Origin of the sequence: Amycolatopsis australiensis (assembly GCF_900119165.1) — a bacterium.
Lineage (GTDB): Bacteria > Actinomycetota > Actinomycetes > Mycobacteriales > Pseudonocardiaceae > Amycolatopsis > Amycolatopsis australiensis.
Window position 1 is genome coordinate 3,200,194 of the sequence record NZ_FPJG01000006.1, and the last position, 57,671, is coordinate 3,257,864.

At 71.2% G+C, this 57,671-nt stretch carries 46 protein-coding genes and 3 rRNA genes (2 of these 49 only partly in view); 32 read left to right on the forward strand and 17 right to left on the reverse strand.

Going from position 1 to position 57,671, the window contains the following annotated elements; translation table 11 throughout:
• Together BT341_RS16730 and BT341_RS16735 are read right to left on the reverse strand one after the other, a co-directional pair.
• Nucleotides 1-367, reverse strand: the 5' end (the start) of a protein-coding gene (locus BT341_RS16730) for an SDR family oxidoreductase (protein ID WP_072477199.1). Its footprint begins 395 nt before the window's first position; 367 of the gene's 762 nt are visible here — the first part of the coding sequence; its start codon is at nt 365-367; the stop codon falls past the left edge of the window.
• Nucleotides 364-1,152 (reverse strand): alpha/beta fold hydrolase, encoded by a 789-nt coding sequence (locus BT341_RS16735; RefSeq protein ID WP_072477200.1) that lies wholly within the window; start codon nt 1,150-1,152, stop codon nt 364-366. Before BT341_RS16735 ends, BT341_RS16730 begins: the two co-directional genes overlap by 4 nt.
• A 450-nt stretch (nt 1,153-1,602) precedes the next feature.
• Between BT341_RS16735 and BT341_RS16740 the strand changes: the two genes are divergently transcribed.
• The 3 genes from BT341_RS16740 to rrf all read left to right on the forward strand — a co-directional run bounded on the left by BT341_RS16740 (nt 1,603) and on the right by rrf (nt 6,727).
• Nucleotides 1,603-3,121, forward strand: a 16S ribosomal RNA gene (locus BT341_RS16740).
• A gap of 304 nt (nt 3,122-3,425) precedes the next feature.
• Nucleotides 3,426-6,542: ribosomal RNA gene (locus BT341_RS16745) — 23S ribosomal RNA — on the forward strand.
• 68 nt (nt 6,543-6,610) lie between these two features.
• Nucleotides 6,611-6,727: ribosomal RNA gene (gene rrf / locus BT341_RS16750) — 5S ribosomal RNA — on the forward strand.
• Together the 16S, 23S and 5S rRNA genes form the textbook arrangement of a ribosomal RNA operon.
• Nucleotides 6,728-6,801: 74 nt before the next feature.
• Here the strand turns inward: rrf and cobF are convergent.
• Complete coding sequence (cobF, locus tag BT341_RS16755) at nt 6,802-7,566, reverse strand: precorrin-6A synthase (deacetylating) (protein ID WP_072477201.1); 765 nt, start codon at nt 7,564-7,566, stop codon at nt 6,802-6,804.
• 79 nt (nt 7,567-7,645) lie between these two features.
• Here cobF and BT341_RS16760 point away from each other — a divergent pair, with 79 nt between their 5' ends.
• The 3 genes from BT341_RS16760 to BT341_RS16770 all read left to right on the forward strand — a co-directional run bounded on the left by BT341_RS16760 (nt 7,646) and on the right by BT341_RS16770 (nt 10,270).
• Nucleotides 7,646-7,852: a heavy-metal-associated domain-containing protein gene (locus tag BT341_RS16760; protein WP_072477202.1), complete on the forward strand. Its 207-nt coding sequence runs from the start codon at nt 7,646-7,648 to the stop codon at nt 7,850-7,852.
• Nucleotides 7,849-9,918: a heavy metal translocating P-type ATPase gene (locus BT341_RS16765; RefSeq protein WP_143168572.1), complete on the forward strand. Its 2,070-nt coding sequence runs from the start codon at nt 7,849-7,851 to the stop codon at nt 9,916-9,918. The genes BT341_RS16760 and BT341_RS16765 overlap by 4 nt, the downstream gene beginning before the upstream one ends.
• Nucleotides 9,919-9,988: 70 nt before the next feature.
• On the forward strand, nt 9,989-10,270 hold the full coding sequence (locus tag BT341_RS16770; RefSeq protein WP_072477203.1) for a metal-sensitive transcriptional regulator: 282 nt from the start codon (nt 9,989-9,991) through the stop codon (nt 10,268-10,270).
• 73 nt (nt 10,271-10,343) lie between these two features.
• Here the strand turns inward: BT341_RS16770 and BT341_RS16775 are convergent, their stop codons facing one another.
• The 4 genes from BT341_RS16775 to BT341_RS16790 all read right to left on the reverse strand — a co-directional run bounded on the left by BT341_RS16775 (nt 10,344) and on the right by BT341_RS16790 (nt 14,566).
• A complete protein-coding gene (locus BT341_RS16775) occupies nt 10,344-11,036 on the reverse strand; it encodes a CPBP family intramembrane glutamic endopeptidase (protein WP_072477204.1) in 693 nt (230 codons plus the stop codon).
• A complete protein-coding gene (locus BT341_RS16780; RefSeq protein WP_072477205.1) occupies nt 11,033-12,304 on the reverse strand; it encodes an ABC transporter substrate-binding protein in 1,272 nt (423 codons plus the stop codon). Before BT341_RS16780 ends, BT341_RS16775 begins: the two co-directional genes overlap by 4 nt.
• 6 nt (nt 12,305-12,310) lie before the next feature.
• Nucleotides 12,311-13,726, reverse strand: a complete 1,416-nt coding sequence (locus BT341_RS16785) for a DivIVA domain-containing protein (protein ID WP_072477206.1) — start codon at nt 13,724-13,726, stop codon at nt 12,311-12,313.
• Nucleotides 13,727-13,846: 120 nt separating this feature from the next.
• Nucleotides 13,847-14,566 carry an MgtC/SapB family protein gene (locus BT341_RS16790; RefSeq protein ID WP_143168573.1) on the reverse strand — a complete coding sequence of 240 codons (720 nt, stop codon included), beginning with the start codon at nt 14,564-14,566 and terminating at the stop codon, nt 13,847-13,849.
• A 110-nt stretch (nt 14,567-14,676) separates the two neighbouring features.
• Here BT341_RS16790 and BT341_RS16795 point away from each other — a divergent pair, with 110 nt between their 5' ends.
• Nucleotides 14,677-15,345 (forward strand): maleylpyruvate isomerase family mycothiol-dependent enzyme, encoded by a 669-nt coding sequence (locus tag BT341_RS16795; RefSeq protein ID WP_072477207.1) that lies wholly within the window; start codon nt 14,677-14,679, stop codon nt 15,343-15,345.
• Between the two features lie 163 nt (nt 15,346-15,508).
• Here the strand turns inward: BT341_RS16795 and BT341_RS16800 are convergent, their stop codons facing one another.
• From BT341_RS16800 to BT341_RS16810, 3 genes are all read right to left on the reverse strand, one after another.
• Nucleotides 15,509-16,834, reverse strand: coding sequence for a copper resistance CopC/CopD family protein (locus BT341_RS16800; RefSeq protein WP_072477208.1), 1,326 nt, complete (start codon nt 16,832-16,834; stop codon nt 15,509-15,511).
• A complete protein-coding gene (locus BT341_RS16805) occupies nt 16,831-17,406 on the reverse strand; it encodes a hypothetical protein (protein WP_072477209.1) in 576 nt (191 codons plus the stop codon). The genes BT341_RS16800 and BT341_RS16805 overlap by 4 nt, the downstream gene beginning before the upstream one ends.
• A gap of 148 nt (nt 17,407-17,554) precedes the next feature.
• Nucleotides 17,555-18,247 (reverse strand): winged helix-turn-helix transcriptional regulator, encoded by a 693-nt coding sequence (locus BT341_RS16810; RefSeq protein WP_072477210.1) that lies wholly within the window; start codon nt 18,245-18,247, stop codon nt 17,555-17,557.
• Between the two features lie 298 nt (nt 18,248-18,545).
• Here BT341_RS16810 and BT341_RS16815 point away from each other — a divergent pair, with 298 nt between their 5' ends.
• The 3 genes from BT341_RS16815 to BT341_RS16825 all read left to right on the forward strand — a co-directional run bounded on the left by BT341_RS16815 (nt 18,546) and on the right by BT341_RS16825 (nt 23,616).
• Nucleotides 18,546-20,855, forward strand: coding sequence for a TOMM precursor leader peptide-binding protein (locus tag BT341_RS16815; RefSeq protein WP_084742879.1), 2,310 nt, complete (start codon nt 18,546-18,548; stop codon nt 20,853-20,855).
• Nucleotides 20,856-20,900: 45 nt separating this feature from the next.
• Complete coding sequence (locus tag BT341_RS16820) at nt 20,901-22,343, forward strand: SagB/ThcOx family dehydrogenase (protein WP_072477211.1); 1,443 nt, start codon at nt 20,901-20,903, stop codon at nt 22,341-22,343.
• Nucleotides 22,344-22,431: 88 nt separating this feature from the next.
• A complete protein-coding gene (locus tag BT341_RS16825) occupies nt 22,432-23,616 on the forward strand; it encodes a sensor histidine kinase (RefSeq protein WP_245804997.1) in 1,185 nt (394 codons plus the stop codon).
• 168 nt (nt 23,617-23,784) lie between these two features.
• On the opposite strand, the gene BT341_RS16830 is transcribed toward BT341_RS16825, so the two are convergent.
• Together BT341_RS16830 and BT341_RS16835 are read right to left on the reverse strand one after the other, a co-directional pair.
• Nucleotides 23,785-24,390, reverse strand: coding sequence for a response regulator transcription factor (locus tag BT341_RS16830; protein ID WP_072477213.1), 606 nt, complete (start codon nt 24,388-24,390; stop codon nt 23,785-23,787).
• Nucleotides 24,391-24,551: 161 nt separating this feature from the next.
• Complete coding sequence (locus BT341_RS16835) at nt 24,552-25,301, reverse strand: helix-turn-helix domain-containing protein (protein ID WP_072477214.1); 750 nt, start codon at nt 25,299-25,301, stop codon at nt 24,552-24,554.
• A gap of 456 nt (nt 25,302-25,757) precedes the next feature.
• Between BT341_RS16835 and BT341_RS16840 the strand changes: the two genes are divergently transcribed.
• Together BT341_RS16840 and BT341_RS16845 are read left to right on the forward strand one after the other, a co-directional pair.
• Nucleotides 25,758-25,943 (forward strand): hypothetical protein, encoded by a 186-nt coding sequence (locus tag BT341_RS16840; RefSeq protein ID WP_072477215.1) that lies wholly within the window; start codon nt 25,758-25,760, stop codon nt 25,941-25,943.
• A gap of 326 nt (nt 25,944-26,269) precedes the next feature.
• On the forward strand, nt 26,270-26,875 hold the full coding sequence (locus BT341_RS16845; protein ID WP_072477216.1) for a response regulator transcription factor: 606 nt from the start codon (nt 26,270-26,272) through the stop codon (nt 26,873-26,875).
• A 215-nt stretch (nt 26,876-27,090) separates the two neighbouring features.
• Here BT341_RS16845 and BT341_RS16850 read toward each other — a convergent pair whose 3' ends face one another.
• Nucleotides 27,091-29,433, reverse strand: coding sequence for a sensor histidine kinase (locus BT341_RS16850; protein ID WP_072477217.1), 2,343 nt, complete (start codon nt 29,431-29,433; stop codon nt 27,091-27,093).
• Between the two features lie 176 nt (nt 29,434-29,609).
• Nucleotides 29,610-30,119 (reverse strand): DUF899 family protein, encoded by a 510-nt coding sequence (locus tag BT341_RS16855; protein ID WP_072477218.1) that lies wholly within the window; start codon nt 30,117-30,119, stop codon nt 29,610-29,612.
• A 146-nt stretch (nt 30,120-30,265) separates the two neighbouring features.
• Here BT341_RS16855 and BT341_RS16860 point away from each other — a divergent pair, with 146 nt between their 5' ends.
• Nucleotides 30,266-30,886, forward strand: a complete 621-nt coding sequence (locus BT341_RS16860) for an L-threonylcarbamoyladenylate synthase (protein ID WP_072477219.1) — start codon at nt 30,266-30,268, stop codon at nt 30,884-30,886.
• A 6-nt stretch (nt 30,887-30,892) separates the two neighbouring features.
• On the opposite strand, the gene BT341_RS16865 is transcribed toward BT341_RS16860, so the two are convergent.
• Nucleotides 30,893-31,555 carry a maleylpyruvate isomerase family mycothiol-dependent enzyme gene (locus tag BT341_RS16865; RefSeq protein WP_072477220.1) on the reverse strand — a complete coding sequence of 221 codons (663 nt, stop codon included), beginning with the start codon at nt 31,553-31,555 and terminating at the stop codon, nt 30,893-30,895.
• 136 nt (nt 31,556-31,691) lie between these two features.
• On the opposite strand from BT341_RS16865, the gene BT341_RS16870 reads away from it, so the two are divergent.
• Nucleotides 31,692-32,075, forward strand: a complete 384-nt coding sequence (locus tag BT341_RS16870; protein WP_072477221.1) for a YciI family protein — start codon at nt 31,692-31,694, stop codon at nt 32,073-32,075.
• Between the two features lies 1 nt (nt 32,076).
• Complete coding sequence (locus BT341_RS16875) at nt 32,077-33,330, forward strand: RNA polymerase sigma factor (RefSeq protein ID WP_072477222.1); 1,254 nt, start codon at nt 32,077-32,079, stop codon at nt 33,328-33,330.
• Between the two features lie 334 nt (nt 33,331-33,664).
• Here BT341_RS16875 and BT341_RS16880 read toward each other — a convergent pair whose 3' ends face one another.
• Both BT341_RS16880 and BT341_RS16885 read right to left on the reverse strand, forming a co-directional pair.
• On the reverse strand, nt 33,665-34,363 hold the full coding sequence (locus BT341_RS16880; RefSeq protein WP_072477223.1) for a winged helix-turn-helix transcriptional regulator: 699 nt from the start codon (nt 34,361-34,363) through the stop codon (nt 33,665-33,667).
• A 62-nt stretch (nt 34,364-34,425) separates the two neighbouring features.
• The gene (locus tag BT341_RS16885; protein ID WP_072477224.1) at nt 34,426-35,232 is read right to left on the reverse strand and encodes an AfsR/SARP family transcriptional regulator; all 807 of its coding nucleotides are present in this window, start codon (nt 35,230-35,232) and stop codon (nt 34,426-34,428) included.
• A 486-nt stretch (nt 35,233-35,718) separates the two neighbouring features.
• Between BT341_RS16885 and BT341_RS16890 the strand changes: the two genes are divergently transcribed.
• The 17 genes from BT341_RS16890 to BT341_RS16970 all read left to right on the forward strand — a co-directional run.
• On the forward strand, nt 35,719-36,624 hold the full coding sequence (locus tag BT341_RS16890) for a helix-turn-helix transcriptional regulator (RefSeq protein ID WP_084742880.1): 906 nt from the start codon (nt 35,719-35,721) through the stop codon (nt 36,622-36,624).
• Between the two features lie 30 nt (nt 36,625-36,654).
• Nucleotides 36,655-37,650, forward strand: a complete 996-nt coding sequence (locus tag BT341_RS16895; RefSeq protein ID WP_072477226.1) for a DUF1702 family protein — start codon at nt 36,655-36,657, stop codon at nt 37,648-37,650.
• Between the two features lie 127 nt (nt 37,651-37,777).
• Complete coding sequence (locus BT341_RS16900) at nt 37,778-38,761, forward strand: DUF1702 family protein (RefSeq protein WP_072477227.1); 984 nt, start codon at nt 37,778-37,780, stop codon at nt 38,759-38,761.
• Entirely contained in the window at nt 38,758-40,731 is a 1,974-nt protein-coding gene (locus tag BT341_RS16905; RefSeq protein WP_072477228.1) for an FG-GAP repeat domain-containing protein, read from the forward strand. The genes BT341_RS16900 and BT341_RS16905 overlap by 4 nt, the downstream gene beginning before the upstream one ends.
• 5 nt (nt 40,732-40,736) lie before the next feature.
• Nucleotides 40,737-41,735, forward strand: coding sequence for an enediyne biosynthesis protein (locus BT341_RS16910; protein WP_072481993.1), 999 nt, complete (start codon nt 40,737-40,739; stop codon nt 41,733-41,735).
• Complete coding sequence (locus tag BT341_RS16915; protein ID WP_072477229.1) at nt 41,732-43,105, forward strand: cytochrome P450; 1,374 nt, start codon at nt 41,732-41,734, stop codon at nt 43,103-43,105. The genes BT341_RS16910 and BT341_RS16915 overlap by 4 nt, the downstream gene beginning before the upstream one ends.
• A gap of 25 nt (nt 43,106-43,130) precedes the next feature.
• Nucleotides 43,131-43,700, forward strand: a complete 570-nt coding sequence (locus tag BT341_RS16920; protein ID WP_084742881.1) for a DUF5987 family protein — start codon at nt 43,131-43,133, stop codon at nt 43,698-43,700.
• Nucleotides 43,697-45,349: a GMC family oxidoreductase gene (locus BT341_RS16925; RefSeq protein WP_072477230.1), complete on the forward strand. Its 1,653-nt coding sequence runs from the start codon at nt 43,697-43,699 to the stop codon at nt 45,347-45,349. Before BT341_RS16920 ends, BT341_RS16925 begins: the two co-directional genes overlap by 4 nt.
• A 71-nt stretch (nt 45,350-45,420) precedes the next feature.
• Complete coding sequence (locus BT341_RS16930; RefSeq protein ID WP_177328823.1) at nt 45,421-46,479, forward strand: carboxymuconolactone decarboxylase family protein; 1,059 nt, start codon at nt 45,421-45,423, stop codon at nt 46,477-46,479.
• Between the two features lie 186 nt (nt 46,480-46,665).
• Nucleotides 46,666-47,463, forward strand: coding sequence for a TIGR03084 family metal-binding protein (locus tag BT341_RS16935; RefSeq protein ID WP_072477231.1), 798 nt, complete (start codon nt 46,666-46,668; stop codon nt 47,461-47,463).
• Nucleotides 47,464-47,711: 248 nt separating this feature from the next.
• Nucleotides 47,712-53,540 (forward strand): type I polyketide synthase, encoded by a 5,829-nt coding sequence (locus BT341_RS16940; protein ID WP_072477232.1) that lies wholly within the window; start codon nt 47,712-47,714, stop codon nt 53,538-53,540.
• A 2-nt stretch (nt 53,541-53,542) separates the two neighbouring features.
• Nucleotides 53,543-53,995 (forward strand): acyl-CoA thioesterase, encoded by a 453-nt coding sequence (locus tag BT341_RS16945; protein ID WP_072477233.1) that lies wholly within the window; start codon nt 53,543-53,545, stop codon nt 53,993-53,995.
• Between the two features lie 2 nt (nt 53,996-53,997).
• Complete coding sequence (locus BT341_RS16950) at nt 53,998-54,561, forward strand: flavin reductase family protein (RefSeq protein WP_072477234.1); 564 nt, start codon at nt 53,998-54,000, stop codon at nt 54,559-54,561.
• An 11-nt stretch (nt 54,562-54,572) separates the two neighbouring features.
• Nucleotides 54,573-55,643, forward strand: a complete 1,071-nt coding sequence (locus BT341_RS16955) for an NAD-dependent epimerase/dehydratase family protein (protein ID WP_072477235.1) — start codon at nt 54,573-54,575, stop codon at nt 55,641-55,643.
• Nucleotides 55,640-55,825 (forward strand): DUF6222 family protein, encoded by a 186-nt coding sequence (locus BT341_RS16960; RefSeq protein ID WP_072477236.1) that lies wholly within the window; start codon nt 55,640-55,642, stop codon nt 55,823-55,825. The genes BT341_RS16955 and BT341_RS16960 overlap by 4 nt, the downstream gene beginning before the upstream one ends.
• Before the next feature lie 164 nt (nt 55,826-55,989).
• The gene (locus BT341_RS16965) at nt 55,990-57,531 is read left to right on the forward strand and encodes an acyl-CoA carboxylase subunit beta (RefSeq protein WP_425426478.1); all 1,542 of its coding nucleotides are present in this window, start codon (nt 55,990-55,992) and stop codon (nt 57,529-57,531) included.
• Between the two features lie 10 nt (nt 57,532-57,541).
• Nucleotides 57,542-57,671, forward strand: the 5' portion of a protein-coding gene (locus BT341_RS16970) for an acyl-CoA carboxylase subunit epsilon (RefSeq protein ID WP_072477238.1). It continues 65 nt past the right edge of the window; only the first 130 of its 195 coding nucleotides appear in the window; its start codon is at nt 57,542-57,544; its stop codon lies beyond the right edge, outside the window.

Below are 57,671 nucleotides of genomic sequence, written 5' to 3' on the forward strand. Positions count from 1 at the left end.
GCAGCAGCGCGCGCGTGACGTGCGCGAGGCCGCGGACGTTGGTCGCGATCATCTGGTCCCAGTCGCCGAGGTCGGCCTGGTGCGCGGGCTCGAGGCCCTTGGCCAGGCCGGCGTTGTTGACGAGGACGTCCACTGTCTTCCAGTCCTCGGGGAGGCCCGCGACGGTGCGCTTCACCGCGTCGGGGTCGCTGACGTCGAGCTTGACCGGGAGCACGGCGCCGCCCAGCTCGCCGGCCAGTTTCCCGAGCTTGTCCGCGCTGCGCGCGACGGCGATCACCCGCGCGCCCTCGGCGACGAACCGGCGCGCGATGGCGTCACCGAAGCCGGCGCTGGCGCCGGTCACGAACACGGTCTGCTGCTGGGTCATGGCGTGGCTCCGCTGCTGTTCAGGAAGGTGCTGAGTGCCTCGTCGAACTCCGTTTCGCGCTCCAGGTTAGGCAGGTGACCCGCGCCCTCGATCACCGCCAGGGTGGAACCCGGGATGAGCTCGTGGATCAGCCGCGCGTCGGCGACCGGGGTGAACTCGTCCTCACTGCCGACGACCACCAGCGTGGGGACGTCGATCTTCGCCAGCCCCGCGGTGTAGTCGGGACGCTCCGCGCGTCCCCGCAGTGCTGCTGCCGCTCCCTCTTTCGGGGCATCCCGCATCATGCGTCTCACGTGCGCCTCGACGTCCGGCCTGGTCCGGCGCGTCTCCGGCGAGATCATCTTGGGCAGCAGCTCCTCGGCGTACCGCGCCATGCCTTCGGTGGTGACGCGGTCGGCGGTGTCGAGGCGCGCCTGCCTGGCCGCCGGGGTGTCGAGGCCGGGGAAGGTGTCGGCCAGGAGCAGGGCTTCGGCCCGGCCGGGGTGGTCGGCGACCAGCTGCATGACGATCTGGCCGCCCATGGACAGGCCACCGAGCACGAAGCGGCCGAGGCGCAGCTCGTCGGCGAGGTCGACGAGGTCCTGCGCGAAGACGTCGAGGCCGGTCTTGACGTCGGTGGTGGGCGAAGCGCCGTAGCCGCGCAGGTCCGGGGTGATCACCCGGTAGCCCTGCCCGGCGAGCCGCTCGGCCTGGGGACGCCACATCGAACGGTCGAAGGGGTGGCCGTGGACGAGCAGGACCGGCCGCCCGTGCTGCGGGCCGCGGTCGTCGTGGGCGAGTGTCATGCCGCCGACGCTAGGCGGAGCTTTGCCGCGGAGCAATACGGTGCAATGTACTCGGAGCAATATTTTCACGGTGGCGCCGCGGGCCCGTTGGGGGCAGACTGGGCCGCGACGGGCTTCGTCACGGGGTCTGACCTGCGCTGATCTTGTTAACCGACCCCCCCGTTCGGGGCCGTTTTCCGGCGTGTAATCTTCTCTTCGTCGCCAGGGAGACCGGGCGGCCGCCGGGACACGAACCAAGCTCTCGCGGACAGCGATTGAGTGGGTGTCCCACCAAAAACTGCTAGGAATGACTCGCTTCGAGCGAGCCGCTTGGGTGCGGCGGACTCGGGGTGTGTTGCTTGAGAACTCAACAGTGTGCTAGTGAACTAAGCCAGTAGAGCTTATGTAGTGAAACTCCTCGTTGGGGTTTCCTTTGAGAGCAAGTATTTGCCTCGATTGAATTCGAAGACATTGTTGGAGAGTTTGATCCTGGCTCAGGACGAACGCTGGCGGCGTGCTTAACACATGCAAGTCGAACGCTGAAGCCACTTCGGTGGTGGATGAGTGGCGAACGGGTGAGTAACACGTGGGTAATCTGCCCTGCACTCTGGGATAAGCCTTGGAAACGGGGTCTAATACCGGATATGACTCTTGCGCGCATGCGTGGGGGTGGAAAGTTCTGGCGGTGCAGGATGAACCCGCGGCCTATCAGCTTGTTGGTGGGGTAGTGGCCTACCAAGGCGACGACGGGTAGCCGGCCTGAGAGGGTGACCGGCCACACTGGGACTGAGACACGGCCCAGACTCCTACGGGAGGCAGCAGTGGGGAATATTGCACAATGGGCGCAAGCCTGATGCAGCGACGCCGCGTGAGGGATGACGGCCTTCGGGTTGTAAACCTCTTTCGCCAGGGACGAAGCGCAAGTGACGGTACCTGGATAAGAAGCACCGGCTAACTACGTGCCAGCAGCCGCGGTAATACGTAGGGTGCGAGCGTTGTCCGGATTTATTGGGCGTAAAGAGCTCGTAGGCGGTTTGTCGCGTCGGCCGTGAAAACTCAACGCTTAACGTTGAGCTTGCGGTCGATACGGGCAGACTTGAGTTCGGTAGGGGAGACTGGAATTCCTGGTGTAGCGGTGAAATGCGCAGATATCAGGAGGAACACCGGTGGCGAAGGCGGGTCTCTGGGCCGATACTGACGCTGAGGAGCGAAAGCGTGGGGAGCGAACAGGATTAGATACCCTGGTAGTCCACGCTGTAAACGTTGGGCGCTAGGTGTGGGCGACATCCACGTTGTCCGTGCCGTAGCTAACGCATTAAGCGCCCCGCCTGGGGAGTACGGCCGCAAGGCTAAAACTCAAAGGAATTGACGGGGGCCCGCACAAGCGGCGGAGCATGTGGATTAATTCGATGCAACGCGAAGAACCTTACCTGGGCTTGACATGCGCCAGACATCCTCAGAGATGGGGCTTCCCTTGTGGTTGGTGTACAGGTGGTGCATGGCTGTCGTCAGCTCGTGTCGTGAGATGTTGGGTTAAGTCCCGCAACGAGCGCAACCCTTATCCTACGTTGCCAGCGCGTGATGGCGGGGACTCGTGGGAGACTGCCGGGGTCAACTCGGAGGAAGGTGGGGATGACGTCAAGTCATCATGCCCCTTATGTCCAGGGCTTCACACATGCTACAATGGCTGGTACAGAGGGCTGCGATACCGCGAGGTGGAGCGAATCCCTTAAAGCCGGTCTCAGTTCGGATCGCAGTCTGCAACTCGACTGCGTGAAGTCGGAGTCGCTAGTAATCGCAGATCAGCAACGCTGCGGTGAATACGTTCCCGGGCCTTGTACACACCGCCCGTCACGTCATGAAAGTCGGTAACACCCGAAGCCCATGGCCCAACCCGTAAGGGAGGGAGTGGTCGAAGGTGGGACTGGCGATTGGGACGAAGTCGTAACAAGGTAGCCGTACCGGAAGGTGCGGCTGGATCACCTCCTTTCTAAGGAGCACAACACATCTCAGCTCATAGAGTTGGGAGTGGCCAGGGTTTAACACCCGACTGTGGTGTTGCTTTGGTTGCTCAAGGAATTGTGGAACTACTGGTTATGGTCATGGCTGGTGGGCAATGCTCGCGGTAGTACTGATCTTCGGATCGTGGAACCTGTGGCCGGCGCCCGGAGCGGTGGTTGTTCATGAAGCACACTGTTGGGTCCTGAGGCAACACGCCGCAGGGCTATCGCCCTAGGGACGTTTGTTTCTGGTGTGGTGTTTGAGAACTGTAGAGTGGATGCGAGCATCTTTGTGGTCAAGTTGTTAAGGGCACATGGTGGATGTCTTGGCTTCAGGAGCCGATGAAGGACGTGGGAGGCTGCGATATGCCTCGGGGAGCTGTCAACCGAGCTGTGATCCGAGGATTTCCGAATGGGGAAACCCAGCACCAGTGATGTGGTGTTACCCGCACCTGAATATATAGGGTGTGTGGAGGGAACGCGGGGAAGTGAAACATCTCAGTACCCGTAGGAAGAGAAAACAACCGTGATTCCGTGAGTAGTGGCGAGCGAAAGCGGATGAGGCTAAACCGTTTGCATGTCAAGCTGTCAGGCGTTGTGCAGGCGGTGTTGTGGGACCCAGCGTCGAGGATCTGACAGTCCTCGGAATGATCACGTGTGTTAGTGGAACCGTTTGGGATGGCGGGCCGGAGTGGGTGAGAGCCCCGTACGCGAAAACGCATTGTTGGTTGTTTGTTTGGTGTTCCCGAGTAGCAGCGAGCTCGTGGAATTTGCTGTGAATCTGCCGGGACCACCCGGTAAGCCTAAATACTTCCTGAAGACCGATAGCGGACGAGTACCGTGAGGGAAAGATGAAAAGTACCCCGGGAGGGGAGTGAAAGAGTACCTGAAACCGTGTGCCTACAAGCCGTCAGAGCCTTTGGGTGATGGCGTGCCTTTTGAAGAATGAGCCTGCGAGTTAGTGCTGCGTGGCGAGGTTAACCCGTGTGGGGTAGCCGTAGCGAAAGCGAGTCTGAATAGGGCGTTTGAGTCGCGTGGTCTAGACCCGAAGCGGGGTGATCTACCCATGGCCAGGGTGAAGCGTCGGTAAGACGTCGTGGAGGCCCGAACCCACCAGGGTTGAAAACCTGGGGGATGAGCTGTGGGTAGGGGTGAAAGGCCAATCAAACTCCGTGATAGCTGGTTCTCCCCGAAATGCATTTAGGTGCAGCGTCACGTGTTTCTCTGCGGGGGTAGAGCTACTGGATGGTCTAGGGGCCTTACCGGGTTACCGAAATCAACCAAACTCCGAATACCGTAGTGTGAGAGCGTGGCAGTGAGACGGCGGGGGATAAGCTTCGTCGTCGAGAGGGAAACAGCCCAGAACACCAGCTAAGGCCCCTAAGTGTGTGCTCAGTGGGAAAGGATGTGGGATTGCCCAGACAACCAGGAGGTTGGCTTAGAAGCAGCCACCCTTGAAAGAGTGCGTAATAGCTCACTGGTCAAGTGGTCCTGCGCCGACAATGTAGCGGGGCTTAAGCACACCGCCGAAGCTGTGTCATTCGCACAATACATCGGCTCAGCTCCTTGAGGGTTGTGTCTAGTGGTGTGGATGGGTAGGGGAGCGTCCTGCATCCAGGGAAGCCGCCGCGGAAGCGAGTGGTGGAGGGTGTGGGAGTGAGAATGCAGGCATGAGTAGCGAATGCAGAGTGAGAAACTCTGCCGCCGGATGACCAAGGGTTCCTGGGCCAGGCTAATCCGCCCAGGGTAAGTCGGGACCTAAGGCGAGGCCGACAGGCGTAGTCGATGGACAACGGGTTGATATTCCCGTACCCGAGCATGTGCGCCCATGACGAGGCGTTTGATACTAACCACCCAAAGCCGGCGCGGAAGTCTTCGGATGGAAGTGTCGTGTGGAGCGTGGGACCTGATTTCGTAGTAGTCAAGCGATGGGGTGACGCAGGAAGGTAGCTCCGCCAGGCGATGGTTGTCCTGGTGTAAGCGTGTAGGCTGGAACATAGGTAAATCCGTGTTCCATGAGGCTGAGACGTGATGCGTAGCCGTTTGAGGCGAAGTAGAGTGATCCTATGCTGCCGAGAAAAGCCTCTAGTGAGTGCATGCACGGCCCGTACCCCAAACCAACACAGGTGGTCAGGTAGAGAATACCAAGGCGATCGGGTGAACTGTGGTTAAGGAACTCGGCAAAATGCCCCCGTAACTTCGGGAGAAGGGGGGCCAAACACCTTGAAGCCTTTTTCGGGCTAGGGGTGGGTGGCCGCAGAGACCAGCGGAAAGCGACTGTTTACTAAAAACACAGGTCCATGCGAAGTCGCAAGACGATGTATATGGACTGACGCCTGCCCGGTGCTGGAACGTTAAGAGGACCGGTTAACTCCTTCGGGGGTGAAGCTGAGAATTTAAGCGCCAGTAAACGGCGGTGGTAACTATAACCATCCTAAGGTAGCGAAATTCCTTGTCGGGTAAGTTCCGACCTGCACGAATGGCGTAACGACTTTCCGGCTGTCTCAACCACAGGCCCGGCGAAATTGCACTACGAGTAAAGATGCTCGTTACGCGCGGCAGGACGGAAAGACCCCGGGACCTTTACTATAGTTTGGTATTGGTTTTCGGTTCGGCTTGTGTAGGATAGGTGGGAGACTGTGAAGCTGCAACGCTAGTTGTGGTGGAGTCGTTGTTGAAATACCACTCTGGTCGAATTGGGAATCTGAACCTCGGGCCATGATCTGGTTCAGGGACAGTGCCTGATGGGTAGTTTAACTGGGGCGGTTGCCTCCTAAAGAGTAACGGAGGCGCCCAAAGGTTCCCTCAGCCTGGTTGGCAATCAGGTGTTGAGTGCAAGTGCACAAGGGAGCTTGACTGTGAGACAGACATGTCGAGCAGGGACGAAAGTCGGGACTAGTGATCCGGCACCTCCTGGTGGAAGGGGTGTCGCTCAACGGATAAAAGGTACCCCGGGGATAACAGGCTGATCTTGCCCAAGAGTCCATATCGACGGCATGGTTTGGCACCTCGATGTCGGCTCGTCGCATCCTGGGGCCGGAGTAGGTCCCAAGGGTTGGGCTGTTCGCCCATTAAAGCGGCACGCGAGCTGGGTTTAGAACGTCGTGAGACAGTTCGGTCCCTATCCGCCGCGCGCGTAGGATACTTGAGGAAGGCTGTCCCTAGTACGAGAGGACCGGGACGGACGAACCTCTGGTGTGCCAGTTGTTCCGCCAGGGGCATGGCTGGTTGGCCACGTTCGGAAGGGATAACCGCTGAAGGCATCTAAGCGGGAAGCCTGTTCCAAGATGAGGTATCCCACCCTTTGTGGGTTAAGGCCCCCAAGAGACCATTGGGTTGATAGGCCAGAGATGGAAGCACAGTAATGTGTTGTCGAGTTGACTGGTACTAATAGGCCGAGGACTTGCCTACGAAGATGTTACGCATCCACTCTACAGCTCTGAAACACCACACCGAGTGTGTGTGTTGTTTCGTAGTGTTTCGGTGGTTATAGCGTCAGGGAAACGCCCGGTCCCATTCCGAACCCGGAAGCTAAGCCTGACAGCGCCGATGGTACTGCAACCGAAGGGTTGTGGGAGAGTAGGACACCGCCGAACTTCATGTTGGGGAAGGCCCCGGTCGAGGACCAGAATTGGTTCTCCCGGGGCCTTCCTTCATATCCGCAAAACGGCTACTTCGCCGGCCGCCGCAGCAGGTACGTGTCCATGATCCAGCCGTGCCGCTCCCGCGCCGCCGCCCGCGTCTCCCGGATCCGGGCCGCGAGCGCCGAAGTCAGCGGCCCCGACAGCAGAATCTCGTCCGGCGTACCCACGTACGCCCCCCAATAGACGTGCAGGCCCTCGTCCACGTACCGGTCGAACGTCGTGTGCGCGTCCAGCAGGACGAACACGTCGTCAACCCCGTCCGGCCAGCCCTCCGCCAGCCGGCGGCCCGTCGTCAGCTGGACCGCGCGGCCGATCTGGTTCATCGTCGTCCGGTGCCGGGCCACCAGCGCCGAGATACTGCTGATCCCCGGCACCACTTCGTACTCGAACTCGACGTTCCCGCGCGCCAGCACCGCCTCGATCAACGCGATCGTGCTGTCGTACAGCGACGGGTCACCCCACACCAGGAACGCCCCGGAGTCGTTCGTGCCCAGCTCCGACAGGAGCATCCGCTCGTAGATCGCCGCGCGCGCCGCATGCCAGTCGGCCACCGCCGCCCGGTAGTCCACCGGCGTGCGGTCGCGCGGTGGATCCTGCGCCAGCACCACCCGGTACTTCGGCCGGGTGACGAACCGGTCGAGGATCTCCTGCCGCAGCCGCACCAGGTCGGCCTTCTCCGCGCCCTTGTCGAGCACGAAGAACACGTCGACGCGGTTGAGGCGGTCGATCGCCTGCACCGTGAGGTGTTCCGGGTCGCCGGCGCCGATCCCGATCGCGTAGAGCTTGCGCATGCCGCGAGTCTGACGGGACCCGCTGGAGAACCCCTACCCCCGATGGGTATAAAGGGAGGCAGGACGAAAGGACGGGGAAATGACCGAAGCGACCTACACCGTCGAAGGCATGACCTGCGGACACTGCGCCACGTCGGTCCGCGAAGAGGTCTCCGAGCTCGCCGGCGTCCAGCGCGTCGACGTCGACGTCGAGAGCGGACGCGTGACCGTGACCAGCGACACCCCGCTGACCACCGACGCGGTCTCCGCCGCCGTCACCGAGGCCGGTTACCGCCTCGTCGCGTGAAGCAGGCCGAAGTGACCACCGCGGAGCGCGTCGAGCTCGCCATCGGCGGCATGACGTGCGCGTCCTGCGCCGCCCGCATCGAGCGCAAGCTCAACAAGGTCGGCGGCGTGACCGCGACGGTCAACTACGCCACCGAGAAAGCGCAGGTCACTTACCCGCGCGAGCTGACGATCGCCGACCTGACGGCCGTCGTCGAAGCCGCCGGATACACCGCGAAGCTCCCCGAACCGGAGGAGCCCGACGAGACAACGACGCTGCGCAATCGTTTGCTCGTCTCCGCGATGCTCACCGTCCCCTTGGTCATCCTCGCGATGGTCCCGGCCTGGCACTTCGACCACTGGCCTTGGCTCGCGCTCGCCCTGGCCGCCCCGGTCGTGACCTGGGGCGCGTGGCCGTTCCACCGCGCCGCCGCGGTCAACCTGCGCCACCTCACCGCCACGATGGACACGCTGATCTCGCTCGGCGTCGTCGCCTCCGTGGCCTGGTCGCTCTACGCGCTCGTCTGCACGACGAACGACGACCTGTACTTCGAGGTGGCGGCCGCGATCACCACGTTCATCCTGGCCGGCCGCTTCTTCGAAGCGCGGGCCAAGCGCCGCGCCGGCGCCGCGTTGCGCGCGCTCATGGACCTCGGCGCGAAGGATGTCACGGTGCTGCGCGAGGGCGAGGAGCACCTCGTTCCGGTGGCGGCAGTGAAGGCCGGCGACGTCTTCGTCGTGCGGCCCGGCGAGAAGATCGCGACCGACGGCGTCGTCGTCGACGGCGGGTCCGCGGTCGACCTCAGCATGCTCACCGGCGAGTCCGTGCCCGTCGAGGTCGGGCCGGGTGACGCGGTCACCGGCGCGACCGTCAACGCCGGCGGCCGGCTGCTCGTGCGGGCCACCCGGGTCGGCGCGGACACCCGGCTGGCGCAGATGGCGCGGCTGGTCGAAGCGGCGCAGAACGGCAAGGCCGAGGTCCAGCGGCTCGCCGACCGTGTTTCGGCGGTGTTCGTGCCGGTTGTCGTCTTCGCGGCGCTGGTGACGCTGGCCGGCTGGCTGGCGAGCGGCGGCTCCGCGGCCGCCGCGTTCGCCGCGGCCGTCGCCGTGCTGATCATCGCGTGCCCGTGCGCGCTCGGCCTCGCGACGCCGACGGCGCTGCTCGTCGGCTCCGGCCGCGGCGCGCAGCTGGGCATCCTCATCAAGGGTCCCGAGGTGCTCGAGTCGACCCGCCGCGTCGACACCGTGGTCCTCGACAAGACCGGCACGGTCACCACCGGCCGGATGACGCTCGTCGAGGGCGACGGCGAGGTGCTGCGGCTGGCAGGAGCCGTCGAGGCCGCTTCCGAGCACCCGATCGGCCGGGCGATCACCGAGGCCGCGCGGGAGCGGTTCGGCGCGCTGCCCGCGGTCACGGACTTCCGCAGCACGCCGGGCGTCGGCGTGACCGGCGAGGTCGAAGGGCGCGCGGTGCGAGTCGGACGAGCGGCGGGCACCGACGTGACGACGGTGGCGGTGAGCTGGGACGGCGAGGTCCGCGGCACGCTGGCCGTCGCCGACCCGATCAAGCCGACGTCGGCTCAGGCCGTCGCCGAGCTGCGCGAACTCGGGCTGAAGCCGGTGCTGCTGACCGGCGACAGCGCGGGCGTGGCGCGGGCGGTCGCCGCCGAAGCGGGGATCGACGAGGTCGTCGCCGAGGTGCTGCCGGAGGGCAAGGTCGACGTCGTCAAGCGGCTGCAGGCCGAGGGCCGGGTGGTGGCGATGGTCGGCGACGGCGTCAACGACGCGGCGGCGCTCGCCCAGGCCGACCTGGGCCTGGCGATGGGCACCGGCACCGACGCGGCGATCGAGGCGAGCGACCTGACGCTGGTCCGCGGCGACCTGCGGGTGGCCGCGGACGCGATCCGCCTGGCCCGCCGGACCCTGGTGACGATCAAGGGCAACCTCTTCTGGGCGTTCGCGTACAACGTCGCAGCGCTGCCCCTGGCCGCGTTGGGCCTGCTCAACCCGATGATCGCGGCGGCGGCGATGGCGTGCTCGTCGGCGTTCGTGGTGAGCAACAGCCTCCGCCTGCGCCGGTTCCGCTGAGGCCACCGCCCGATACGTGGGGTGGGTATACTCGGCGGAGAGGGATCCGACGACGGGGACAGGTGGGCCGATGACGGGTTACGGCAGCGAGCGTGAGGCCTATCTCAAGCGCCTGCGCCGGATCGAAGGGCAGATCCGCGGGCTGCAGCGGATGGTCGAGCAGGACAAGTACTGCATCGACATCCTGACCCAGGTCTCGGCGGCGACGAAGGCACTGCAGTCGTTCTCGCTGGAACTGCTGGACGAGCACCTGGCGACGTGCGTCGTGCAGGCCGCCGCAGCCGGTGGTGAAGAGGCGGACCTGAAGGTGCGGGAAGCCTCGGACGCCATTGCGCGGCTGGTGCGCTCCTGACTCGGGAGCTGGGGGAATCTGAGCCAGGAGCCGGAAGAAAGCGGGCATAGCGCCGCGGTGCCCCTGAGTGCGATCAGCGCACCAGTACCGCCAGGGTGAGGCCGCCCGCGTTGGTCGTGAAATGGACCATGGCCGACGCCAGTACTCCGCGGCCCGCGTGGCGCCACCAGTGCAGGAAGATTCCCGCCACACCCGCCGCCGCCATGGCCAGCACCTGCAGCACCGCCACCGGCGTCGTGCCGAACACCGCGTGGACCGCCGCGTTGCGGCCGATCGCCAGTGCCGGCAGGGCGTGCCACAGCCCGAACAGCGCCGCCGACGCCAGGATCGGGGGCCAGCTCCAGCGCTCGTCACTCGCGCCGAACAGGGCCGGCAGTACGCCGCGGAACGCCACTTCCTCGATCAGCACCGTCCCGAACAAGATGCGGCCGCACGTCAGCCACAGCAGCTGCGTGAAATCCGGGTCGCCCACTCGCCCGTCGTGGTACACCGTGCGCAGCGCCGGTACCGCCAGCGCGATCCCGAACACCGCCGCGATCAGCGCCGCCCCGGTCAGCCCGACCTGCGCCGGGCGACGGACACGGCCCAGGCCCAGGTCCATCCACGTGCAGCCGGCCGCCCGGCCGCAGCCCACCAGGATCGCCGCCGCGACCAGACCGCACACCGGGTACGCCCAGCCCGGCAGCACGCGGTTGGCCAGCGTCGTCGACGCGGCCAGCGTCACCCCCGCCGCGACCAGGGCGAGCACGCGCCGCAGCGGCGTCAAGGGATGATGTCCCGCGAATTCAGCGCGTCCGTCAGCCGTTCGCGCAGCTCCGCCGCCGTCTCCCGGGGGTCGATCGCCGACGGTGGGGACAGCACCTTCGAGATCACCGTCGACAGGTTCTGGTACGCCGGGGTCAGCGGCCGGACGGCGGCGTCCGCCAGCGCCGCGAGGATGTCCGGCTTCATCGGGAACTTCGCCGCCATGGTCGAGCCCGGGTCGGCCGGGTCGAGTGGCGCCGGGTCGTCGTAGACCGAACGGGTCGTCGGGGCCAGGCCGTCCTCGATGGCCTGGTACTTCTGGCCGGCCGGGCTGCGCAGGCACAACGCCGCCTCGAACGCCTCGGCCCGGTGCGGCGAATACGTGCTGACGGCCAGGTTGAAGCCGCCGATCGTGACGCGGCTGGGCCGGCCCGGCACCACCGACGGGTACCGCGCCCAGTGCACGTGCGTCAGGTCCTGCGGCTTCTCCTTGCTGTAGGAGGCGTAGACGTACGGCCAGTTCAGCTGCAGCGCGCCCTGCCCGCGCTGGAACGCCTGCCGGATGTCGTCCTCCTTCTGGTTGGTCAGCGACGGGTCGGTGACGCCCGCCGTCGTCAACGTCTTGAGCACTTCGAGCGCGTGGACGGCGCCTTCGTCCATCAGCACGGACTTGCCGTCTTCGGACAGGATGTGCCCGCCGGCCGACGCGACCAGCGTGTTGTAGAACACGACCAGGCCCTCGTACTGGGCGCCGGTGAACAGGACGTTCCCCGGTTTCCCGGCCGCCTTGAGGGCCCTGGCCTGGGCGATCAGCTCGTCGAACGTCTTCGGCGGCGACGGCGTCAGCCGGTCGTCGTACCAGAGCAGCTGGACGTTCGTGTGTTTCGTCGCCGCGTAGAGCTTGCCGTTCCAGCGCGCGGTGGAGAGCGGGCCGGGCAGCACGTCCCGCGTCGCCTCGGCCTCGGCGGCGCCGGTCCACGGCACGATCCAGCCGGCTTCGGCGAACTCCGGCACCCACGTGACGTCGAGGCCGAGGACGTCCAGCGAGGAATCCTCCGCCGCGAGCCGCCGCACCATCTGCTCGCGCTGGCCGTCCGCGCCGCGGGGGAGCCGGTGGTAGACGATCCGGTACCGGCCACCCGCGGCGGCGGTGCAGGCGTCGACGACGTGCTGGAGGTTGTTCTCCGGCGAGACGTACAGGTTGATCGTCACGCCGGAGCCCGCACCGCAGGCGGTGAGGGTGCCCGCGGTGAGGGCCGCGACCAGGGCGAGCCGCGCGCGTGCGGTCATGGGACCTCAGCCGACGGCGTCGGTGACGCCCGCGGGTGACCGCCGCTGGACGGGCACGCGCTCGGACATGGGAAGGGTGGCTTCGGGGTCGAAGGGCGCGGGCCGGTCGTCGAGGGCACCGGCGGCTTGGGCCAGCAAGCCACGGCAGCCGGTGAGGCTGGCCTGGAGCTTGTCGCGGACTTCGGCCAGGGCCGTGACCTCGGCTTCGGCCGCCTTGACCAGGGTTTCGCCGCGCTGGGTGGCGTCGGTGACGAGCTGGTCGGCTGTGGCTTGGGCTTCGGTGACGAGCTTGGTGGCCTTGGCCTCGGCCCTGGCGACGAGGGTTTCGCTGCGCTCGGTGGCTTGCTTGACCAGCTTTTCGGCCTGGGCCTCGGCGGCCGCGCGCTTGCGCTTGCCCGCCTTGACCAGGGTCTCGCTGCGCTGGGTGGCGTCGGTGACGAGCTGGTTGGCCTTGGCTTGGGCTTCGGTGACCAGTTTGTCGGCTTTGGCTTCGGCGGTGGCGACGAGGGTTTCGCTGCGTTGGGCCGCTTCGCTGACCAGTTTGTCGGCTTTGGCTTCGGCGGTGGCGACGAGGGTTTCGCTGCGTTGGGCCGCTTCGCTGACCAGTTTGTCGGCTTTGGCTTCGGCGGTGGCGACGAGGGTTTCGCTGCGTTGGGCCGCTTCGCTGACCAGCTTCTCGGCCTTGGCCTCGGCGGTGGCCACCAGCGTCTCGCTGCGCTCGGTCGCGTCGGCGACCAGTTTCCCGGCCTCGGCCTCGGCGGCCGCGAGCTTGCGCTCGCCCCTCGTCACCAGTGCTTCGCTGCGCTCGGTGGCGTCGGCCACCAGCTGATCCGCCTTCGCCCGGGCGGCCGCTTCCTGCTCCGCCAGTGCGCGCATCGCGTCGGCGCGGCGGACCGTCATCGCGCGTGCGTGATCCTCTTCCAGCTGGGCCCTGCGGTGCGCCGCCGCCTCGTCCAGTTCGCGGCGGCGCTCCTCCGCCGCGCGCATGAACTCCTCGTGCTCCGCGCGCTGGCGCTCGCGGTCGGCCTCCGCTTCGGCGACCAGGCGGCGTTCCTTCTCCGTGAGCCGGACCGCCTCCTGCTCGGCTTCGCGCCGGATCCGTTCGGCCGTTTCCGTTGCGCGCGTGGTGATTTCGGCCGCTTCCTCGCGCGTCAGCTCGATCATCCGGCGCGAACGCTCCTGCAGCGCGTCCGGCGCGATCGGCGTCCGGCTGATCCGGTCGATCTTCAGCCGGAGCTCGCGGTTGTCCTCGGTGAGCGTGGCCACGCGAGCGCGCGCGGAGTCGCGTTCGGCGGTGAGCCTGCGGATCTCGGCCTCGGCCCACTCGACGTATTCCGTGACCTGCGCGCGGTGGAAACCGCGCCACGCCAGGTCGAATGCGGGCCGCGTGTCCGCCACGTCCTCGCCACCGCCGGGGGCCATGCCTCACCTCCGAATTGGATGGTTTCTCCTCGGTCGCGCGTTTTCCTTGCGGCGCCGGGGAATTTCCGTGTGCTCCCAGTGTGCCGCAAACCCGGGCCCGCGCGCTGCCCGGGCGGGCGATCATTCGTCGAGCGGTTCCCCGGGGCCGGTGGACGTGCTCCGGACGCCGGGCAGCTCGGCCAGTTCGGCGGCGAGGTCGTAGAGATCGCCGCGGCCGTCCAGCCGCAGGGTCACGACCGCGATCCGTTGTCCCTCTTCGGAAATCGACTCGTGGTCGACCTCGACGTGGTGCACCGCCCAGCCGCGCCCGGTGCACGCGGCCAGCGCCGCGCGCAGCACGCCGTGGCCGTCGAGGTAGCTCAACCGGACCACCGGTGGTTCACGCCGGTGCCGTGCGACGAACCGCTGCAGCGGCGGGAAGCCGCGCGTCACGACGAAGTGCCCGATCGTCGTCCCGGCGGCCAGCACCGGCAGCCCGGCACCGCACGCCGTGCCGACAGCGGCGGTGAGCCAGATCGTCGCCGCCGTGGTCAGCCCGCGCACGGCGTCGCGGCGGACGAAGATCAGGCCGCCGCCGATGAAGCCGATGCCGGACACGATCTGCGCGGCGATCCGCGACGGGTCGAGCGCCACGCGCTCGGAGCTCAGCAGGTCCGCGAAGCCGTACTTCGACACGAGCATGAACACGGCCGCGCCGACGCCGACCAGGCTGTGCGTGCGCAGGCCGGCGGCCTTCATGCCGGCTTCGCGCTCGAGCCCGATCGCGACGCTGAGCACGAGCGCGAGCACGACCGGCGGCAGCAGGTCCCACTGCGCCGGCGTGGACCACAGAGTGGGCAAGGTCACTCCTCCCGAGGGGTTGGGTGTCGGCACGCGAGGAGACGCACCGGGCCTGGGCACCTGCGCATACTGGGCCGGACGCCCTGATCGTGCCAGGTGAGGTGGGACGCGTGACAGCGAGTCGGCCGGCCCCGGACTTCGTGGGCTACCCGGAAGTGCGCCGCGGCGTTCGCGCCCTGCTGGCCGCCCGCGCCGACGTGCGGGAACGGCGGGTGCCGGCGTGTCCCGAATGGACCGTCGCCGACCTGCTGGGCCACCTCGCCGCGATCGCCGGGCGAGTGGTGGAGCGCCACGGCGGCACGCCGCCGGCCCGGACGGACGCCCGGACGGTGCCGGAGCTGCTCGACCACTGGGACACCGTCGGCGAGGACCTCGACCGGCGGCTGGCCGCGGCGGGCGGACGCAGCGGCGAGGTCATGGTGATGGACGCCTACACGCACGAGCTGGACCTGCGCGCGGCGCTGGGCGTGCCGCCGCCTGCCGAGCACGCGGCCTGGGCACCGAGCTTCGAGGTGCTGGTCCGCGGCTTCTCGGGCTCGGTCGCCGGACGCGGCCTGCCGGCCCTGCGCCTGCGCACCCCGGCCGGCTCGGAGTGGACGGCGGGCGCGGGACGCCCGGTGGCGACGGTGACGGCACCGGCCCACGACCTGTACCGCGCCCTGGCCGGGCGGCGGTCGCTCGCCCAGCTCGCGGCGCTGGAGTGGAGTGCCGCGCCGGGGCCTTGGCTGGACGCGTTCAGCTGGGGGCCGTTCGCGCCGCCCGCCTGGCCTGGGGTTTGAGGCGGCTGCGGTCGAGGCGAGCCTGGGTTGGCGAGTGCGGCCGGCCAGGGCCACCTGCATGGCTGGGCGGCGAGGCACTGCGGCCGGAGTGGGTGCCCCGCCCGCGGGTCGCGGCTGGCCGGGGCCGTTCGCGCCGCCCAGTTGAGCTGCGCGGCGCCCGTGCTCAGCCGCCCGGTGGGGTGACCGTCAGCATCGCCGCCAGCGCCAGCACCGCCACGCTGAGCAGCACTTCCACCGCCACCGCCTGGCGCAGGCCGCGCATGCTCGTCACCGTCTTCGTCGTGCCCGCCGCCTCGGGCGTCATGCTCCTGCGGACCGCGCGGCGGGACCGGCTCGCCACCGCCAGCAGCGCCGCGAACCCCGCGATCTTCAGCAGCACCAGCAGGCCGAACTTCGTCGTCCACAGCGTCGGCAGCGACGGCATCACCCGCCACGCCAGCACCGCCCCGCTGAGCGCGATCGCCGTGACCGCGCCCGCCGCGACGCGGGAGAAGCGCGTCGCCACCTGGGCGGGGTCCTCGCCGGGCGCCGGCCGGTACAGGCACCACGCCAGCTGGGCCAGTCCGCCCGCCCAGACCGCGATCGCTCCGAAATGCACCAGGTCCGCCGACACCGACACGAACATCACCGGGTCGGTCACCGGGTGCCCGGTCGCCGAGAACGTCAGCAGCACCAGGAACCCGGTCACCATCGCCGAGTTCTCGTACCGGGACCGCAGCCGGTCCGGCAGGCCCGGCCGCAGCAGGCGCGGCAGCAGCCCGGCCAGCACCGCCACCGCCGCCAGCCGGAGCAGCAGCAGCTTCCCGTACGCGACGCGCAATGTGTCCGCCAGCAGCCCCGTGTCGAACACGGCTTCGAGGTTCCGCCCGGCCGCGTACGGGCCTTGCAGCACGAACGCCGCGGCCGCTGTCGCCGCGACCAGACCTGCGCCCGCCTTCAGCAGCCGCCGGGCGGACCGGTCCGTGCGGGCCGCCGGGCGGCACAGCACCACGAACGCCAGGCCGCCGAGCAGGACGACGCCGACGTACGCCAGCCAGCGCACCGCCGTCGAGACGAAGTCGACGCCCGGGTCGGTCCCGGTGGCCGCCGACACCGCGCCGGCCGACGTCACCAGCGGGCCGGTGCCGACCACGAAGGCGAACGTGCCGCGCACCGGGTGCGAGTCGGCCGAGACGAACGCGTACTCCACCAGGTAGCTGCCGTCCGGCAGGCCCGGCTTCAGCCGCACGGCGAGCTGCTCGGCGACGTCGCCCGGCTGGAACACCGGCCCGGAGTCCACCTGGTTGCCCGAAAGGTCGACGACCTTGATCGACCCGGGCTGGATCCCGATGTTCTCCGAAAGGGTGACCGACACCAGCGACGGCGCCGCGCTCAGGCGGGCGCCGTCCCCGGGGGCCGACGAGACGATCTCGACGTGGGCCGAAGCTTCGGTGGCGCCGAACACCAGCCAGCCGAGGAGGAAGGCCAGCAGGGCCAGCGCGCGCTTCACGACGCGGCGAGTGCCGGCTGCTTCGGCAGGCCGCAGGTGCAGCCGGTCAGCTCGTGCTCGGCCGCCGAGGCGCGCCGGTGCAGCACGACCGCCACGATCATCGGGATGGTGACGATCGTGTTGTAGAACAGGTGCAGCTCGACCCGCGGCACGAGCAGCTGGATGATGCTCGTCGGCACCTTCTGCCCGGCCAGCCGCCAGCCGCTCTGCGCCTGGACGAACAGCAGCAGGTGCTCGATGTGGTGCCAGAACTGGATGGCCAGCGCCAGGTTCCACCACTGCCGCGACCGGCCGGCGAACCCGTGGCGCAGGATCCACAGGAACACCAGCATCACCAGCGCGTAGCCGTAGTGCAGCCACTCGGAGCTGATCAGCGCCGGGAACGGGATCCCGAGCACGCCGCGCGCCTTCGCCGTCGGCCACCCCAGCGCGTAGATCTGGAACGCCTGCGCGATGTGCTCGGCCCAGTGCCCGATCACGATCACCATGAACACCGCGAGCGCGCGGTGGTGCCAGCGGCTGTTGAGCCCGCCGAGGAATCCGGACGGACGGGCGAGTTCGGACGTCGGCATGCTGACCCCAGTTCGCGAAGAAGACGACGATGTGCGTCGACGATAGCCGCTGCCGGCGTGGCTTCCGTTACTCCGGATTGCTGATCCCGCAACGAAAAAGGCGATGCCCGGCGGATTGCGTACCGCCGGGCGGAGTGCACGCGACCGGTCAGTGCACCGCGAGCCCGCTCGGGCGCTCGGGCGCCGGCGGGACGTGGAACAGCCGAGTGAACAGGTCGAGGTGGGCCGGGTCGCCTTCGACGCGGATCTTGCCGCTGGAGATGGCGTCGTGCGCGGAGAGGCTGCCGTTGAGCAGGTCCAGCATCGCCGTGCCCTGCGGCTCGATCACCAGGTCGGCGGCGGGCAGCGCGCCGCTGGATGCCTTGAGCGCGCCGTCGTCGACCATGGCGTGCACGATCATCTCGCCCGGGTGGTGCAGCTCGTAGTTGACGTGCACGCCCGCGGCGGCCTCCTCGCGGAAGGTCGCATACAGCGAGATGATCGCGGTGTCGAGGGTGAACACCTCGTCCGGCTTCGGGTAGGTCAGCGAGCGGGCGCCCCACAGGCCGAGGTCCAGCACGATGTGGTCGAGCTCGCAGCCGTACTCGGTGAGCTCGTAGACGACGCCGGCGTCCAGCTGCGACAGGACGCGGCGGCGGATCACGCCGGACTCCTCCAGCTCGTTGAGCCGCGAGGTCAGGATGCTCACCGGGATCCGCGGCAGGGTGCGCTGCAGGTCGTCGAACCGCTTCGGGCCGAGCATGAGGTCACGGATCACCAGCAGCGACCACCGCTCGCCGACGATCTCGAGCGCCCGGGCCAGGCCGCAGAACTGTCCGTAGGTGCGAGCAGAGGTAGGCATACTCGGGTCCTCACTTGTCTCGGGTGCCAGACCGGGCGCCGCCGGGGTTCGCGCGGGACCGCGGCCTCGGGTACGGTGCCCCCGACGCGCCGTGCCGCCACGGGCGTCGCTGTCTACGGTGACGGTTCCCCGCCGCGCGCGGCCAGTGAACCGCGCACCGGTGCCCCGTGCGTTTCCCACGTCGGACCATGCGTTTCGCATGACTTGCCGGTGCTTCGAGCACTGGCTGAGTAGACCGGTCCCGGAGCAGGATTCCCTTCTCCCGTCCCGCCCAGCCCGACGACCGGCAGGAGAGCCCATGCGCACGACAGCGGTGGACGCGCACGGCGGAGGCGTCACGGACGCTCCGGTGCCGGCACGCGCCCCGGCGTTCCGGCGGCACCTGCGCGCGGAGGTCCGCGAAGGCAAAGGCGCGTACCTGTTCTCCGAACAGGGCGTGATCGCCATGCGTGGCGCGAAGATCGAGTCGCTCGCCGCGCTGCTCGACGGCACCCACGACCTCGACCGGCTGCTGCGCGGCCGTCCGGGCGGGATGGCGCCGGAAGAGGTCGCCGCCCTGCTGGCCCAGCTCGTCGACGCCGGGCTCGTGACGCTGCGCAGCCCCGGCACCGGGGAACGGGCCGGCGACGAGCGTGCACTGGCCTACTGGGACGCCTGCGGGGTCGACGCCGACGTCGTCGCCGCCCATCGGGGCACCGTGCGGCTGACCGCGGTCGGCGACAGCGCCGACGGCCTCGATCCCGGCGCCGTCGAACGCGCACTGGCCGACGCCGGGCTCGAGGTGGTCGGCACGGACACCGGCGCCGCCGACCTGTCGGTCGTGCTGTGCGCCGACTACCTCGACCCGCGCCTGGCCGTGATCGACGCCGAGCACCGGCGCGCCGGGCGGCCGTGGCTGCTGGCCCGCCCGTCCGGGGCCCAGGTGTGGATCGGCCCGGTGCTGCAGCCCGACGGCGCCTGCTGGCACTGCCTGACGCACCGGCTGTGGGGGCACCGGCACGCCGAGGCGTGCGTGCAGGAGGAGCTGGGCCACGCCGGCCCGGCCCGCCGCCCGATGCCGGCACTGCCACCGCTGACCTCGGCCGCGGCCCACCTCGTCGCGCTGGAGGCGGCCAAGTGGGTGGCCGGCTATCGCCACGACGGCCAGCAGTGCGTGTGGACGCTCGACACGCTCGACCTGCAGGGCCGGTTGCACGAGCTGCGCCGCCGTCCGCAGTGCCCCCGCTGCGGCGACCCGTGGCTGGTGACCTGGCGCTCGTTCCGCCCGGTCGAGCTGCGGCCGGCCAGGAAGGCGACCACCGGCGGCGGCGGGCACCGCACCGCGACCCCGGCGCAGATGCTGGAGCGGCACCGCCACCTGATCAGCCCGGTCACCGGGATCGTCAAGGAGATCCGGCGCGACCCGGCGGCGCCGCCGTTCGCCAACGCCTACCGTTCCGGGCCCAACGTCGCCCGCGGCATCACCGGGATGGCCGCGCTGCGGGCCGGGCTGCGCTGCGAGAACGGCGGCAAGGGCGTCAGTCCGCTCGACGCCGAGGTCAGCGCCCTCTGCGAGGCCGCGGAACGGTTCTCCGGCAACTTCCAGGGCGACGAGCTGCGCATCCGCGCCGCCATGGCCGAGCTGGGCGACGAAGCCGTTCACCCCAACGAGTGCATGTTGTTCGCCGACCGGCAGTACGCCGGCCGCGCGGCCTGGAACGCCGAGCACGCGGCCTTCCAGAACGTCCCCGAGCCGTTCGACCCCGCCGCCGTCGTCGACTGGACGCCGGTGTGGACGCCCGCCGGGCGCCGCCGCCTGCTGCCGACGTCCTACCTGTACTACGGGGTCCCGCGCGAGAGCGCGGCCCGCGGCGTGCGCGCCGACTCGAACGGCACCGCGGCCGGCAGCAGCCTGGAGGACGCGATCCTGCAGGGCGCCCTGGAGCTCGTCGAACGCGACGCCGTGGCGATGTGGTGGTACAACCGCACGCCGGTGCCGGGCGTCGACCTCGCGTCCTTCGCCGACCCGTGGCTGGACGAGATGGTCGCGGGTTACGCGGGCATCGGCCGCGAGATGTGGGTCCTCGACGTGACGTCCGACCTCGGGATCCCGGTGACCGTCGCGCTCTCGCGCCGGATCGGGAGCCCGCGCGAGGACGTCATGATGGGCTTCGGCGCGCACCTGGACCCGCGGATCGCGGTGCGCCGCGCGGTCACCGAGCTGAACCAGATGCTGCCCGTCGTGCAGGACGGCGGCGCGGACGTCGACGACCCGGACGCGCGGCGCTGGCTCGCCTACGCCACCGTCGCGAACCAGCCGTACCTGCGGCCGGTGGCGGGCGAGCGGATGCGGGCCGCCGCGGACTTCAGGTTCGTCAACCGCGCCGACGTCCGCGACGACGTCGAGGCGCTGACCCGCGTGTTCGACCGCGCCGGGCTGGAGCTGCTGGTGCTCGACCAGACCCGCCCCGACGTCGGGATCCCGGTGGTCAAGGTGCTCGCGCCGGGCCTGCGCCCGTTCTGGGCCCGCTTCGCGCCCGGCCGGCTCTTCGACGTCCCGGTCCGGCTGGGCCGGCTCGACGTGCCGACCCCGTACGAACGGCTCAACCCGTTCCCGATGTTCCTCTGAGCGCCCCGGGCGCTCGGAAGTTCGCTGTTGCTTGAGGAGTTGGCCTTGCCTGCATACCGCCAGGAAGGGGATCCGGAGACCGTCCGGCTCTGGTCCCTCACCGAAGACACCCTGCTGGAGGCGGGGGACGACGACACGCTCGTCGCGATCACCTGGTGGGGCGAGTACGAGCTGGCGGACGTGCCGGGCCCGGTCCGCGAGTCGCTGGGCCGGATGGCGCTCGGCCCGGTCTCGATGCGCAACCTCGCCACGTCGGCCGGCAACAGCGCCGAGGCCTGGGCGGGCACGCTGCGCAAGGTGCTCAACCAGCTGTCCGGCTCCGTCGTGCACTCGCTCGCGCTCAACGACGGCCGCGGGCCGCTGCTCTCGGCCATCCCGGTGACCCAGGCGCCGGTCTTCCCGACCGACGCGGTGCCGCCGGGACGGCTGATCAAGCTGTCGCGGTACTCGGCGATGCGCCCGGACGGCGGCGGGCTGCTGCTGGAGTCGCCGCGCGCGCGGTACCGCGTCGCGCTGCTGCGGCCGCCCGCGGTGACCGTGGCGTCGTCGCTGGCCGGGCCGGTGACGGTCGCGCAGGTCGCCGAGGCGTCCGGGCTGGCTGAGCCGGTCGTGGCCGAAGTCGTCACGTTCTTGGTGGCCGCGGGCGTGGTGCTGGTGGCCGATGACTGGGCCGAGTTCGCCGAGGACACCGACACGGACCTGGCCGTCTGGTCGCCCGACGACCTGATGTTCCACGCCCGCAGCCGCACCTGGCTCAAGGGCGGGCCGCCGGACCCGGAGGCGCACCGGGCGGGCGCCGAGCCGCCGGTGGTCAAGCAGATCACCGCCGGCCCGACCTTCCCGCTGCACCGCCCCGACCCGGCGGTGCTCAAGGCGACCGATCCGACGCTGGCGACGCTGCTCGAACGCGACCACACCTGCCCCGAGGTCACCGAGCGCGCGTTGTCGTCCCGGCAGGTCGGCGAGTTCCTCTTCCGCGCCGCGCGGGTGCGCTCGATCGGGCCGGCGTACCTGCCCGGCGGCCCCGGCCACGAGGCGTCGCAGCGGCCGTACTTCAGCGTCGCCTGCCTGTACGAGCTGGAGATCTACGTCGGGATCAACCGCTGCGCCGACCTCGCCAGGGGCATCTACCACTACGACCCGCTGTGGCACACGCTGACGCTGATCAACGACGACCTCGGCGTCCTGGACGGCATGCTCGACCTGGCGATGGTCGGGGCGGGCAGCCACCGCAGGCCGTCGGTGCTGCTGACCATGACCGCGCGGATGTCGCGGATCGCGTGGGTGCTCGGCAGTGCCGCGTACGCGACGACGCTGGTGCACGTCGGCGCGCTGCAGCAGGTGCTCTACCTGGCGGCGAAGGCGATGGGACTCGCCGCGCACGCCGTGCCGGTCGACGCCGGCGACCGGGTGGACCGCTCGCTGAAGCTGGAGTGGCCCGCCGAGGTCAGCGTCGGCGAGTGCGTGCTCGACTTCCCCGGGCGGTAACGAGATCGGCCGTCCGGACGACGCTCCGCGGGAACCGTTCGCCCTGTTACCTTTGAGGAACTGGGGTGCGGGTGAAGTGGGAGGCGCCGTGGCATTTCCGGTTCGGCTCCGGATGCGGGGCGCGAAGCCGGCCGAGGAGGACGCCGGGGGGCCCGGTTTTCACGCGCTCGTCGCGGGGGCACCGGTGGCGGCGGCGACCGCCGTCGCGCTGACGGCTCTGCTGCCGGTGCTGGCCGAGCGGCCGTCGTGGCTGCCTCGGCTGCTCGCCCTGGTCTGCGCGGCGGCGCTGGCGGGAGTGCACCTGGCCGCGTTCGCGCGCGGCCGCGTCCGGCGTCCCGGCCGGGCGCTGGCCGCGCAGGCCCTGCTGGGTTTCGGGCCACTGCTGCCGCTGGGCGCGTCGTGGAGTGCCGCGGGCGGGTTTCTGGCCGGCGGGCTGCTGCTGGCCGTCCGGCCGTCGCGGGCGCTGCCCGCGGCGGGTCTGGTGTGCCTCGTCGCCGGGCTGGTGCCGCCCGGATCGGCGGACGCCGGGTACGTGGGAGTGGTGTCGGCCGGGATCGCCGCGCTGGCGCTGTTCGGGGCGGGCGCGGCCGCGCGGCTGGCCGCCGAGCGCGAGGAGGAACGCCGTGAGCTGAAGCGCCGCGCGATCGCCGAGGAGCGCAAGCGGTTCTCCCGCGACGTCCACGACCTGCTGGGGCTCAGCCTTTCGGCGATCACCCTCAAGGGTGAACTCATCAACCGGCTGGTCATGGGCCAGCCGGGCCGCGCGAAGGAGGAGCTGGCCGAGCTGCTGACGATGTCGCGGCGCGCGCTGGCCGACGTCCGGACGGTCGCGGCGGGGTACCGGGAGCTGTCCCTGGACGACGAATGCCGCGCGGCGGCGGCGGTGCTGAGCGCGGCCGGGACGCGGGTGACGCTCGCCCGCTCGGGCACGGCCGACCTGCCCCTGGACGTGGCGACCGCACTGGCGGCGGTGCTGCGTGAAGGAGTGACGAACGTGGTCCGCCACAGCACGGCGAGCTGGTGCGCGCTGTCGGTGAGCAAGGAGGACGGAACGGCCTGGCTGGAGATCGTCAACGACGGCGCGGGCGGCCCGGCCGACACCGACCCGTGTGCGGGCGCCGGTCTGCGCAACCTGGTCGACCGGGTGGAGTCGCTGGGCGGAACCCTCGCCACGGAGACCGGCACGGACGGGACCCACCGGCTGCTCGCGGCGGTCCCGGTGGGGCACGGCCGGGTGCGGCGGCATCGGGCGCCGGACGAACTGTCGGCGTAAGCGCTTTCCGGCCGGGGCTTCGCGGGCCGGGTTTGCAGGTGGGGTTCCGGCATTTCCGGGTGGTGCGGGGCGGTTCGGAAGGGCGGTCGGCGTGCTGGGAGGCCGGCTCGCTCGCTTGGAGGTTCGGCTTGCGTGGCTGGGAATCCGGGGCGCGTGCTCGGAGCGTCGCTAGAGCCATTCGGCTTCGGTCGCGATGCGGATCGCGTGGACCCGGTTGCGGGCGTTGAGCTTCGTGACCACCGCGGCCAGGTAGTTGCGGACCGTGCCGGCCGACAGGAACAGCTCCGCCGCGATGTCCGCCACCGTTCGGCCTCGCGCCGCCAGCGACAGGATCTCGATTTCGCGTGGGGTCAGCGGGCAGTCGTCGGTTTCCCAGGCCGCCAGGGCCAGCTCGCTGTCGATGACCCGGCGGCCGATCGCGACCGAGCGGACCGCGTTCGCCAGCTTGTCCGACGGCGAATCCTTGAGCAGGAAGCCGTTCACCTTCGCGTCCAGCGCGCGGCGTACCGTGCCCGGGCGGCCGAGGCTGGTCAGGATCAGCGTGTGCACGCCGGGAAGGCTTTCGTGGATTTCGGCCGCCGCCGACAGCCCGTCCTTGCCAGGCAGGTCGATGTCGATGATCGCGACGTCGGGCTGGGCCGCTTTCGCGGCGGGCAGGATTTCGTCGCCGGTGGACACCTCGGCGACCACTTCGATGTCGGATTCCAGGTTGAGAAGGGCGACCAGGGCGCCGCGGACCATGTGCATGTCCTCGGCCAGCAACACCTTGATCACGACGGTACCTCGCACCCCAGACCGGTTGACTCCCGGCCCGCAATGGTACGCCACCGCCCCGCCGCGACGGTGTTTCGCGGAATGCGACGGCCCCGGATCGGGTGAGTCCGCCGTCCGCGGATCGGCGGACGGCGGATTCCGCGCGCCGCACTGGCGCGCCCTCAGACCGCCATCGGGCGGGCCACCGCGGGACGGCGCAGGTCGGGCAGCGCGAGCAGGACCGGCGGGTCGAAGCCGTGACGCGGCCGCAGCCGGACGTCGGCCAGGCTCGCCGTCACGCCGCGGTGCACGGTCACCGGGCCGGTGAGGCCGGTGTAGGGCCGCAAGGTGTGGTTGTCGACTTCGCCGCAGCCGTAGGCGTGGGTGAGCACGTACCACGAACCCAGCGGCACGTCGGTCAGCGCATACGGCCCCGGACCAGGCAAGATGGCGTACCTGGCCGGCGCGCCCTCGGCGATCCGGGCGGCGAACAGCCCGACGAACACCGGCCCGACCTCGGCCGACGGCGCGACCCGCAGCTGGCCCCGGACGGTCGTCCCGGAACCCGGTCCGTCGTTCCGGTCGGCGACCCGCGGCGCGGTGCCGCGCAGCCGCCGGTAACCCGACGGCGAAACGCCGACACTGCCGCTGAAGCGGGCGCTGAACGTCCCGACGCTGTTGTACCCGACCTGGTGACTGATGTCGGCCACCGAGATGGGCGTGGCCGCGAGCAGGCGCTTGGCCTCCGCGAGCCGCAGGGCCGACAGGAACCGGCCCGGCGACAGCCCGGTGACCCGCAGGAACACGCGGGTGAAGTGGAACTTGCTGAACATGGCCGCGCGGGCGAGGTCGTCGATCGTCAGCCGCTCACCCAGGTTGTCTCGCATGGTCACGATGGCGCGTGCCACGGCTTGCCGGACGATCTCGTCCATGGTGGCCGTCCCTCCCGGTCGACAATGCCGCCCGGGGCGTCTTCGCGGTGAAGAGGCCCGGTGCGGTGGATGTGATTTCGTCAAAACTGTAGATCGGCGGGCGTCTACTTCTTAAGTGCTCTGTGCACCGGTCGGGATGGATTTCGCCGGTCCCGGACATGCGTTTTGCACATCGGGTTTGACCGGGCCCGCGACCGGGAACTCCGGCCGCGAGCGCATGTGTGTTTTTCATACCGCCGACAGCGGTCGGGGTATGCGCGACAGCGAACAGTGACGAAAATGCGGTGATCGGGCGGTCTCCGAGGGGCTTGTTACGCCGTTCGGAGTCTTGGTCGTAACCGCACGGAGCATGTGTAAGCCACATCACGCCGGTGATGCGGGCACTGGCTCCTGCCACTTCCGTTGGCGACGATTAATGCCACGTGAAGCATTCATCTTCGCCACTGGGAGCAGAACATGGCCGCACAGGTTTCCGTCGACGTCCGCACGCTTTTCACCAATCTGGGTATCGAGTTCGAAAAGGCGGGGACCGACCTCGTGATCGACCGTTTCGAGCAGTGGGGGATCGAGGCTTCCGCCGGCACGGTCCGGGGCTGCAACACCACGTGCTTCTGCCGCGCCGACGTCCTCGAAGCGGCTTGATGCGCGTTTGCGCAGCTCTCGCCGTCGCGAGCCGGTCACGGTGGGCGCCCCAGGGCGCCCGCGGTGGCCGGCTCGTCGTGTGTGGCGGACGCCCGGAAACCGAGGCGACGGCCCGGCCGGAAAGTTTCCGACACGGATGACGAGAAGTCGCCCGTGCTCGTGACGGCTGGTAGTCGAGCGGGCGCGAGTAGGCATTTTTGACCTGGTCCCAACGCCTGCGTGTGCATTTCGCGCCACCGCGCCAAAGTGATGCCCGAACGGGGCAACCGATTCGTCAAGCAGAATGTTTAACTGGGCTTCTGGGGAATCGTGAGTGCGGAGGCACTGTGATCAGAGTGCTGGTGGCCGAGGACATGCACATCGTGCGGGGAGCACTGGTGGCGCTGCTGCGGCTCGAGCCGGACATCGACGTGGTCGCGGAGGTCGCCTCCGGGCTCGAGATCCTGCCCGCCGCGCGCGCCAAGCAGGCGGAGGTGGCCGTCATCGACATCGACTTGCCCGGCAAGGACGGCCTCACGGCGGCCGGCGAGCTGCACCAGCAGCTGCCGGACTGCCGGACGCTCATCCTGACCAGCCTGGGCCGCCCGGGCACGCTGCGGCGCGCACTGGACGCCAAGGTGAGCGGGTTCCTGCTGAAGGACGCGCCGCCGGACAAGCTGGCCAACGCGGTGCGGGGGGTGCGCGCGGGCCGCCGCATGGTGGACGGTGACCTGGCATTGGCGGCGTGGGACACGGTGGACTGCCCGCTGACGGCCCGCGAGCTGGACGTGCTGCGCATGACGGCCCAGGGCTACGGGACGGTGGAGGTCGCGGCGCGGCTGTACCTGTCGGCCGGGACGGTGCGGAACTACCTGACGACGGTGGTGGCGAAGCTGAACGCGCGCAACCGGGTGGACGCCATCCGCATCGCCGAGGAATCCGGCTGGCTGTGACCGCCGGAAAGGTCCGGACCAGCGTTTGAGGGGCGGAGCGCCGTCGCGGACGGGATAGTGGCGCTGGTCCGGCGGGAATCGATCGCGCGCCGGCGACGGGTTGGGGGTGCAGTCCGGCGGTGGTCGATCGCGGCTCCGGAAGGTTCCGGCCGGGGGGTCGGTCGTGCGCTACTCGGACGGGGGCGGGCGCGGCTGTGGCCGGAACCGGCTGCTCGTCAGGCCGGGACCACCGCGCGCAGCCTGAAGCGGCCGTCCGGCTCCACCCCGGCCGTGAGCTTTCCGCCCAGGTCGGCCACCCGGTGCGACAGGTTGCCGATTCCGCTGCCCGGTGACGACTCGCGCGGCGCCGCCACCGGCTCCTCCGCCCGGGCTCGCTCCGCGCACTCCACGCCGTCGTTCACGATCTCCAGGCTGATTCCGCTCTCCGTGCGGCGCATCGCTATCTCGCAGCTCTCCACCTTGCTGTGGCGCAGCACGTTCGTGACTCCTTCGCGCAGCACCACCGCCAGCACCGTCCGCACCGGTGTCGGCAGCTCGTCGCCGAGCATCTCCATCCGTACCCGGACGTCGGCCGCCGCCAGCACCGACTTCGCCGTCCGGGACTCGCTGTCCAGGGACAGCTCGCGGTAGCCGCTGGCCACCGACCGGACGTCCGCCAGCGCCTGCCTGGTCAGGCCGAGTACCTCCGTCAGCTCCTCGGCCGCGCGCTCGCGGTTCAGGGGCAGCAGCCGGGCCGTCAGCTCGCTCTTCAGCGCGATCGCCGACAGGCTCATGCCGAGCAGGTCGTGCAGGTCGCGGGCGAACCGCAGCCGCTCCTCCGCCAGCGCCATCTCCGCGAGCCGGCGGCGGGTGTTCGCCAGCTCCGTCACCAGCCGGACGAGCCACAGCAGCCCGAACACCGCCAGGCTCGTCATCACGGTCGCCGCCGTGTAGAAGATCGTGGCCGTGATGTCCGCCCCCGCGAGCCGCTCGATCGCCGCGTACGCCGCGATGTTCAGCGCGAAGAACGCCCAGCCCGCGACGGGTGGCAGCACCAGCAGCGCGCTGCCGACCAGCAACCCCGGCAGGCTGACCCACCGCGGCCCCAGCGGGAGCAGCGGCAGGTAGATCAGGCACGCCTGGACCAGCAGCATCGCGTAGCTCTGCGCGGACCGCAGCTGGGTCGAAGGCCGGTTGAAGTACGAGAACTGCAAGGCCAGCAGCGCCACGATCGAGCCCGCCACCAGCGCGATCTCCCACGGCCGTGGCGTCAGCTGCAGCAGGTGCGACAGCGCGCCGATCCCCATCAGCACCATGACCACCGGCAGCAGCCGGCGGATCTGCTTCGCCGCGTTCTCCGACCGTTCCTCCGAGCCCTGCGCGACGGGAGCATCCAGCCGCCCGGGCAGCGGCAGCTCGACGCGCAGCCGGAACCGGCCGTCGGCGCCCGCCTTCGCGCTCGCCCGGCCGCCGAGCGCGGCGACCTCCTCCGGCAGCACCGTCAGCGCGCTGCCCGGGGCGAGCGCCGGGTCGTCGACCGCCACGCCGTCGTTCACGATCTCGAGGACGACTTTGCCGTCCTGCTGACGGACGTCGATCTCGCAGTGCTCGACGTCGCTGTAGCGCAGGACGTTCGTGACCCCTTCGCGGAGCACCTTGGCCAGCATCGTGCGCACCTGGACCGGCAGGTCGCCCTGGTCGAGGTGGATCCGCACGGCGATCTCGGACGCCGACAGCAGCGATTCGGCCGTCCGGGACTCCTTCTCCAGCGACAGCTCGCGATAGCCGTGCGAGACCGCGCGGACGTCGGACAGCGTGCGCTGCGCGGTGGCGGTGATCTCGCTGAGCTCGGCCTTGGCGCGCTCGGCGGACTTGCGCATCAGGCGGGAGACGAGCTCGCCCCTGAGCGCGATCGCGGACAGGCTCAGCCCGAGCAGGTCGTGCAGGTCGCGGGCGAACGCCAGCCGCTGCTCGGCGACCGCGCGCTGCGCCAGCTCCGTGCGGGCCGCGTGCAGCTCGTGGACCATCCGCGCCAGCCGCGAGAGCAGGTAGAAGACCAGGATGTAGAAGAGCGTGCCGAAGGCGTTGTAGACGGCGTTCTCCGGCGGCACGCCGAACGCCTGGTAGACGCCGATGGAACTGAGGAAGACCGCGCCGACCGCCGCCCAGCCGTACCGCGGGGGCAGCACCAGCAGCGCGGCCCCGCCGACGTAGACGAGCATGGTGGTCCACAGCAGGCCGAACGTCAGCAACGGCACGTAGGCGAGGACCACCATGACCGCGAGCAGCACCCGGCTGGTGGTCGAGTCCAGCCGCGCCGACGGGCGGCTGAACCACAGCAGCTGGATCGCCAGCAGCGCGCCGGCGGCCACGACGGCGTACCCCGCCTGGAAGACGCCGACCGACGCGGGCAGCAGGCTGAGCACGCCGATGACGCTGAACCCGCTGATGACCACCACGATGATGGCCGCCGACAGGTAGGCGGCCAGCCGCGGGCGCCGGTCCGCCGCGGTCGTGCCGCGCGGCTCGGCGGTGACGGACAGCTCCGCGGCCGGCTCGAGCGCGGCGGCCGGAGACATCTCTGCGGAACCCCCGGGGTCTCGGCGGTGGCCGGGGCGCCCCAGACGGCCCGGCCCGGGCGCGGTGTGCGTTCTGCTGCCGGCCGATCCTAACTCATCCGACGGGCGTTTCCCCGCACCGGAAAGCCGGGACGCCGGGGCGCGCGACGACGGCACGGCGGCGGTGGGACGCGGGCTCAGCGCCGGCCGTCCGCGGACCCGAGGCGGTCCGGGACGCCGAGCAGGCTCAGGAAGTCCAGCCGGGACAGCGCGACCGACCCGGTGTGCAGCACGCGGCCCTGCTCGAGCCGGAAGAAGCCGAGCGCCGCCTCGAGGTCGTCCCGGCAGTCGCCGCCGGTGCCGGCCAGGCGCCGGGACACCGGGAAGTCGGCGGTGAACGCGCGCCGCGCCGAGTACGTGGCCAGGCCACGGCCGAAGTGGCGGCGGTACCGCGCCAGCCGGGCGTAGGGCGCGCGGGAGACCAGCACCAGGCGCAGGTCCGGGTCGTGCAGCGCGGCGGCGACGTCGGCGGCGGGCACGTCGCCGAGCGGGCCGTCGTGGTCGGGCGTCGTGTGGTGCACCGCGAGCCGCGCGCGCCCGTCGAAGAGGTCGGCGAGCGAAATCCGGCCACGCGGGCCCTCGAACAGGTAGTCCGCCGCGGTGACGATCCGGGGCCGGTCCAGCTCCGGCACGGTCAGCTTCGTCATGGCTCGCCCTCCCTGGATGTGGTCACTGGCGAGTGTGGCCGCCGCGCGCGGGCGGGCCCAGTTTCCGGCGCGGGAACCGCAAGCTGGGAGACGCGCGCGCCGTGCCGCCGTGCCGCCCGCGGGCGCGGACCCTAGGCTCTGCGGACATGGCACGTTATTTCGACCTGCATCCGGAGAACCCGCAGCGGCGGTCGCTGGGCCAGGTCGTCGAGATCCTCCGCGCCGACGGGCTGATCGCCTACCCGACCGACTCGTGCTTCGCGCTGGGCTGCCGCCCGGGCAACCGCGACGGGCTCGACCGGATCCGCGCCATCCGCAAGCTGGACCACCGGCACCACTTCACGCTGGTCTGCCAGGACTTCGCCCAGCTGGGCCAGTTCGTCCACATCGACAACGCGGTGTTCCGCGCGATCAAGGCGGCGACGCCGGGCAGCTACACGTTCATCCTGCCGGCCACCAAGGAGGTGCCGCGGCGGCTGATGCACGAGAAGAAGAAGACGGTCGGCGTGCGCATCCCCGACCACCGCGTCACGCAGGCGCTGCTGGCCGAGCTGGGCGAGCCGCTCCTGTCGAGCACGCTGCTGCTGCCGGGCGAGGGCGAGCCGATGACGCAGGGCTGGGAGATCAAGGAGGAGCTGGACAACCAGCTCGACGCGGTCCTGGACTCCGGGGACTGCGGCGTCGAGCCGACGACCGTGGTCGACTTCTCGTCGGGCGAACCGGAGGTCCTGCGCGTCGGCGCGGGCGATCCTGCGCCGTTCGGGTGACGGCGGTCAGTTCTCCAGCAGGTCCAGCCATTCGGCGGTGTGCTCGCCGCTGAACGACAGCGCCAGGTCCTCCGCGTGGCGGCGGCCGGTCACCAGGAGGCAGAAGTCCTCCGCCGGGCCCGCGATGCGGTCCGGGGCGTCCTCCGGGCCGAAGTCCCACCGCGTCCCCGACGGGGCCCGCAGCTCGAACCGGAACGGGCCCGGCGGTGTCCGCTGGTGCCGGTGGTAGGCGCGGTCCCTGGTCCGGACGCCGTAGTACGCGACATGGCCGATCGCGTCGTCGCGGCGCGGGCGGATGCCCAGCGTGTCCGCGATGTCCTGGCCGCACGCGAACAGCTCGGTCAGCGCCGCCGCGGCCAGCACCGACGGCCGCAGCGGGCCGTCGCTCCACGGCAGCTGCGGCTTCGGCGGGGCCGACGCCAGCAGGGCGTTCGCCTTCCGCTGCTCGATCAGCCACGTCACGATCGCCTCGTCGAGCGAGTCGTACGAGATCTGCGGGGTCACGCCGAAGGCGCCCGGGTTCTCGGCGCTGAGCCGGACCAGCCGCGCGGTCGACGTCAGCCGGGCGAAGTGGCCCGTGAGGTCCGGGCCGGGACCGTACCCGTGCCGTTCCGCCAGCTCGGCCAGCGCCTCGGTCTCGGCCTGCAGGTCCGTGAACACGTCGGCCATCGGTGCCACCCTCCCGGATCCGCGACTGCCCGGCATCCAGGCTGGCAGGTGCGCCCGCGGCGGCTCCACTCCGCGCGTGCGACGCCCGCGTCGGGCGTCGGCTATGTTCGTGCACAGCGACGATGGGAGTCCGGGCGTGAAGTACCTGCTGGCGATGTACCTCAACCCCGACGTGCTGGCGAACCTGCCCAAGGAGGACATGGACGCCATCATGACCGGGCACCAGGACTTCATCCGCACGATCCGCGAGTCCGGCGAGATGATCGGCACGCAGGCGCTCGCGCCGGCCGCCGACAGCACCGTCGTGCGGGTGCGCGGCGGTCTGCCCGCGGTCACCGACGGCCCGTTCCTGGAGTCGAAGGAGTTCCTGGCCGGCTACTACCTCGTCGAGTGCGCGAGCAAGGAGCGCGCCGTCGAGCTCGCCGCGATGATCCCCGACGCCGCGATCGACGGCTTCGGGATCGAGGTGCGCGAGATCGTCTTCTTCGCCGACGCCGAATCCGAGATCCCCGGTTCGTGAGGTGACCGCGCCCGCCCCGGTCGCCGAGGTCCTGCGCCCGCTGGTGCCGCAGGTGCTGGGCGTGCTGGTGCGCCGGTACGGCCAGTTCGACGCGTGCGAGGACGCCGTCCAGGAAGCCCTGCTGGCCGCGAGCGAGCAGTGGCCCGTCGAGGGTGTCCCGGCCAACCCGCGCAGCTGGCTGGTCACGGTCGCGACCCGGCGGCTGACCGACCACTGGCGCAGCGAGAGCGCACGGCGGCGGCGTGAGGAGACGGTCGCCGTGCGGGAGCCGGCGGCCGTCGTTCCCGGTCCGGGCGAGGAGCAGCCGCCCGAAGCCGACGACACGCTGAAGCTGCTGTTCCTGTGCTGCCACCCCGCCGTGTCGCCGCCTTCGCAGGTCGCGCTGACGCTGCGCGCGGTCGGCGGCCTGACCACGGCGCAGATCGCGGCCGCGTTCCTGGTCCCCGAGGCGACGATGACCCGGCGCATCACCCGTGCGAAGGAGCGCATCGCCGCGGCGGGGTCGACGTTCAGCGAGCCGTCCCCGGACGACTTCGGCGAGCGGCTGCGCGTGGTCCTGCAGGTGCTGTACTTGATTTTCAACGAGGGGTACACGGCGACGTCGGGGGAGAACCTCGTGCGCGCCGAGCTGGCCACGGAGGCCATCCGGCTGACCCGCGCGGTGCACGCGCTGATCCCGGACGAGGGCGAGGTCGCGGGCCTGCTCGCGCTGATGCTGCTGACCGACGCCCGCCGCGAGGCCCGCACCGGCCCGGACGGCGAGCTGGTTCCGCTGCCGGAGCAGGACCGCGCGCGCTGGAACGCGGCGCTGATCGCGGAGGGCGAAGCGCTGGTGGACGCCACGATCGGCCGCGGCGCCATCGGGCCGTACCAGGTCCAGGCGGCGATCGCGGCCCTGCACGCCACCGCGCCGAGCACGGAAGAGACGGACTGGCCGCAGATCGTCGAGCTGTACCGCGTGCTGCAGGCGCTGATGCCGAGCCCGGTGGTGACGATCAACCAGGCGGTGGCGGTGGCCCAGGCGTCGGGGCCCGCGCGCGGCCTGGAGGTGCTGGACACGGTCGACGCGAAGCTGGACGTGGGGCTCCGGCTGGACGCGGTGCGCGCGCACTTGCTCGAGCTGGCGGGGGACGCGGCGGGGGCACGCGAGTGCTACCTGCGCGCGGCACGGCGGACGGCGAGCCTGCCCGAGCGGCGGTACCTGCTGAAGCGGGCCGAGCGGATCGCGCCGGAGACGGACGCCGCGCGGAACTGACCGCGGGGCTGGTTGGGCTTCGCGCGGGGCTGACCCGGGTGGGCGGGGCGCGGACCGCGGCGGATCGAACGAGGGCGGGCGGGATCGCGCCAGGTGGGGGCTTCGCGCGGGGCTGGTCTTGGGGTGAGTGGGTGGGACTCGCCGTGGCTTGGCCGCGGCGCGCGCGGGTGGGAAGTTCGCGCGGGGCTCACCCGGGTGGGCGGGGCGCGGGCCGCGGGGGGGATCGAGGGTGGGCGGGCTGGGTGGCGCCGGGCCAAGCCCGTGCCGCGGTGGACGCGAGCGGCCCGCCCGGGGCCAAGGCCGGGCGGGCCGTCGGAACTCGGCGAACCAGAACTCAGCGGACCACGATGCCCGTCGGGGGTTCCGGGGCCGCCGGGACGTGGAACAACCGGGCCAGCAGCTCCAGGTCCGCCACGTCGCCCTCGATCGACAGCTTGCCCGTGCGGACCGCTTCGCGGGCCGGCGTCTGGCCGCTCATCAGGTCCAGCATCGCCGCGCCGCTCGTGGCCTTGACCACCAGGTCCGCGCCGGCGAAGCGGCCCTCGCCGACCTTGACCGTGCCGTCCTCCACCAGTGCGTGGACGATCATGCGGTCGTCATAGCGGATCTCGTAGGTGATCTGGACGCCTTCGGCCACGTCCGCGCGGAACATCGTGTACAGCGACAGGATCGCCGAGTCCAGCGTGAACACGTCCTCCGGGCCCGGCCGGTGCAGCGAGCGGGCGCCCCACAGGCCGAGGTCCAGCAGGATCTGGTCGAGCTCGCTGCCGTACTGGGTCAGCTCGTAGACCAGGCCCGCGTCGAGCTCGGCGCGGACGCGGCGGCGCAGCACGCCGGTCGCCTCCAGGTCGTTGAGCCGCGCGGACAGGATGGACGGCGGGATCTTCGGCAGGCCGGCCTGCAGCTCGTCGTAGCGCTTCGGGCCGAGCACCAGGTCACGGACGATCAGCAGCGACCAGCGCTCGCCGATGATCTCGAGCGCGCGGGCGAGGCCGCAGAACTGGCCGTAGGCACGGGTGTTGGGAGCGGGCATCGGACTTCCTCACTTCTTTCTCGGGCGGAGCGATGGTCGGCCGGAGCCGGGGAAGCGGCGGGTCAGTGGTGGTCGCCTTCGGAGATCAGCTCGCGGTGCAGCAGCTGCAGGTCGTCACACGGTTCGACGCCGAGCTCGCCGGCCAGCCGGGACCGGAGCCTGCGGTAGACGGCCATCGCGTCGGAGCGCCGCCCGCTGCGGCCGAGCACGCGCATCAGCTGCCCGTGCAGGGCTTCGTCGAGCGGGCTGCCGGTGGCCAGCGAGCGCAGCTCGCCGATCAGCTCGCGGTGCTTGCCGCTGACGATCTCCGCTTCGATCCGCAGGTGCAGCACGCTGCGGCGCTGCTCCAGCAGCTCCGTGCGGTACGCCGACAGGATCGGTCCACAGTGGACGTTGGCGAGCGGTGGGCCGGACCACAGGTCCAGCGCCGCGCGGTAGGCGTCGGCGGCCGCGGCGTGGTTGCCGGCGTCCTGGTGCTCGTGGCCGAGCTGCTGCAACCGGAAGAACCGATGCGTGTCCACTTGGGACGGATCGATGTAGAAGGTGTAGCCGGACTGCTTGGTGGCCAGCAGCTGCTCACCGTCGGCGGCCAGCCCGTTCTGGTCGATGCACCGGCGCAAGTGGTAGACGTAGGTGTGCAACGTCGTCCGCACCGTCCGGGGCGGGTTGTACGACCACAGCTCCTGGATGAGCGTGTCGATGTGGACCATCTTGCCCGGGCGCATCACCAGCACCGCGAGCAGCTGCAGGACCTTGGGCGTCGTCGGCGCGTAGTCGACGCCGGCGCGCAGCACCTCCAGCGGGCCCAGGACGGTGAACCTCACACCACCGTCGTCCGGCGCTTCCGTTGGCGGCAGTTCGGAGTACATGGGCAAGCCTCCAGCGTCTCAATGCGTCCCTCGCGCTCCCCAGTCGTGCCACACGGGTCGGGGGACGGCCGACTCCGGGCTTCTCGTCGAATGTGACAGAGCGTCCCTCCGGCGACCAGTGAGTCACCCATCAGAGTCAACGTGGGTTTACCCCGTGGTCCCGTGCGTTCCGCAGGTCCTTCCCGTGCCTTCCGCACGGTCCGCCATCCGGCCCAACCTGGGCCGGGACGCCCCGGCGGGTCGCTGGAACGGACCAGGCGCGGCCGCGGCGGGACCGGCGTGGCGCGCGCGGGCGGGCGTCCGGCACGCCGCCGCCGTGCGTTCCGCACGGTCCGTCCGGTGCGGATTTCCCGCGGCCGCGCGGATGTCCCACGACCGGGTGCGTTTCGCCCGGGAATCCTCCATCGCTCGTCGAGCGTCCTGCGAGATCCGGCGTCTTCCCTGGCACCAGGAGAACTGCCACCAGGGGAATTCGAGGTTGGACGGATGATGTTGCGGTCTATTGCGGCTGTCGGACACGACAGCGAGTTCGACGATCCGCCGCGGGTGCCTGCCCTCGACCGGGTCGAGAAGTCGGTCCGGCCCGCCGTGCTGCAGGCCATTTCGTCGATCCAGGAGCGGTACTTCGAGCCGATCACGCTCGCGGACCTGGCGTCCGAGGTGTTCGTCAGCCGGTTCCACTTCTCGCGGATGTTCGCCGACGCCACCGGGGTGACCCCCGGCCGGTTCCTCACCGCGGTGCGGCTGTTCGAGGCGAAGCGGCTGCTGCTGACGACGTCGCTGAACGTCTCCGACATCGTGTGCAGCGTCGGCTACAGCAGCGTCGGCACCTTCACCAGCCGGTTCTCGCGCGCGGTCGGGATGACGCCGACGCAGTACCGGGAACCCCAGGTCGCCGAGCTGCTCGTGGCGATCTCGCCGACGTTCCACCGGATCCCGCCGCTGACGGCGCTGCGCGCGGCCGGCCGCAGCTGCGCCTCGCTGCAGACCGGCACCGGTGTGCTGTCGCTGCGGCTGGACATGCCGCGCGGGTCCGCGCCGGCGGACACCCTCGTCGGCCTGTTCGCCGAGCCGGTGCCGCAGTGCGGCCCGGTCGCCTTCGGCGGCATGGCGAACATGAGCTCCGGTGAGCTGACCCTCCAGGGCGTGCCGCCGGGCCGGTGGACGGCCATCGCCGTCGCGCAGCACCAGCCGGGCGCGGGCGGGCCGCGGTTCTCGATCGGCTACTCGGGGGTCACCGTCGCGCCCTACGGCCACTCGGCCGCGCGGGTCGGCCTGCGCGCGCCGGCCCCGACCGACGCGCCGATCGCGATCACGCTGGCGTCGAAGCCGTCGCCGTTCACCCAGCGCATGCGCGCCGCCCAGCGGCCGCACCTGCGCGCGGTCGCCTGACCCCCGACGAAGCAAAGGACGGCCACGACGATGTCCACCGTAATCGGAGTGCTGCGCAAGCGTTTCCTCGCTCCTTCCCTGGCTTCGGTCGGCTTCGCCGAACGCGGCTTCCCGGTCACCCACACCGACGCGACGGCCCGGCTGGAGGCGGTGCCGCAGGCGGTGGTGTGCGGGTTCGAATGGGCCATCGAAGGCGCCTCGCTGTGGGAGATCGAGCGGCGGCTCGCGCTGGTCGAGCCCGAGCAGCGCGGGTTCGCCTACGAGGGCGCGACGATGGGCTACACGATCCTCGACGCGATGCCCGGCGGCGGCCGTGACCGCACCCGCCGGCTGCTCGAAGGCCCCGGACGCCCGCACATCTTCCTGACCTACATCGGGATCGGCTTCGCGATGGCGCGGCTGCCGCGTCCACTGTGGAAGAACATCCTGCCCGAGCTGACCGGCGTGGCCTACCACCCGGTGATGAGCTGGCTCGCCGTCGACGGCTACGGCTTCGACCGCGCCTACTTCGACACGCGGCAATGGGTGGACGAGCAGGCCGAGCCGGTGCCCTATCCATGGGCGGGCCGGCCGGAGTACTTCGGCCGGGCGTTCGACCAGGGCGTCGGCCGCGCGCTGTGGTTCATCCACGGCGGCAATCCGGACGCCGTCGCGGCCGCGGCCGGGCGGTTCGCCGAGCACCGGCGGCCCGACCTGTGGAGCGGGATCGGGCTGGCGGCGACGTTCGCCGGCGGCAGCGACCAGCGCGGGCTGGGCCGGTTGCGGCGGGCGGCCGGCGAGTACTACGACGAGCTCGCGCTCGGCGTGGTGTTCGCGGTCAAGGCGCGGACGTACTCCTCGTACGTGCCCGCCCACACCCACCTCGCGGCAGGCGTGCTCACCGACCTGTCGGTGCAGGGCGCGCAGAACCTCGCCGACCGCACCGAGCGGGCCGACGGCGACGACGGCCCGCAGCCGCCCTACGAACTGTGGCGGCAGCGCATCCGTGAGGAATTCGCCCCGGCCGCGCGGCGGCGGGCGAGCTGAACCCCGCTTTCCCGGAGAAGCCGCGCCCGATCCGCACGCAAGCGTGGAGTAGCGCGCTGACCAGCGCATCTGTGACCGTATAAGCAAGACCGAACCACCCTATTCGACCCGTAAGGGGGAGAGTGCGTTGGGCAATGGTTGGCGCGCGCTCAGACGCCGCATCCTGACACCGAACGTCGCGGAAACCTCGCTGGAGAAGCGGGGTTTCCACCGGAAGAGCCCGGCCGCTCAAGAACGGCTCGAGACGGTCGGGGAGAAGTTCCTCCTCGGGTACGCGCACGCCGTCGAGGCGCGCTCGGTTGAGCAGGCCGAAGAATGGCTCGAACGCATTCCGCCGCAGTTCCGCGGATTCGCCTACGAAGGCGCGGGAATGGGGTACGCCGTTCTCGACGGGCTGCCGTTCGGCAAGAGCTCGAACATCGCCGAGTTCCTGGCCGGCCCCGGCGAGCAGCACGACTACATCATCTACGTCGGCGTCGGCTGGGCGATGGCCCGGCTCCCACGGTTCGCGTGGCCGAAGGCCGCGGCGTTCGACCCGCTGCTGCGCTGGCTGGTGCTCGACGGGTACGGCTTCCACCAGGCGTACTTCAAGACCGCCGAGTACATCGGCCGTCAGCGCCAGGACCACGGCTTCTCCTGGCCGGACCGGCGTTACGACGGCTATGCGCTGCGCGCCATCGACCAGGGCATCGGCCGGGCGCTGTGGTTCGTCTGCGGTACCGACGTCGCCCTGGTGACCAAGACGATCGAGCAGTTCCCCGAGTCCCGGCACGGCGACCTGTACGCCGGGGTGGGGCTGGCCTCGACCTACGCGTGCGGCGTCACGGCCGACGAACTGGCGGAACTGGTCGACCGGGCCGGGATCCACCACGGGCAGCTCGCCCAGGGGAGCGCCTTCGCCGCCGAATGCCGGGTGCGCGCGGGCCTGATGATCCCGGAGACCGAGATGGCGGCACGGGCGATCTGCGGGCTGCCCGCCGAGCGCGTGGCGACCATCACCCAGGAGGTCCGCCCGGCCGTGGTCGTCGACGGCGACGACGTCCCGGCGTTCGAAACCTGGCGGCAGCGGATCGCCGAAGAAGTGCTGACCCACGGAGGGAAGAACAAATGACCACGACCTTGGGCTGGCTGCGCAAGCAGCTGGCGGGCATCGTGGCGCTGGCGCTGATCCTCGGCCTGTTCCTGGTCGCGCGGCTGCCCAGCGTCTCCGCCGCCGAGCAGGACTCCATGGCGGGCAGGTTCCACTTCACGCCGATGACGATCGCGCTGCCCGCGGCGACCAAGTCGCAGTCGATCCGGACGGTGAACAAGGAGTACGAGCACATCGCCGCGTGGATCTCCTCGGTCGGCGCCGCGATCGCGCTCAACGACATCAGCGGCAGCGGCAAGGCCAACGACCTGTGCCTGGTCGACCCGCGCAGCGACCAGGTCGTCATCACGCCGGCGCCGGACTCGGGCCCGCGGTACGCGCCCTTCGCGCTCGACCCGGCGCCGGCCCTGCCGACGTGGGACTACATGGCGCCGATGGGCTGCGTCCCGGGTGACTTCAACGAGGACGGCCGGACCGACGTGCTGGTCTACTACTGGGGCCGCACGCCGGTGCTGTTCCTGCAGAAGGCCACCGCGACGAAGTTCGACGCGGCCGCCTTCCAGCCGACCGAGCTGGTGCCGGGCGACAACCGCGGACCGGACGGCAAGTACGACGGTCCACTGTGGAACACCGACTCCGCGACCATCGGCGACTTCGACGGCGACGGGCACGTCGACGTCTTCATCGGGAACTACTTCCCGGACAGCAAGGTCCTCGACCCGACCGCCGACGGCGGCATCACGCTGAACCAGTCGATGTCGCACGCGACCAACTCGGGCGGGAAGTACGTCTTCCGCTGGACCGGTGCCACCTCCGGGGCGCACCCGACCGCACGGTACGCCGACGACTCGCAGGGCATCCCGGAGAGCGCGCGCCTCGGCTGGACGCTGGCCTCCAGCGCCACCGACATCGACGGCGACGGCCGGCCGGAGCTCTACATCGCCAACGACTTCGGCCACGACCACCTGCTGTACAACAAGTCCACGCCGGGGCACGTGTCCTTCGGCGAGGTCACCGGGGTCCGCGGGATCACCGACCCGAAGTCGAAGGTGCTGGGCCACGACTCCTTCAAGGGGATGGGCGTCGACTTCGGCGACCTGAACCACGACGGCCTCTACGACCTGTTCGTCAGCAACATCACGACGTCGTGGGGCATCGAGGAGTCGAACTTCCAGTTCATGAACCAGGCCAAGGACACCGCGGACCTGACCCGGCAGCTGAAGGACGGCGTGGCGCCGTTCCACGACGAAAGCGCCACGGACGGCACAGCGTGGTCCGGCTGGGGCTGGGACGTCAAGATCCAGGACTTCGACAACAGCGGCGAGAACCAGATCGCGCAGGCGACCGGGTTCGTCAAGGGCCAGGTCAACCGCTGGCCGAACCTGCAGGAGCTGGCCACGGCCCACGACGGGCTGCTGTCCAACCCGTTCTGGTGGCCGAACGCGCGTGCCGGCGACGACATCGCCGGAGACCAGACCCTGCACTTCTTCGTCAAGAGCCCGGACGGCCGCTACACCGACCTCGCGCCGAAGCTGGGCCTGGCGGTGCCGGTGCCGACCCGCGGCATCGCCGTCGGCGACACCGACGGGGACGGCCTGCCGGAGTTCGCGGTGGCGCGGCAGTGGGAAGCGCCGATCTTCTACCACAACGACAGCCCGAACCCGGGCAAGTTCCTGCAGCTGAAGCTGACCACCGACACGCCGGTGGCGCCCGGCCCGCTGCCCGCGGCGGGCCCGCCCGCCATCGGTGCGGAGGTCACCGTGACGACCGCGGACGGCAAGAAGTACCTCGGCCGGGTCGACGGCAGCAGCGGGGAGGCCGGACGGCGCAGCTTCGACGTCCAGATCGGCCTCGGGCACGACGTCGCCGGCCCGCTGGACGTGCACCTGCAGTGGCGGGACCGGACCGGGCAGCTGCGTCAGCAGGACCTGAAGCTGGCACCCGGCCAGTACTCCTACCAGCTCGGTACCCAGGCTAAGGAAGCGAAGTGACCGGCATGGCCACCCCGACCCTGACCAAGGTGGACAGCGCGCCACCGAAGCGGACCAACAAGGTCGTCACCGCGCTGCGGCGGTTCGCGATCTCGATCACGATCTTCAACATCGTCGGCTACACCGTGCTCGGCTTCGAGCAGCCGTGGCTGTACCCGTTCATCGCGCTGGCGACCGCGTACACCACGGAGATCCTCCTCGAGGTCATCAATTCCCGGGTGACCGGCCGCGAGGTCCGGTTCAAGGGGAACGGGTTCAAGGGCCTGGTCGAGTTCCTGCTGCCGGCGCACATCACCGGCCTGGCGCTCAACATGCTGACCTACGTCAACGACCGCTGGCAGGTCATGGTCTTCGGCGTGGTCGTCGCGGTCGGCGCGAAGTGGGTGCTGCAGGCCCCGGTCTACGGCCGGATGCGCCACTACATGAACCCGTCGAACTTCGGGATCACGATCATCCTGCTCGTGTTCCCGTGGGCGAGCATCGCGCCGCCGTACCACTTCACCGAGCAGGTCGACACCTGGGTCGGCTGGCTGATCGTCGGCATCATCCTCGCGTCGGGCACGGTGCTCAACGCGTTGCTGACCAGCCGGATGTGGCTGATCGCGGGCTGGCTGAGCTTCTTCGTCATCCAGGCCTTCGTCCGCGGCTGGATCTTCGGCACGTCGATCCCCGGCGCGCTGGCGATGGGCACCGGTGTCGCGTTCGTGCTCTACACCAACTACATGGTCACCGACCCGGGCACGTCACCGTCGAAGCGCGGCTCGCAGTTCGCCTTCGGGGCCGGGGTGGCGCTCGCGTACGGCTTCTTCACCGCCGTGCACGTGGCCTACGGGCTGTTCCTGGCCACCGCGACCGTGTGCCTGATCCGCGGGATCTTCCTGTGGGGCCTGCACTTCTCGACCAAAGCGCGGCTGAAGTTCGAGGCGGAGCAGGCCGCGCAGAAGGCGAAGCTCGAGCTGGCCAAGCCGGCCGGCGACGAGCGGCCCGGGGCTGTCGCGGCATGACCGTCCCGCCGGACGAGGCCCGGGCGGCGCGCACCGCGCCGCCCGGGCCGCCGCGCCGGGCGACGATCCGGTTGCTGAAGCAGCTCTTCACCGACCGGCTCGCGCTCATGGGCGACAACGCCGAGGCCTACGGCGACGTCGTCCGCATCGCCATCGGCCCGAAGGCGATGTACCTGGTGAACCACCCGGACCTGGCCAAGCACGTGCTCGCCGACAACGCGGCGAACTACCACAAGGGCATCGGCCTGCAGGAGGCCCGCCGGGCACTCGGCGACGGCCTGCTGACCAGCGACGGCGAGACCTGGCGGCGCCAGCGCCGGACCATCCAGCCGGTGTTCCAGCCCAAGCGGATCGCGCGCCAGGCCGGGATCGTGGCGTCCGAAGTGGACGCTCTGGTCAAGCGGCTGGCCGCGCACGACGGGCCGGTCGAGGTGCTGCACGAGATGACCGGGCTGACGCTCGGCGTCCTCGGCAAGACGCTGCTGGACGCCGAACTGGGCGGCTACGAGACGCTCGGACATTCGTTCGAGGCCGTGCAGGACCAGGCCATGTTCGAGGCGGTCACGCTGAGCATGGTGCCGCAGTGGGTGCCGCTGAAGAAGCAGCTGCAGTTCCGGACCGCGCGCGCCGACCTGCGCCGGATCGCCGACGAGCTCGTCGAACGGCGGCTGGCGCACCCGGTCGAGGGCGGGGAAGACGTCCTGTCGCGGCTGATCGCGTCGGGGTCGGAGGAGGGTTCGTCGCGCGAGCGCATGCGCGACGAGCTGATCACGCTGCTGCTGGCCGGGCACGAGACCACCGCGAGCACACTCGGCTGGGCGTTCCACCTGATCGACGAGCACCCGGAGGTCGGCGAGCGGCTGCACGCCGAGGCCACCGAGGTCCTCGGCGACCGGCTGCCCGGGCACGAGGACCTGCGGCGGCTGACCTACACCGCGTCGGTCGTCGAGGAGGTCATGCGGCTGTACCCGCCGGTGTGGCTGCTGCCGCGGGTCGCCCAGGCCGACGACGAGATCGGCGGGTACCACGTGCCGGCCGGGTCCGACGTCGTCGTGGTGCCCTACACGCTGCACCGGCACCCGGCCTTCTGGACCGACCCGGAGCGGTTCGACCCGGACCGGTTCACCGCGGCCGAACGACCGCCGCGGTACGCGTACATCCCGTTCGGCGCCGGGCCGAGGTTCTGCATCGGCAACAGCCTCGGGGTGATGGAGGCGGTCTTCGTGCTCGCGCTGGCCGCCCGCGACCTGCGGCTGCGCAAGCTGCCCGGCTACGTCGTCGAACCCGAGGCGATGCTCTCGCTGCGGGTGCGCGGCGGGCTGCCGATGACCGTGCACCCGCGGGCCGCCGAAGCCCGCCGGGCCGCTTGATCCACACCGATGAGGAGGTAGGCCGGTGCAACCCGAGGCCACCGAAGAAGACCGCGTCATGAACCTGACCCTCGAGGCCTACGCGGACACGATCGTGCCGGGGGAGAAGCGGTCCGCCGGCGACCGGGCCGTCGCCGGGGCCGCGCCCGGCCCGGGCGCGGTGGCGGCGGGCGCGCTGGAGCTGCTGAACTTCGACGCGACCGGCGTCACGGCCGGCCTGCCCTACCTCGCGCAGTCGCTCAACGACCACGCGAAGGTCTACGCGGGCGAAGTGGCGCTCGAACTCGACCACGACGTCCCGCCGTTCGTCGCGCTGCCGTACGAGCACCGCCGCGAGCTGGTGCGGCGGCTGACCACGCCCGGTCACCCCGAGAAGGACGGCTGGGTCAGCCTCGCGCTGTTCTGCAACATGGCCTACGACAGCGCCGCGCACAAGCACACCGCCGACGCCATCCGCGAGGGACACCCCGGCCTGCTGGCGCTCGGGTACACCGCCCCGGACGCCGACGGCTTCTGGCGGTTCCCGAAGTACGGCTACGGCCGCAAGCTGGCCGAGCTCCACCCCGACACCACGCCTTCCGGGAGCCCCGCATGAACGCCATCGACAAGACCGACGTCGTCATCGTCGGCAGCGGTTTCGGCGGGTCCATCCCGGCCTACCACCTCGCCGCGGGCGGGGCCAAGGTCACCGTGCTCGAACGCGGGCCGTGGCTGGCCGCGGACGACTTCGAGCACGACTACCTGCTCGGCTCGTCCTACACCCGGGCGTTCGACTTCATCGTCGGCGACGGGATGAGCGTGCTGGGTGGCAACTGCGTCGGCGGCGGCAGCGTCGTCTACTTCGCCGCGATGCCCCGCGCGCCGAGGTTCGTCTTCGAACGCCACGGCAGCATCGGGCGCCGGATGTGGCCGTCGGTGATCTCCCGCGACACGCTGGAGCCGTGGTACGACCGCGTCGACGAGTCGATCCCGGTGTCCAAACAGGACTGGAGTGACGTCTCCTACGCCGGCGGGCTGTGGGCCGCGGCCTGCCACCACTCCGGGCGCACGGCGAACCCCGCGCCGGTGGCCGTCGACAACGACACTTGCGTGAACTGCAACTTCATGATGGCCGGCTGCAAGTTCGACGCCAAGCGGTCGATGCTGACGAACTACCTGCCCGCGGCGCTCGCGCACGGCGCGCAGATCCGGCCGCTGCACGAAGTCCAGCGCCTGGAACGGACCGAAGACGGCGGCTACCGCGTCCACTTCGACCTGATCGACGAAGCGGACTACCGGATCCGCACCGGCAGCGGGGTCATCGAGGCGAAGGTCGTCATCATCGCGGCCGGCGCCGGGGCCACGCCGGTGATCCTGCAGCGCTCGGAGGCCGCGCTCGGCGTCATGCCGCACGGCGTCGGCCGGTACTTCTCCGGCAACGGCGAGCGGCTCAACACCGCGATCATCGACGAGGACCGCGTCCGCGAGGTGCTGGGACTGTCCCGTGAGGACGGTCCGGTGTACTCGGCCAACCACATCGGCAAGGGCCCGACCGTCGCGAACTGGGACAAGCTCGACGGGTCGCTGCCGGAGTACGAGCGGTATTCGCTGGAGCAGCTGTACTTCCCGCCGGGGCTGGGCACCATCCTCGCCCAGGTGCCGGGCGGCGACGAGCCGCGCTGGTTCGGGGCGCAGAAGAAGGAGATCCTCAACCAGTGGGCGAACTGGCTCACGATCTTCCTGATGACCGAAGACGACAACGAAGGCGTCTTCGGCGCGCCGCCGCCGACCGGCAACGCCTACCGCATCTCGCAGCAGATGCTCGGCCGTGGCTCGCTGCGGTACGAGCCGACGCCGAACACGCGTCGCGGCTGGGCGCTCGCGGACGCCGACTGCAAGGCGATCATCGAGAAGGACGGCATCGCGAAGGTCGCGCCGTGGACCAACGACGTCGTCGGCGCCTACACCGTGCACCCGCTCGCGTCGTGCCGGATCGGGGACGACGCGGCGACGTCCGCGCTGCACCCGAACCACGAGCTGCGCAACCACCCGGGCATCTTCGTCACCGACAGCGCGTCGGTGCCGGGCGCGCTGACGGTGAACCCGGCGATGACCATCGCCGCGCTCGCCGAGCGGTCGGTCCCCGGCATCGTCCGGGCCCTGCAGGCCCGCGACGTCGACGTCAGCTACGGCGCCCCGGCCCCGGACGGCTCGATCACCGGCCGCCGCGCGGTGTCCAAGCTCGACCTGGTCGCCGGCAGCTGATGCACGGGTACGTCGAGCTCGCGCTCCTGGGTGCCTGGGAGCGCGAGTACGCCGGTTCGCGAGGAGGAACGATGACCCCCGGACTGGTGCGGGTCGCCCTCCGGCGGACGCTGCGGGACGTCAAGTACGTCGAGGCCGTGCGGCCGCGGCGGGCGCGGGGGCTCGTGCGGGACGTCTACCGGCAGGTGGAACGGGACTTCGGCATGCTCGCCCCGCCGATCGCGCTGCACTCGCCCGCGCCGGACGTGCTCGCCGCCGCGTGGCTGATGCTGCGGGAGTCGCTCGTCGCGCGCGGGTCGGCGAGCCGGGCGGAGAAGGAGGTCGTCGCGGCCGCGGTGTCGGCGGCGAACTCGTGCCCGTACTGCGTCGAGGTGCACGGCATGGCCCTCGGTTCGCTGGGCGAGCCGTCCGCCGCCGCGGCCATCGAAGCCGGGGCCGTCGTCCCGGACGCGGACACGCGCGCGCTGGCGGCGTGGGCGAGCGGCGAGGGCGACCTGCCCGCGGACGCGCCCGCCGCCGAGTTCACCGCCGTGGCCGTGGCGTTCCACTACCTCAACCGGGTGGTGAGCGTGTTCCTCGGCCCGTCGCCGCTGCCGGACGCCGTGCCGCAGCCGGCCCGGGCGAAAGCCAAGGCGATACTGGGATTCTTGCTCAAGCCCGGCCTCGCGCCCGCACCGGGCGAGGCGCTCGGCCTGCTGCCGCCGACGGCCGCCGACGGCCCGGGCTGGGCCGCACCGGGCAGCACCCTGGCCGACGCCTTCGCGCGGGCCGGGGCGGCGGTCGAGGCGGCCGGGGAACGCTCGGTGCCGTCCCGCGTGCGCGACCTCGTCCGCCGGGAAGTCAAGGCCTGGGACGGCAAGCCGCCCGGGCTGAGCCGCGCGTGGGCCGAGCCGGTGCTCGCCGAGCTGCCCGCCGGCGAACGGGCGGCGGGCCGCCTGGCGCTGCTCACCGCCAAGGCGGCCTACCAGATCGGTTCCGCCGACGTCGCCGCCGTTCGTCCGCAATGGACGGACGATCGCGCCCTGGTGGAGCTGGTGTCGTGGGCGGCTCGCACCGCGGCCGTGGCCGCCGGTGACCGGCTGGCGCACCGCCCGCGAAGAGAAGACTCCCCTCGTCGGCGCGGGCGATGATCGAACGGCCGGCTCGCCCGCTGGGGCGCGCAGCACCGGGACACACCGAAACGAGACCCGGTTCCCGACGCCGCCCCGCGGATCCGGCAGGCCGGCGGTCACCGCGCGGTGGCTCCCCTTGCCCGCCGCCGCGGCGGTGGCCGCCGGCCCCCCGAACAGACGTCGCACCGGTGAGAGGACAGACAGGTGACTGACACCACGGGCGTGATCGCCGACCTGACCGCCGAGGCCGCCGAAGTCGACGCGCTCGTCGCCGGCCTCGCCGAAGCCGAGTGGGACACCCCCACCCCGGCTCCGGGCTGGGCCGTCCGGCACCAGATCGCGCACCTCGCGTTCATCTTCCGCATCGCGGGCCTCTCGGCCGCGCAGCCGCAGGCCTTCACCGAGATGACCAAGGCCGTCGCGTCGATCGGCTTCGAGAACGCGGTCGAAGGCGCGCTGCAGGAGTTCGTCCACGATCCGGCCGAAGTCCTGCTGAGCCGCTGGCGCGCCGAGCGCGACACCGGCATCAAGGCGCTGGCCGCCGTCCCCGGCGACCAGCTGGTGCCGTGGCTGGTGAACCCGCTGCCGCCGTACGTGCTCGCCTGCGCCGGGATGATGGAGCTGTTCGGCCACGGCCAGGACATCGCCGACGCGCTCGGCGTGCGGCCGCGGCGCACCGACCGGATCAAGCACCTCGCCGGGTTCGCCGTGCGGGTCCGGGACTTCGGCTACGAGGCGCGGAACCTGACCCCGCCCGCGGAGGAGTTCCGCTACGAGCTCACCGCGCCGTCGGGCGAGCTCTGGACGTTCGGGCCCGCCGACGCGACCCAGCGGGTCAGCGGCAGCGCCGAGGACTTCTGCCTGCTTGTCACCCGGCGGCGGCACCGCTACGACCTCGACATCCGGGCGAAGGGCACGCTGGCCGACCAGTGGCTCGACATCGCCCAGGCCTATCGCGGGCCCGCCGGGCAGGGCCGCCGTCCCGGCCAGTTCGGCGCCTGAAGCAAACGGTGTGCCCCGTTGTCCCAGCGTGCTGACGTGCGCGCCGGCGGCAGCGGGAAAGAAGACGGTCCGCACCGCGCGGGAGATGCTGAACCCCGGCGGCCCGGCGGACCGGGTGAACCGGGCAGCGGCGCCGCCGCGGCCCGAGGAAGTGACCGGACGCGGGAGCCCCATCCCGCACCGGAGGACAGCGGGGACCTGACGGTTCCGGTGATACGGGGCTCGAGAGCCAGTGGGAGTGCGGTGGCATGAGCGTAGAGCGGATTTCGATCGTCGGTATCGGTCTCCGGTACCCCGACGCGAGTTCTCCGGAGGAGCTCTGGGAAAACGTGCTGGCCGGGCGCCGGGCGTTCCGCAGGCTGCCGGACGAGCGGATGAACCGGGCGGACTACTACTCGCCCGACCCGAAGGCGCCGGACCGCTTCTACGCGCAGAAGGCGGCCGTGCTGCGGGACTACGAGTTCGACCGGGTCGCGCACAAGGTCGCCGGCAGCACATTCCGGGCGACCGACACGACGCACTGGCTGGCGCTCGACGTCGCCGCCGCGGCCCTCGCGGACGCCGGCTTCGGCGAAGGTGAAGGGGCGCCGCGCACGACCACCGGTGTCGTCATCGGCAACAGCCTCACCGGCGAGTTCTCCCGCGCGAACATCATGCGGCTGCGCTGGCCGTACGTCCGCCGCACGGTCGCCGCCGCGCTCACCGCCCGCGGCTGGGAGGACGAGGAGACCGCGAACTTCCTGCGCGAGCTGGAGATCCAGTACAAGGAGCCGTTCCCGGAGATCAACGAGGACACCCTCGCCGGCGGCCTGGCGAACACCATCGCCGGCCGCGTCTGCAACCACTTCGACTTCGCCGGCGGCGGGTACACCGTCGACGGCGCCTGCTCGTCCTCGCTGCTTTCCGTGGTGACCGCGGCCAACGCGCTCGCCCAGGGCGACCTCGACCTGGCCATCGCCGGCGGCGTCGACCTCTCGATCGATCCGTTCGAGGTGATCGGCTTCGCCAAGACCGGCGCGCTCGCCAAGCGCGAGATGAAGGTCTACGACGCCGACTCCAACGGCTTCTGGCCCGGCGAGGGCTCGGGCATGCTCGTGCTGATGCGCGAAAGCGACGCCATCGAGCAGGGCAAGCGCATCTACGCGTCGATCGGCGGCTGGGGTGTCTCCTCCGACGGCAAGGGCGGCATCACCCGGCCCGAGGCCGCCGGGCACCGGCTCGCCCTCAAGCGCGCCTACGACCGCGCGGGCTACGGCGTCGAGACCGTCTCCTACTTCGAGGGCCACGGCACCGGCACCGCGCTGGGCGACGCCACCGAGATCGAGGCGCTGTCCACCGCCCGCCGCGACGCCGACCCGCTGGCCGAGCCGGCCGCGCTGTCGACCATCAAGGGCAACATCGGGCACACGAAGGCCGCGGCCGGGGTCGCCGGCCTGATCAAGGCGACGCTGGCGGTGTACCACCAGGTCATCCCGCCGGCCACCGGGCACTACGAGCCGCACGAGTCGCTGACCGGCACGTCGGCGCGGATGTACGTCCCGCGTGACGCGACGCTCTGGCCGGAGGACCGCCCCGTCCGCGCCGGCGTCTCCGCGATGGGCTTCGGCGGCATCAACTCCCACGTCACCGTCACCGAGGCGCCGACCGCGGCCCGTCGCCGCGAGCTCGACGAGCGGGCCCGCACCCTCGTGGCCGGACGGCAGGACGCCGAGCTGCTGCTGTTCGACGCCGACGACGTGGCGACCCTGCGCGGCGACATCGCCGCGACGCTGGAGGTCGTGCCCAAGCTGTCGTTCGCCGAGCTGACCGACCTCGCCGGCGAGCTGGCCGGGAAGCTGGCCGGCCGGGCGGTGCGCGCCGCGGTCGTCGCGGCCAACCCCGAGCACGCCGAGCGGAAGCTGACCAAGCTGCTCGAACAGCTGGAATCCGGTGACTCGGTGTTCGACCCGGCCGACGGCATCTTCGCGAGCAGCCGCGGCTCGGCCCCGAAGATCGGCTACCTGTTCCCCGGCCAGGGCTCCGGCCGTGGCGGCGACAGCGCCCTGCGCCGCCGGTTCGCCGTGGCCGAGGAGATCTTCCGCATCGCGGGCCTGCCGGTCACCGGCGACCAGGTCGCCACCGAGGTGGCCCAGCCGCGGATCGTCACCGGTTCGCTGGCCGCGCTTCGCGTGCTGCGCTCGTTCGGCATCGAAGCCGCCACCGCCACCGGCCACAGCCTCGGTGAGCTGACGGCGCTGCACTGGGGCGGCGCGCTCGACGAGCGTGGCCTGCTCGAGCTGGCGAAGGTCCGCGGCAAGGTGATGGCCACGACGGCAGGCGACGGCACCGGCGCCATGGCCGGGATCGCCGCGTCGCCGGGCCGGGTCGAGGAGCTGGGCCTGGGCGACGACGTCGTCATCGCCGGGTACAACGCGCCCGAGCAGACCGTCATCTCCGGCCCGGCCGCGGCGATCGACAAGATCGTCGCCCGGGCCAAGGCCCAGGGCGTCGGCGCGACCCGGATCAAGGTCTCGCACGCCTTCCACTCGCCGGCGGTCGAGCCGGCCGCGAACGCCATGACCGAGCGGCTCGGCGAGTTCGGTTTCGCCCGGCTGGAGCGGCCGGTGGTCTCCACCGTCAGTGGCGACGTGCTGCACGCCGCGGAGAACCTGCCGGAGCTGCTGCACGACCAGATCGTGCTGCCGGTCCGCTTCCGCGAGGCCGCCGCCAAGGTGGCCGAGCGCAGCGACCTCGTGGTCGAGGTCGGCCCTGGCCGCGTCCTGACCGGGCTTTTCGAGGAGATCGCGCCGGAGACGCCGGTGCTGGCGATCGACACGGACAACGCGTCACTGCAGGCCCTGCTGCGGGTCGTCGGCGCGGCGTTCGCGCTCGGCGCGCCCGTCTCGGTGGACGCGCTGTTCGAAGGCCGGGTCGTGCGCGCCCTGCCCGCCGACGGCGAGTTCAGCTTCCTCGCCAGCCCGTGCGAGGCCGCGCCGTCGATCGACAGCGAGCTGGCCGCCGAGCTGGCCGCGGAGAAGGCGCAGGCCGCCGAGGCCGGCACCGCCACCGCGGACGGCGACTCCGGCTCGACGCTGGACCTGCTGCGCAAGCTCGCCGCCGAGCGCGTCGAGCTGCCGCTGGAGGCGGTCACCGCCGACACCCACCCGCTCGACGACCTGCACCTGTCGTCGATCACGGTCGGGCAGCTGGTCAACGACGTCACCCGGGCGCTGGGCCGGCCCGCCCTTGAGGGCATGCCGAACTTCGCGACCGTGTGCCTCGGCGAGCTCGCCGAGATGATCGACGAGCTGGCGCAGACGGCGAAGCCGACCGACACGACCGCCGGCGAAGCTCCCGGTGTCGGGCCGTGGGTCCGGCCGTTCGCGGTCGAGTACGTGCCCGCGCCACGGCCGTCGGCGGACCTCACGCCCGGGGCCGGCCGCGCCGAGTGGCAGGTCTTCGCCACGCCACGGCACCCGCTGGCCGAGCCGCTGAAGGCCGCGCTCGCCGCGTCCGGCGCCGGTGACGGCGTGCTGCTCTGCCTGCCGGCGGACTGCGACTCCAGCCACGTCGGGCTGTTCCTCGACGCCGGCCGCGCCGTCATGGCCGCCCCCAACGGCACGCGCTTCGTGGTCGTGCACCACGGCTACGGCGCTGCCGGCCTGGCCCGCACCCTGCGCCTGGAGGACCCCTCGGCGAAGACGACGATCATCGACTTCGCCGACCCGGCACCGTCCGATGTGGACGAGATCGCCGAAGCCGTGCACACCGTGGTGGCCGAGGTCGCCGCGACCACGGACTTCACCGAAGCCCGGTACGGCGCCGACGGTGGGCGCACGGTGCCGCGGCTGTCGGCGCTGCCGGCGCCGAAGCCCGGCCCGATCCGCGACTCGCTGGACTCCTCCGACGTCCTGCTCGTCACCGGTGGCGGCAAGGGCATCACCGCGGAGAGCGCGCTGGCCCTGGCCAAGGACTCCGGTGCGAAGCTGGCCCTGCTGGGCCGCAGTGACCCGGAGACCGACACCGAGCTGGCGGAGAACCTCGACCGCATGGAGGCGGCGGGCATCCGCTACCGCTACGAGCGCGCCGACGTGACCAGCGCACCGCAGGTGGCCGACGCGGTCGCGCGGATCGAGGCCGACCTCGGCCCGGTCACGGCGGTGCTGCACGGCGCGGGCCGCAACGAGCCCGCCGCCCTCTTCAGCCTCACCGAGGACAGCTTCCGCAAGACCCTCGCGCCGAAGATCGGCGGCCTCAACGCCGTGCTCGCCGCGGTCGACCAGGACCGCATCAAGCTCCTGGTCACCTTCGGCAGCATCATCGGCCGGGCGGGCCTGCGCGGTGAAGCGCACTACGCCACGGCGAACGACTGGATGACCGAGCTGACCCTGCGCTTCGGCCAGGAACACCCGAAGGCGCGGGCGATCGCGCTGGAGTGGTCGGTCTGGTCGGGCACCGGCATGGGCGAGAAGCTCGGTGTCGTGTCCGCCCTGATGCGCGACGGCATCACGCCGATCCCGACCGAGGAGGGCATCACCATCCTCCGCCAGGTGCTGGCCGACCCGGCCGCGCCGCCGGTGCTGGTGGTCTGCGGCCGCACGTCGGGGCTGGCCACGCTGCCGATCCAGAAGCGGGAGCTGCCGCTGACCCGGTTCGTCGACCGCGCGATCGTGCACTACCCGGGCGTCGAGCTGATCACCGAGGCCGACCTGTCCGACGGGGCCGACCCGTACCTGACCGACCACCTGCTCGACGGGCAGCTGCTGTTCCCGGCGGTGATCGGCATGGAGGCCATGACGCAGGCCGCGGCGGCGACGCTGGACCGCACCGGCACCCCGGTGCTCTCCGACGTCGAGTTCCTCCGGCCGATCATCGTCTCGCCGGGCGGCTCGACGACGGTCCGGCTGGCCACGCTGGCCCGCGACGCCGACACCGTCGACGTCGTGATCCGCAGTGACGAGACGGGCTTCAGCGCCGACCACTTCAAGGCGCGGCTGAGCTTCGCCCGGCCGGCCGAGCTCGGCGAGCGCGTGGCCCGCGAAGTCGCGCTGCCGCCGGTGCCGGTGGAGCCGATCAGCGAGCTGTACGGCTCGGTCCTGTTCCAGGGCAAGCGGTTCCAGCGAGTACTGGGCTACCGGCGGGCGAGCGCCCGCCACGCCGTGGCCGAGATCGCCACCAGCGCCGACCACTCGTGGTTCGCGCCGTTCCTCCCGCAGGAGCGGCTGCTGGCCGACCCCGGCACGCGGGACGCGATGATGCACGCGATCCAGTGCTGCGTCCCGGACGCGACGCTGCTGCCGCAGGGCATCGAGAAGCTGTACCTGGCCGAGCCCGGCCGCCAGCACGACGAGTACGTCCTGCTGGACGCGAAGGAACGGCAGCAGAACGGCGACAGCTACGTCTACGACCTCGACGTGCGCAACCCGGACGGGACGCTGGTCGAGCGCTGGGAAGGCCTGAAGCTGCGCGCGGTCCGCAAGCGCGACGGCGCCGGGCCGTGGGTCCCGTCGATGCTCGGGTCCTATGTGGAGCGTTCCTGCGAGCGGCTGCTCGGCGGGACGCGGTCGGTCGTGCTGGAACCCGACCCGGCGGGCCGCCCGGCCGAGGGCATCGCCGAGCGCCGGGCGCAGACCGCGCTCGCCGCGGGCCGCGCGCTCGACCGCCCGGTCGAGGTCCGCTACCGCCCCGACGGCAAGCCGGAGTGCGACGGCGGCGTCCAGGTCACCGCGTCGCACACCGCGGAGCTGACCCTCGTGGTCGCCGGCGCCGGCCAGGTCGCCTGCGACATCGAGACGGCGATCGAACGCACCGAGGAGGACTGGGCCGGGCTGCTGGGCGAGGAACTGCTCGCCCTCGGCAGGCTGCTGGCCGCGGACACCGGCGAACCGATCAGCGTGGCCAACACGCGGGTCTGGAGCGCGCTGGAGTGCGTCCGCAAGACCGGCTCGATGACCCAGGCCCTCACCGTGCGCCAGGTCGACGCCGACGGGTGGGCGCTGCTCGCCTCCGGCGCCGCCCGGATCGCCACCTGGTCGACCACGGTCAACGACCGCACCGACCCGATCGTGTTCGCCGTGCTCCACGCAGAGGGGAACTGAAGATGTCCGACTACTACGAGATCCGCCACACGGTCGGCTTCGAAGAGACCAACCTGGTGGGCAACGTCTACTACGTGAACTACGTGCGCTGGCAGGGCCGGTGCCGCGAGATGTTCCTCAAGGAGAAGGCGCCGGCGGTGCTCGAGGAGGTCCGCCACGACCTCAAGCTGTTCACCCTCAAAGTGGAATGCGAGTTCTTCGCCGAGATCACCGCGTTCGACGAGCTGTCCATCCGGCTGCGGCTGGAGGAGCTGACCTCGACGCAGATCCAGTTCGCGTTCGACTACGTCCACCTCACCCCCGAGGGCGACGAGCGGCTGGTGGCCAGGGGACGGCAGCGGATCGCGTGCATGCGCGGGCCCAACACGGCCACCGTGCCGTCGCGGGTCCCCGAGCAGCTGCGCGAAGCGCTGGTGCCCTACTCGACTGCCGCGGTCAACGGCAAGGGAGTCTGACAGTGGGCTACGAATCGGACCCGCCCGTGCTGAAGCGGCTGCCGAAGTCGCCGGCACGCCGGGGCCTCTCGCCCCAGCCGGGGCTGAGGCAGGTGATGGCGCAGTTCGCGACCGGGGTCACGGTGCTGACGGCGGGCGGCGAGGACGCGCACGGCATGACCGCGAACGCGTTCTCGTCGGTGTCGCTGGAACCGCCGATGGTGCTGTGCTGCGTGTCCAAGGCGGCCCGGATGCACACCGCGATCGTCAGCGCGGGCTCGTTCGGGGTCAACATCCTCGCGGCGGACCAGCAGGAGACGTCGAAGTACTTCGCCGACTGGCGGCGGCCCGACGGGATGGCCCAGTTCGAAGCCGTCGGCTACACGCCGGGGGCCAGGACCGGCGCCCCGCTGCTGAACGGCGCGCTGGCCTGGCTGGAGTGCGAGCTGGCGCAGGTGGTCGAGGGCGGTGACCACTCGATCTTCCTGGGCCGGGTGCTCGCCACCAGCCGCGGCACCGGCGAGCACGCGCTGGTCTTCTACGGCGGCGCCTACCACCACGTCGACGGGAAGGCCCGCGCGGCCTGAAGGGGACGGTCATGCTGATCGCGGTCACCGGCGGCACCGGCTTCCTCGGTGCCCACACGGTCGCGGCGCTGCTGCGGCGGGGGCACCGGGTGCGGCTGCTCGCCCGTGACCCGGCCGCGGTGCCGTCCACAGTGGACGTCGTGGCGGGTGACGTCACCGATCCCGCCGCGGCCCGGCGGCTGGTGGCCGGCGCGGACGCGCTGGTGCACGCGGCCGGCGTCTACACGTTCGACAGCCGGCGCCGCCGCGAGCTGTGGCGGGTCAACGCCGGCGGCACCGAAGTGGTCCTCGCGGCCGCGCGCCGGGCCGGCACCGGCCGGATCGTGCACGTGTCGACGGTCGGCGCGCTGTACCCGGCGAGCACGCCGTCGATCGGGGTGCCGAGCCCGGTCGGCACGTCGCGGGAGCCCTACCTCGCCTCGAAGGCGGCGGCGGAGCGGATCGCGCGGCGGCACCGGTCGGCGGGCGCGCCGGTCGTCGTGACGTACCCGCCGGCGCTGCTCGGCCCGGACGACCCGCGGCTGGGCGACCAGAACGCCCGGCTGCGCGACGTCCTGCGCGGGCTGACGCCGATCTGGCCCGGCGGCGGGCTCCCGGTCGGGGACGTCCGCGACTCGGCGGAGCTGCACGCGCGGGTCGTGGCCGATCCGGCCCCGGCCGGCGGGTTCTTCGGGCCGGGGCGCTTCCTGACGACCCGCGAGTACCTGGCGACGGTCCGGGCGGCCACCGGGCGGCGGCTGCCGGCGGTGGTCCTGCCGCCGCGGGCGCTGTACCCGGCGGGCTGGTTCGCGGACCGGCTGCAGCGCGTCTGGCCGTGGGCGCTGCCGGTGCAGTACGGCGCGATCCACGTGTGTGCGACGGCGGTGCCGGTGGCCGGCGACGCGCCGGCGGCCGGGGTCGCGGCCCGGCCGGTACTCGGGACCGTGCGAGACACGGTGGCCTGGCTGCACGCCACCGGGCGGCTCACCGGCCGGCAGGCGGGCGCGGCGATTCTTCCCGATCCGTCCACTTCGGACGGAACCGGGTCAGTTCCCACCGGTCCCGGACCCGGGACCGTTCCGATGGAGGAGGTCCTGCCATGACCACCAGCGACGCCGGGCACGCGGACACCGGTGACCGGCAGCCCGTCGCGGCGGCCCCGACGCCGCCGCCGGTCGAGGCACTGGTCCGCCCGATGCCCCGGCTGGGCCGCGGGCTGGTCTGGTCCGACATCGTCGCCGAGATCGAGCGGGACCACCGGGCCCGGATGAGGGATGCCGCGTGAGCGGACCCCAGGACGCCGGTGCGGCGCGGGCAGACGACGAGGAGGTGGTGCCGGTCCCGGACGGGGTCCGGCGCCGCCGGCTCGGCCGCCCCGCGTCGTCCGGGGACGCGCAGATCATCGAGCTGGCCCGCGCCGCCGACCTGGCGCCGCCGTCGCCGCCCGACATGCCCCTGCTGCGCAAGCGCCGGGAGGAGCTGCGCGCGCACATCCACGAGGGCAAGCTCGACGCGGTCCGGCGCCAGCACTCGCTGGGCAAGCTGACCGCGCGCGAACGGCTCGCGCTGCTGCTCGACGAAGACTCCTTCACCGAGATCGAGCCGTACCGGCGCCACCAGGCGACCGGGCCGGGCCTGGCGGGCAACCGCCCGCACACCGACGGCGTCGTCGCCGGCTCCGGCACGATCGACGGGCGCCGGGTCTTCGTCTACGCCCAGGACTTCACTCTTTTCGGTGGTTCGCTCGGTGAGGCGCACGCGGCGAAGATCCACAAGGTGCTCGACCTGGCGGTGGCCAACGGCGCGCCGGTGATCGGGCTCAACGACAGCGGCGGCGCCCGCATCCAGGAGGGCGTGCTGGCGCTCAACGGCTACGGTGGCATCTTCCGCCGTCAGGTCGAGGCGTCCGGGGTGATCCCGCAGATCAGCGTGATCCTGGGCCCGTGCGCGGGCGGCGCGGCGTATTCGCCGGCACTCGCCGACTTCACGTTCATGGTGCGCGACACGGCGCGGATGTACCTGACCGGGCCGGACGTCGTCGAGGCCGTGAGCGGGCAGCGCGTCACGCACGAGGAGCTCGGCGGCGCGGACGTCCACGGCAGCGCTTCCGGTGTCGCGACGGTGGTGCACGACGACGAGGAGAGCTGCCTGGCCGATGTCCGGTACCTGGTGTCACTGCTGCCGTCGAACTACCTCGACCCACCGCCGGCGACCGCGCCGACGAACGCGAAGGACGATTACCGGCCGCGGCTGGCGGAGCTGGTGCCGGTGGAGCCGAACCAGCCGTACGACATGCGGGACGTGTTCACGGAGATCGCCGACGACGGCGAGTTCTTCGAGCTGCACGAGGGCTGGGCGCGCAACGTGCTCTGCGCGCTCGCGCGGATCGACGGCCGGGTGGTGGGCCTGGTCGGCAATCAGCCGGTCGTGTTCGCCGGCGTGCTCGACGGGCCGGCGTCGCAGAAGGCGGCGCGGTTCGTGCGGTTCTGCGACGCGTTCGGCATCCCGCTGGTGAGCCTGGTCGACGTCCCGGGCTTCCTGCCGGGGGTGGAGCAGGAACGCGGCGGCATCATCCGCCAGGGCGCGCAGCTGCTGCACGCGTACTGCGAAGCGACGGTGCCGCGTATCCAGGTGATCCTGCGCAAGGCGTACGGCGGCGCGTACATCGTGATGGACTCGCGGTCGATCGGCTGCGACCTGTCGTTGGCGTGGCCGACGAACCAGATCGCGGTGATGGGCGCGGAGGGCGCGGTGAACGTGCTGTACCGCCGCGACCTGGCGGCCTCGCCGGACCCGGCGGCGTTGCGCGCGAAGCTGGTGGCGGAGTACACGGAGGAGTTCCTGAACCCGCAGTACGCGGCGGAGCGCGGCTTGGTGGACGACATCATCGACCCGGCGGAGACCCGCGCGGCGGTGGCCCGCGGGCTGGCGATGCTGCGCGACAAGCGCAAGCCGGCGCCTGGCCGCAAGCACGGCAACCTGCCGATCTGAGGGGGTTTCGATGTCCGCGATCCGCGTGCTGCACGGCGCTCCGGACGACGGCGAGCTGGCGGCATTGGTGGCGGTGCTGCAATCGCTGGCCGCGCCCCGGCGGCCGGAGGTCCCGCGCTCGTCGGCTTGGGGGGATCCGG

What these genes read in the sequence shown, in the direction of transcription:
- BT341_RS16805 (WP_072477209.1), bottom strand. Translation starts at nt 17,406, where the DNA reads ATGCCGACGTCCGAACTCGCCCGTCCGTCCGGATTCCTCGGCGGGCTC.
- BT341_RS16895 (WP_072477226.1), top strand. Translation starts at nt 36,655, where the DNA reads ATGTCCACCGTAATCGGAGTGCTGCGCAAGCGTTTCCTCGCTCCTTCC.
- BT341_RS16770 (WP_072477203.1), top strand. Translation starts at nt 9,989, where the DNA reads ATGACGGGTTACGGCAGCGAGCGTGAGGCCTATCTCAAGCGCCTGCGC.
- BT341_RS16815 (WP_084742879.1), top strand. Translation starts at nt 18,546, where the DNA reads ATGCGCACGACAGCGGTGGACGCGCACGGCGGAGGCGTCACGGACGCT.
- BT341_RS16955 (WP_072477235.1), top strand. Translation starts at nt 54,573, where the DNA reads ATGCTGATCGCGGTCACCGGCGGCACCGGCTTCCTCGGTGCCCACACG.
- BT341_RS16905 (WP_072477228.1), top strand. Translation starts at nt 38,758, where the DNA reads ATGACCACGACCTTGGGCTGGCTGCGCAAGCAGCTGGCGGGCATCGTG.
- BT341_RS16850 (WP_072477217.1), bottom strand. Translation starts at nt 29,433, where the DNA reads ATGTCTCCGGCCGCCGCGCTCGAGCCGGCCGCGGAGCTGTCCGTCACC.
- BT341_RS16960 (WP_072477236.1), top strand. Translation starts at nt 55,640, where the DNA reads ATGACCACCAGCGACGCCGGGCACGCGGACACCGGTGACCGGCAGCCC.
- BT341_RS16840 (WP_072477215.1), top strand. Translation starts at nt 25,758, where the DNA reads ATGGCCGCACAGGTTTCCGTCGACGTCCGCACGCTTTTCACCAATCTG.
- BT341_RS16885 (WP_072477224.1), bottom strand. Translation starts at nt 35,232, where the DNA reads ATGTACTCCGAACTGCCGCCAACGGAAGCGCCGGACGACGGTGGTGTG.
- BT341_RS16880 (WP_072477223.1), bottom strand. Translation starts at nt 34,363, where the DNA reads ATGCCCGCTCCCAACACCCGTGCCTACGGCCAGTTCTGCGGCCTCGCC.
- BT341_RS16785 (WP_072477206.1), bottom strand. Translation starts at nt 13,726, where the DNA reads ATGGCCCCCGGCGGTGGCGAGGACGTGGCGGACACGCGGCCCGCATTC.
- BT341_RS16925 (WP_072477230.1), top strand. Translation starts at nt 43,697, where the DNA reads ATGAACGCCATCGACAAGACCGACGTCGTCATCGTCGGCAGCGGTTTC.
- BT341_RS16760 (WP_072477202.1), top strand. Translation starts at nt 7,646, where the DNA reads ATGACCGAAGCGACCTACACCGTCGAAGGCATGACCTGCGGACACTGC.
- BT341_RS16940 (WP_072477232.1), top strand. Translation starts at nt 47,712, where the DNA reads ATGAGCGTAGAGCGGATTTCGATCGTCGGTATCGGTCTCCGGTACCCC.
- BT341_RS16910 (WP_072481993.1), top strand. Translation starts at nt 40,737, where the DNA reads ATGGCCACCCCGACCCTGACCAAGGTGGACAGCGCGCCACCGAAGCGG.
- BT341_RS16835 (WP_072477214.1), bottom strand. Translation starts at nt 25,301, where the DNA reads ATGGACGAGATCGTCCGGCAAGCCGTGGCACGCGCCATCGTGACCATG.
- BT341_RS16945 (WP_072477233.1), top strand. Translation starts at nt 53,543, where the DNA reads ATGTCCGACTACTACGAGATCCGCCACACGGTCGGCTTCGAAGAGACC.
- BT341_RS16860 (WP_072477219.1), top strand. Translation starts at nt 30,266, where the DNA reads ATGGCACGTTATTTCGACCTGCATCCGGAGAACCCGCAGCGGCGGTCG.
- BT341_RS16855 (WP_072477218.1), bottom strand. Translation starts at nt 30,119, where the DNA reads ATGACGAAGCTGACCGTGCCGGAGCTGGACCGGCCCCGGATCGTCACC.
- BT341_RS16930 (WP_177328823.1), top strand. Translation starts at nt 45,421, where the DNA reads ATGACCCCCGGACTGGTGCGGGTCGCCCTCCGGCGGACGCTGCGGGAC.
- BT341_RS16780 (WP_072477205.1), bottom strand. Translation starts at nt 12,304, where the DNA reads ATGACCGCACGCGCGCGGCTCGCCCTGGTCGCGGCCCTCACCGCGGGC.
- BT341_RS16735 (WP_072477200.1), bottom strand. Translation starts at nt 1,152, where the DNA reads ATGACACTCGCCCACGACGACCGCGGCCCGCAGCACGGGCGGCCGGTC.
- BT341_RS16810 (WP_072477210.1), bottom strand. Translation starts at nt 18,247, where the DNA reads ATGCCTACCTCTGCTCGCACCTACGGACAGTTCTGCGGCCTGGCCCGG.
- BT341_RS16965 (WP_425426478.1), top strand. Translation starts at nt 55,990, where the DNA reads ATGCCCCTGCTGCGCAAGCGCCGGGAGGAGCTGCGCGCGCACATCCAC.
- BT341_RS16890 (WP_084742880.1), top strand. Translation starts at nt 35,719, where the DNA reads ATGATGTTGCGGTCTATTGCGGCTGTCGGACACGACAGCGAGTTCGAC.
- cobF (WP_072477201.1), bottom strand. Translation starts at nt 7,566, where the DNA reads ATGCGCAAGCTCTACGCGATCGGGATCGGCGCCGGCGACCCGGAACAC.
- BT341_RS16865 (WP_072477220.1), bottom strand. Translation starts at nt 31,555, where the DNA reads ATGGCCGACGTGTTCACGGACCTGCAGGCCGAGACCGAGGCGCTGGCC.
- BT341_RS16915 (WP_072477229.1), top strand. Translation starts at nt 41,732, where the DNA reads ATGACCGTCCCGCCGGACGAGGCCCGGGCGGCGCGCACCGCGCCGCCC.